This is a genomic window from Agrobacterium sp. NPDC089420, assembly GCF_044900305.1.
Lineage (GTDB): Bacteria > Pseudomonadota > Alphaproteobacteria > Rhizobiales > Rhizobiaceae > Agrobacterium.
Genome location: NZ_JBJDMY010000005.1, coordinates 1 through 56,479, shown reverse-complemented (window position 1 = coordinate 56,479; position 56,479 = coordinate 1). Strand labels below are relative to the sequence as shown.

Sequence of the window (56,479 nt, the reverse complement as noted above, 5' to 3'; positions counted from 1 at the left end):
GCCGCTGACGGACAATATGGCGGCAAGTCCGCCCACAAGCGAAAAGAAGCGCGAATACATGATACTTTCCCCGGCGAAGATGCCTGTTCGATAGGCGGCAATCTACCGGCGGAATGGTTAATGCTTGGTTTATTTTGCTCTTATTTGCGGCCTCGTCCGTAACCTTTTGAACCGGGAATGCCCGAGCAATCAGGCTTTCTCACCGCTTTTTCCCCCGCTTAAATCGGGTGTGAGGTCGGACATGAAATCGCCGATGCCCGGCCGCTTCACCGCCCTGAACGGCAACGGGCGGCAAAGATCCATCGCCGCAATGCCGATTCGCGCCGTCATCAGGCCGTTGATGACGCCTTCGCCGAGTCGTGCCGAGAGTTTCGAGGCAAGACCGTGGCCGAGAACCTGCTGGGCAAGCCCGTCGCCAACGGCGATCGAGCCCGTGACGGCGAGATGGGCGACGACGTCGCGCAGCAGCCGGAACATGCCGAGCGTGCCGGGACGGCCGCCATAAAGCTCCGCCATGGCTCTGACCAGCCGCGTCACCTCGAACAGCACATAAGCCAGGTCGACCACGGCACGCGGGCTGACGGCGGTGACAACGGAGACGCGTTTGGAGGAATTGAGAATGAGGGCGCGGGCCTGCCGGTCGAGCGGCGCCAGCAATTCGCGTTCGGCAAGCTCGATCAAATGCGGGCCGTCGATCACGTCATTTTCCGTGTCCTTCAACGCCGCACGGCCCTTGGCCGTCTCGGCGCGGTGGGAGAGTACGGCGTTGAGGCGGGTGATGACGGCGCGTGCGGGTTTGGGGCTCTTGTCGAGGCTCGCCGTTTCGGCGTCGGCCTTGAGCGACTGCACGGCGTTGAGCCGCATGATGCCGAAGACTTCACGCCCGACCAGGACGAGAACGGCGAAAAGCACCACGATAAGCGCGATGCTCGCCGTATAACCCAGCCAGTCCGAACGGGAGAACAGGTTGCGGATAAGCTGATCCGCCCAGAGACCGAAGGCGAGCGAGAACAGGACGCCAAGCGCCCCGAGCGCGAGTTTGCCGAAGGAGAATCGGCTTTTCTTCGGCGTCGCCACCACCAGTGCGGCGGTATCGATCTCCTCAGGCGCCAGAAACGGATCGTCCTCGTCCGGTGTCAACGAAATCTCGGTATCGAAGCTGCGTGGCGCGCGTTTGCGTGTGGCGGATGGCCGTGCCGTCTCCTCGGTCTCCAGTGTGAAAGCGGCCGGGCGGCGGGCCTGCGGGTCGTTTTGTGAGGGAGCCTTCATGCGAGCTTGTCTCCGAACAGGAACTGCATGGCGCGGTCGAGCCTGATATGCGGAACCGAAAGCCGGATGCCGCCGCTGCCCGGCTCGTCGACATTGGGCGGGCGAAAACGCACGACATTGACATCCGGCAGCGTCGCCTTGTCGCCGTCCTGGTCTATGCTGCGAAAAAGCGGCTCCGGGTCTTCGGGCAGGTCGCCGGGAAAGATCGCCGTCTTGCGATTGCCGTCGAAGGTCTCGCCATTGATGGTTTCGCCGGCCATGGGCGTGCCGACGATGACGGGCAGCTCGTGACCGTCCTGGCGCACGCTCGCCTCTCTGGTGGCGCGCACGGAAGCGAGCGCCATGACCTCGATGCCGGCGCCGTTCATGCCGATGGTAGTGATGGCGCGGTCCACCAGGCGGCGGGTCAGCCGCTCCAGCCGGTCATGGCTTTCATGGTGCAGATGGTCGGCCTTGGTGGCGGCGATCAGCACCTTGTCGATGCGCCGGCCGATCAGCGAGGATAACAGACTGTTTGTGCCGGGGCGGAAACAGGCAAGCACATCACCCAGCGCCCGCTCCAGATCCTGCACGGCTTCCGGACCGCGATTGACGGCCTGCAGCGTGTCGATCAGCACGATCTGCCGGTCGAGGCGGGCGAAATGCTCGCGGAAGAACGGCTTCACCACGATGGATTTATAAGCGTCGTAACGCCGCTCCATCATCGCGCGCAGCGAACCCTTGGGTGCCTTCTCGTCCGTCAGGCCGGGAAGCGGCGCGAAGGTCAGCGCCGGAGAACCCTCCAGATCGCCCGGCATCAGGAAACGGCCGGGTGGCAGGGTGGAGAGCGATCTCTCGTCGGATTTGCAGGCCTTCAGATAGGCCGCGAAACTCTCAGCCAGACGGCGGGCCGTCATTTCGTCGGCCGGTGCATTGATATCGAGCGAAGACGCGATCGCCAGCCATTCCTGCGCCAGCTCGGCGCGGATGCCGCTCCCGGCGAGTGCAACGGTCGCATCGCTGAACTGCTTGTAGTCTTGTGACAGAAGCGGCAGGTCGAGCAGCCATTCGCCGGGATAATCGACGATATCGATGGAAAGCTTGCCGGCCGAGAACCACCGTCCCCAGCCGCTGGCGCTCTGGTAGTCCAGCGTGATCCTGAGTTCAGAGATCGCCCGCGTCGAATCCGGCCACAGCCTGTCACGCACCAGCGCCTGAATATGGTCTTCGTACTGGAAACGCGGAATGGCGTCGTCCGGCTGCGGCTCCAGGCGCACATTCGAGACGCGCCCGGATCGCATGGCCTCGAACAGCGGCAGCCGGCCGCCGTTCAGGAGATTATGGACGAGGGAGGAAATGAAAACCGTCTTGCCCGCCCGTGACAGGCCGGTGACGCCAAGCCGCAATGTCGGATGGGTGAGGTTGCTCGCACGGTCGGCCAGATTATCGAACGCGATGAGCGCGCTGTCTGTCAGGGACGTAAGAGAAGGCGGCAAAGGCGGTTTCCTGGCTGTTTTTCACGGTCACGGCAGCAATATAGGAAGGCGCGGCTGCCCAAAAAAGAAGCGCGCCGGCGGATTTTCGCGATGGTCGTCATCGCCGCCGCTCCGACATGCGCGACGGTGGCTATTTGCCCGGTGCGAGAAAATCGACGAGCCGCCAGCGGCTTTTCCCGTTGGCGGCGCTGTCATCGTGATCGAGCACCGCAAGTCCCGATGTCGGAAAACCGGAGGGCAGGGCGGCGTGCAGCAGATCTTCGCCGATCATCGCTTCCAGCGTCGCTTCCATGGTGGGGTTATGGCCCACGAGCATCACTGAGCCCACGTCCGACTGGGCGGCGATGAGGGAAAGATAGGTTTCGCTGGGGGCGTTGTACATTTCATCGACATAGGCGATCTCGATGCCCTCGTTGAAGGCGCGCTGCCAGGCCTGTGTCGTCTGCCGGCAGCGTGCGGCGGTGGAGGACAGGAGCATGTCCGGACGATAACGCCGGTCGGCGGCAAGGTCGGCGATGATCTCCGCCTCGGCAAAACCCGCCTCGTTCAATCCACGGTCGAAATCCCGTTCTCCGGGTGCCGCCCAGGCTGCCTTGGCGTGACGCAGCAGATAAACTCGGTTCGGTGAAGATGCTGTCAAGGGCGGGGACCGGCGTTCGAAAGTCAGGGCATTGCCGGAATGCTACAGGATAGGGTTGCAGGACCGCAAGTCCTCTTTCCTGTTGGTAAGTCGCGTTTAAGTGATCGAAGAACAGATCGCTTCGACGCCAATAAAGGATAAAAATTAGTCATTTAGATGATTTTTATGTCAGTTTTAAAAATGCCTGAAAACTGATCTGTAGACTTGAATCGGCCTATATCATTGGAGTATACACCGCCGCATTGAGATGTTCTTCGAGGAGAATCGCGTTGAGTGAGAAGATCGATCTTAGCAAATATGTACTCTCGGAAGACGACGAGTTCATGAATGCCAGCCAGCGGGCCTACTTCCGCGCGAAGCTGGTCGCTTGGAAAAATGACATCCTGAGAGAAGCGCGCGAGACCCTCGGACATCTCGCCGAAGAAAGCGCCAACCACCCCGATCTCGCCGACCGGGCTTCTTCCGAAACCGACCGGGCGATCGAACTTCGTGCCCGCGACCGTCAGCGCAAGCTGATCTCCAAGATCGATGCAGCCCTTCAGCGGATCGAAGACGGCACTTACGGCTACTGTGAGGAAACGGGCGAGCCGATCGGCCTCAAGCGTCTGGACGCCCGCCCGATAGCGACGCTTTCCATCGAGGCGCAGGAGCGTCACGAGCGCCGCGAGAAAGTCTATCGCGACGAATAATATGTCGGCCGGGCGAACCGGCCAGCTTAAACGTCGATTTATATAAAAAGGGCGCGGAACCGTTTACGCGCCCTTTTGCATTGAATTGGATCTTTCTGCGCGCCGCGTCAGCGGTCGCGGGTAACGGAAAGCTCGCCGAAAATACGCGCCATTTCCTTCTGCATGTCACCATCCGGCGATGCTCCGGTGACGGGCGGCGTCGCAGGCTCGTTTTTCTGCGGTTTTTCCGCGGGGGCGGCAACCGTCGGTTCGTTATCCGCATCCTTGCTCTTGGCGATTTCGGCCTCGAGAAAACTCTCGAAATCGCTGGCCAGCTCGTCGGAAAATTTCGGTTCGGCCTCACGGGAGGCAAGGACCGGATTGTTTGGCCTGGGCGGGAAGGGGGCCGGCGGCGTCGCCTGTTCGAGCTTCAGGTCCGGCAGGACCCGTTCGCGCGCCGCATCGAGGAAATCCGCGGCGCTGGATTGATCGATGACCGGCTCTCGCGCGGCGAAAACCGGGGGAGCGATCACCGCCGGCCGTTCTTCCTCCGCCTTTGCCGGTGCCGGAGCCGGCGATACCACGGGTGTCGGCGCCTGAACGGGGGCGGGCATGAAAGGCTCCGTCCGGCGCGGCTCGCTTCTTTCACCGGCGACGTCGAGCGATGCGGCTGCGGCCGGCAAAATCGCGGCTGCCGGGACTGCGGCAACGGCCGGTGCCGGCGAAGGCGCAGGGCGTGGAGTGTCCCTTTCGGTTACGGCCTGCCTTGCGGCCGGAGCGGGCTCGCGGGCCGCAACGGGCGGTGAAACGGGCTGGGGCGGAGTCGACGGGCGCGGCGGCGGCGCGGCGGCTGCAGCCGGTTGTGCCGGACGCGGGGCGGCGGTGGCGGGCTCCGGCCGTTGCGGCTGACGTGCCGGTTCCTGCGGCACGGAAACCGGGGCTGCGGGCGGCTGCGGCGGCAATGCGGCGCGGCGTTCCTGCGGGAGCGCCGGTTCGGCTCTCTTCTGTTCGCTGTCCTGGCGCGGCAGCGCCTTCAGTTCCGGTTCCTGCACGTCCCTGACGATCGGGATCGCGCCGATGCCGCTCTCGATGACGATATCGGTCGGGCCGCCGATCATGACCAGATGCTCGACATTGTCGCGGCGCACCAGCACCAGCCGGCGGCGCGCATCCACGGCGGTTGCGTCAAGAACCTGCAGGCGCGGCTGCCGGTTGCGGCCGCCACGGATGAAGGGCGCCGAGCCGCTGCGCCTGCGCAGGATCCACAACGCGATCGCCAGAACGAGAAGCGCCACCCCCACGCCGACAACGGCGACGATGAGACGGTTTCCATAGGTGCCGATAAAATCTTCCATCATGGAGATCATCCCTTCAGACTTTTGGGCTTTTCAATTTCTTGGGCAATTAATATTGCCGTGGTTCTTATAATGTGAACGTCAAGCAGGAAAAGACGATTTTTTTCGGCGCGATACAAGGTCTATCCGCCGTCGTCCCTCTGGAACACAAAACCGGTTGGTGCGGCTTTCGGTTCCCTCATCGCCTGAAAGGCCTGTGCATTGCGCCTTTCAAACCGTTTTCGCTGTGCGTTTTTAAGCCTTTGTGGCCTGGCGGAGCTTTTTGACGGTCAAGCGAGTTGCTACAAGAAAATCTGCTGCCCGATTCCGTCGGAGGAATAAGGCTGACCGAATGACGACCTGCACGACTGCGAGGCCAAGATGACACGGGTGCGCGAGACAAGCGACAACGACCTTCCGCTGGTGGACAGGCGCGCCCGTTCCGGCACGGTGCTGCGCATTCTGCTTCTGGCGCTGGTGCTGATCGCGGCTGCCGCCGCCTTCGTCTATTTCAAGGATTCGCTGGAAAACGAAATCGTGCTCGGCATTCTCGGCGTGCTGGCCATGATGGGCATCTTCTTTCTGGTCTCGTCGATCATCGGTTTCATCGAGGTCATGCCGCAGTCGCAATCGGACGGGCTTGCCCGCCGTTTTCTCTCGGCCCACCCCGAAGGCACGCTGATCACCGACGCCAAGGGGCATATGGTCTATGCCAACGCCACCTATTGCCGCATGAGCGGCACCACGAAGGCGAGCGATATACAGAGCCTCGAGACGCTTTTGTCGCGCAGCCGGGAATCGACCGAGGCGCTTTACCGGCTCATCAACGTGCTGCGTGAAGGCCGAGACGGTTACGAGGAGTTCCGGCTGCTGAAACCGCTGGCTGAGGATACCGGTTCCGGGCCGCACTGGTACAGGCTGAAGGGGCGGGTGCTGAAGGATGCGGGCGGCGAGGGCCTGCACGTCTTCCAGATCGCCGACATCACGCCGGAGCGCGAGGATCAGGAGCGGTTTTTCCGCGAATTGCAGAATGCCATCGATTATCTGGACCACGCGCCAGCCGGTTTCTTTTCCGCCGGTCGCAAGGGCGAGATCGTTTATCTGAACGCCACCCTGTCGGAATGGCTGGGCATCGATCTGGCGCAATTCTCGCCCGGTTCGATGACCGTCTCGGACATCGTCGCCGGCGAGGGCATGGCGCTGATCGAATCCGTTCATCCGCAGGGCACCGCCAAGCGCACCGAAATCCTCGACCTCGACATGCGCCGGGTGAACGGCCAGAGCATGCCGGCCCGCCTCGTGCACCAGGTCACCGCCAGGGACGGCGCGCCGGGCGAGAGCCGGACGATCGTTCTGATGCGTCCCAAGGGGCAGGAGGACACGGAATCCTCCTCCGCCATGCGCTTCACCCGCTTTTTCAACAATACGCCGATGGCGATCGCCTCGCTTGACGGCGAAGGCCGCATCCTGCGCATCAACGCGCCCTTCCTCAAGCTATTCTCCGGCGTTGTCGGGCGTGACGATATCGACCGGGGCGTGGCGCTTGAAACCGTCATCCATGATAATGAGAAGCCGCGGCTGGAACAGGCGCTGGCCGAGGCCAAGGACCGGCAGGGCGATATCGCGCCCTTCGATTCCCGTCACCCGAGCGACGAGGGCCGGCATTTCCGTTTCTACGTCAACGCCGTCATCGATCAGGACGACGAGGCGCCGGAAGAGGTGGCGATCGTTTATGCCATCGAGGTGACGGAGCAGAAGGCGCTTGAAACCCAGATGGCGCAGACGCAGAAGATGAACGCCGTCGGTACGCTGGCGGGCGGCATCGCCCATGACTTCAACAATGTACTGACCGCCATCCTGCTGTCGTCGGATCACCTGCTGCTGCAGGCGCGCCCCGCAGATCCGAGCTTTGCAGACCTCATGGAGATCAAGCGCAACGCCAACCGCGCCGCCGTGCTGGTGCGCCAGCTGCTGGCCTTCTCGCGCAAGCAGACCATGCGCCCGGCGGTGCTGAACCTGACCGATGTGATCGGCGATCTGCGCATGCTGGTCGACCGGCTGATTTCCGGCACAAATGTCAAGCTGGAGGTGGATTATGGCCGTGATCTCTGGCCGGTGAAGACCGACCTGTCGCAGTTCGAGCAGGTGCTGATCAATCTCTGCGTCAATGCGCGCGACGCCATGCCGGACGGCGGCAAGATCACCATCCGCACGCGCAACGTCGATGCGACGGAAGTCGCCGCGCTCGGCCGGCCCGAATTCCCGGCCGAAGACATGGTGATGGTGGAAGTCGCCGATAACGGCACCGGTATTCCGCCGGAAATCATGGACAAGATCTTCGAGCCCTTCTTCACGACGAAGGAAGTCGGCAAGGGTACCGGTCTCGGCCTGTCGATGGTCTATGGCATCGTCAAGCAGTCGGGCGGCTACATCTATCCCGAATCGGAAGTGGGCAAGGGCACCGCCTTCCGCATCTATTTGCCGCGCCATGTGGCGGAGGCGGTTCAGACTGCCGGGCAGCCGTCCGGCGAGGCGGCGCTTGCGCCGGTCGCAGCGGCCGAACCCGTAAAGGAAGAGCCGTTGGACCTGACCGGCAATTCCGCCGTCGTACTTCTGGTGGAGGACGAGGAGGCGGTGCGGCGCGGCGGCAAGCGCATGCTGGAGACCCGTGGCTACACCGTGCACGAGGCCGGTTCCGGCACCGAGGCGCTTGAAGTGATGGAGGAACTGGAAGGCAAGGTCGACATTGTCGTTTCGGACGTGGTGATGCCCGAAATGGATGGCCCCTCGCTCTTGAGAGAGCTGCGCAAATCCTATCCCGACCTGAAATTCATCTTCGTATCGGGTTACGCCGAGGACGCCTTTGCGAAGAACCTGCCGGTGGACGCCAAATTCGGCTTCCTGCCGAAACCCTTCTCGCTGAAACAGCTGGCGATCGCCGTGCGCGAAATGCTCGACGACAAGGAGTAACGGCAGGACGCTTTGCGAGGGATTCGCTGCGCGCAGCCCGTCGCGACAGCCCCTGTCCGCCGCTTTGCAAAGGCGCCGGCGTCGCCCACCTGCATCCGCTTGCCCACAGAATGCGGTTACATCCGCACTTTTCCCGAGGTTTGCTTCTTCGCAAACGCAATAGTGATTGCACGCTGTCGCAAGGGGCTTAAAATCGCGTCTGAACGACCTAGATATGAAGAGGCGAAGTTCTCCCTCCTGGCGATGAGCTGTCGGTTCGAGAACAGTGTGGAGAATGATGAAAGATGATCGCTAGGCCGATCTACATGCAGGGCGAGGGCGAAGGGGAAGACGGCGGCACGAACCGTGGAACGTCTGTTATCACCCGCGTCAAGCCAAAGACGAAAAGACCGAATTTGTACCGTGTTCTTTTACTGAATGACGACTACACTCCCATGGAGTTCGTCATCCACATTCTGGAACGTTTTTTCCAGAAGGATCGCGAAGCGGCGACCCGCATCATGCTGCACGTGCACCAGCACGGCGTCGGCGAATGCGGGGTGTTTACATATGAGGTCGCAGAGACGAAAGTAAGCCAGGTCATGGATTTCGCCCGACAGCACCAGCACCCGCTGCAGTGCGTCATGGAAAAGAAATGAGGATCGCAACGTGCCAACTTTTTCCCCGAGTCTCGAGAAGGCGCTGCACCAGGCACTGACCTTTGCAAATGAGCGTCACCACGAATATGCGACGCTGGAACATCTTCTTCTGGCGCTGATCGACGACGCGGATGCCGCCGCCGTGATGGGCGCCTGCAACGTCGATCTCGATGCGCTGCGCAAGACCGTCAGCGATTACGTCGACAACGAACTGACGAACCTCGTGACGGGTTACGACGAGGATTCCAAACCCACATCCGGCTTCCAGCGGGTCATCCAGCGGGCTGTCATCCATGTACAGTCGTCCGGCCGCGAAGAAGTGACCGGCGCCAACGTGCTTGTGGCCATTTTCGCCGAGCGTGAAAGCCATGCGGCCTATTTCCTGCAGGAGCAGGAAATGACCCGTTACGATGCGGTCAATTACATCTCCCACGGCATCGGCAAGCGCCCGGGCACGTCGCAGACGCGCACGCCGCGCGGCGCCGATGAAGCGGAAAGCGAAAACAAGGCGAGCCGCAGCAATCCCGAGGAAGAGGGCTCGTCCGCCAAAAAGCAGCAGGACGCGCTGAAGGCCTATTGCGTCAATCTCAACGACAAGGCGCGCAACGGCAAGATCGACCCGCTGATCGGCCGTCACGACGAGGTCAACCGCACCATCCAGATTCTCTGCCGCCGTTCCAAGAACAACCCGCTTTACGTGGGCGATCCGGGCGTCGGCAAGACGGCGATCGCCGAGGGTCTCGCCAAGCGCATCGTCGAAGGCAAGGTGCCGGAAGCGCTCGCCAACGACACGATCTTCTCGCTCGACATGGGCACGCTGCTCGCCGGAACCCGTTACCGCGGTGATTTCGAAGAGCGGCTGAAGCAGGTCGTCAAGGAACTGGAAGAATTTCCGGGCGCGGTTCTGTTCATCGACGAAATCCACACCGTCATCGGCGCCGGCGCCACCTCCGGCGGCGCGATGGATGCATCGAACCTGCTGAAGCCTGCGCTGTCATCTGGTGCTATCCGCTGCATCGGTTCGACCACCTACAAGGAATATCGGCAGTTCTTCGAAAAGGACCGTGCGCTTGTGCGCCGTTTCCAGAAGATCGACGTCAATGAGCCGTCCATCGACGACGCCATTGCGATCATGAAGGGTCTGAAGCCCTATTTCGAGGATTATCATCACCTGAGATATTCCAACGAGGCGATCAAGGCCGCCGTCGAACTGTCGGCCCGCTATATCTCCGACCGCAAGCTGCCGGACAAGGCGATCGATGTGATCGACGAGACCGGTGCGGCGCAGATGCTGCTGCCCGCTTCCAAGCGCCGCAAGCTGATCACCGAAAAGGAGATCGAGGCGACCATCGCGACGATGGCCCGCATTCCTCCGAAGACGGTGTCCAAGGACGACGAGATGGTTCTCGCCAATCTCGAAAAGGAACTGCGCTCGGTCGTTTACGGTCAGGATATCGCCATCGAGGCGCTGGCAACGGCCATCAAGCTGGCGCGTGCGGGCCTGCGCGAACCGAACAAGCCGATCGGCTCCTACGTCTTCTCCGGCCCGACGGGTGTGGGCAAGACGGAAGTTGCCAAGCAGCTCGCCGCCTCGCTCGGTGTCGAGATGCTGCGCTTCGACATGTCGGAATATATGGAGCGCCATACCGTGTCGCGCCTGCTCGGCGCACCTCCCGGTTATGTCGGCTTCGATCAGGGCGGTCTTTTGACCGACGGTGTCGACCAGCACCCGCATTCCGTGGTGCTGCTGGACGAAATCGAAAAGGCGCATCCCGACATCTACAACATCCTGTTGCAGGTGATGGACCATGGCTCGCTGACCGACCATAACGGCAAGAAGATCGATTTCCGCAACGTCATCCTGATCATGACGACCAATGCGGGTGCGTCCGAAATGGCGAAATCGGCCATTGGTTTCGGCTCCTCGCGCCGCACGGGTGAGGATGAAGAGGCAATCAACCGCCTGTTCACGCCGGAATTCCGCAACCGCCTGGATGCGATCATTCCGTTCTCGCCGCTGCCGACAGCCGTCATTCACAAGGTCGTGCAGAAATTCGTCATGCAGCTGGAAACGCAGCTGTCCGAACGCAACGTCACCTTCGACCTGCATGAGGATGCGATCTCCTGGCTGGCGGAAAAGGGTTACGACGAAAAGATGGGCGCCCGCCCGCTGTCGCGCGTGATCCAGGAAAACATCAAAAAGCCGCTTGCCAATGAAATCCTCTTTGGCAAGCTGAAGAAGGGCGGCGTCGTCAGCGTCACCGTCGGCAAGAAGGATGACGGCTCGGACGGCCTCAAGCTCGAGGTCCTGCCGGAGACCGCGCCGGTGAAGCCGAAACCCGAGGCGGAGCTGAAGGCGGCCAAGTCGCCCGGCAAGGCCAGGGCCAAGGCAAAACCGGCCTCGAAGGCGGCGAAGGCCGCCGAGGAGGCGGATGTTCTGGTTGCCGAAGCCGACAAGTCGGACGAGGAAGCCAAACCGCGCCGCAAGGCCAATACGGTGCCGAAAGTGCCGAAGAAGAAATGATCGCGGTTCCTGACCGATAACCGGTGCCGGGCGAAAGCCCGGCATTTTCATGCATAGTGGAATCAGAATGCAGACTGCCGATAGCGATGCCATCCCCCTGCGTGGCTGGTTCTTCAGGGGAATGCGGGGCATATTCTCGCTGCCCTCGCTCATTCTCATGACATCCTTTGTCGGTTTCAGCGCCTTTGCGCTGGAATCCGGGGTTGCGCGCGGCGAAGCGGTGTTCATGACGCTGATGATCTGGGCCTTGCCGGCCAAGATGATCCTGATCGGCTCCATGGTCGGCGGCGCCAATCTCGCCGCCTGTTTCCTGGCGGTGACGCTGTCTTCTGTCCGGATGATGCCGATGGTGGCCTCCATCGTTCCGGAGATGCGCGGCGCCAAGACGCCGACCTGGATATTGCTGTTTCTTTCCCATTTCGTCGCCATCACGGCCTGGGTCTTTGCCACGCAAAATCTCTCCAAGGTGCCGCGTGAGGCGCGCGCCGCCTGGTTTGCGGGGTTCGGCATCACGCTCACCGTCATCAACGCTGTCATCGTCGGCCTGTGTTACGGTGTGGTCGCTGCCTTTCCGCCGCTCGTCGCCGGTGTTCTGTTCTTCCTCACCCCCGTCTATTTCGTGGCTTCGATCTGGGCGTCGGCCCGCCATTCCGTCGTCAAGGTCGCTTTCATCATCGGCGTGATCGCCGGGCCTGCCTTTGCGGTGATCGCGCCCGAATTCGATATTCTCTATGCCGGCATCGGCGGCGGCACGGCGGCCTACCTCATTGATCGTTTCGTCTTTCGCCGCAGGATCAGGCCAGTCTCACCGGAGAGCGAACCATGATGACAGAAAACTGGTGGGCGCCCTATCTGTTCATCGCCATTGCCGGCTGGCTGGCGACCGATCTCTGGCGCTGGCTGGGCGTCCTCGCCGGCAACCGGCTGAAAGAGGATTCCGAGGCGCTTTATTGGGTGAGGGCGGTCGCCACCTCGCTGGTCATGGCCGTCACCGCCAAGCTGATCGTCTTTCCAACCGGAACGCTGGAAGCCACGCCGCTGTGGCTGCGCATCGGCGCGGCGGCCCTCGGTTTCATGGCGTTCCTGGCCGCCGGTCAGCGCGTCATCGTCGGCGTGGCGGTTCCGATCGTGCTTCTGGCCGGCGGGCTCTTCGCGCTCGGTTTTTAGTCCCCGCCTTATCCGAATATTAAGCCCGATGTCCTACTTTGCCGCTGTCTGGAACAGGGGCGCAATTCCATGCGACTATTCGCGGCAGAACGTTTTGTACTTGGTTTTATCGCCATCTTATTCGCCATCGATGCAATATTGATTGCCGCCAAGGGCATTCGTGTCGATTATGCCGGATATCTCCTCTGCGTGCTCGCCGGCGCCTCCGTCTTCATTCTCGGGCAACTCTATCGTAAAAGCGGGCGCGATTTTCGCATCGCCGCGGCGCTGACGTCCGCAGGGCTGTTCATCCTCTTCACGCTCGTTGCCTCCGTCTTTAACTACATGTTCCTGCCTCTCGCCTTTCCGGCGATCGACGATGTCCTCTTCGGCGTGGATGCGACGTTGGGATACAGCTGGACAGGTATCGTCCTGTGGGCGGCGACACACCCCTGGATTGGAACAATCCTGTTCTTCGTTTATGCGACATCGTTGCCGCAGCTTCTGGTGATCGTCCTGACGCTAGGCTTTACCGGCAGGGAACGGCAGCTCCACCATTTTCTCGTGACCGGGGTGGTCGGCGCATTCGCCAGCATTGTCTTCTGGATATTCTTCCCGACATTCGGACCGTCGGCCTATGTGCAGCTGCCGCAGTGGATTTCGCAGACGATCCCCCTGGCGGTCGACAATGGCTACGGTCAGGAACTTAACCGCCTCGCGGCGGAGGGCGTCAGCTATCTTTCTCCCAAAAACGTGCTGGGCCTCATCGGCTTCCCGTCGTTCCATATCTTCATGGCGGCAATGTCGGTCTGGTTCGTGCCGCGTCACTGGCTGGCGATGGCGGTCATCCTGCCGCTGAACCTCCTGATGCTGCCGGCCGTTCTTGTGCAGGGCGGGCACCATCTGTCGGATGTTTTCGGTGGTCTCGCCGCTTTTGCCATCGTCTGCGCCGCCTCCGGCCGGCTGCTTGATCGGCTGGCGGCGAGGGAGCGTATGGGCGCGGTGGCAACCGCGCGCACTCAGGTCATTGCGGCGGAATAGTCGCTCTGGCTCGCGCGGGCTTCCGCCGCCAGCCAGTCGGCTAGAATTTTCGCCGGTGCGGTCATTTCTTCCGGCCGGATCAGCCAGTAATATTTGTCGGTATCGGCTGCCCGGTCGAAAAGCACGGTCAACTGTCCAGCGGAAATTTCTTTGTGAAGAAGCACTGTCGGACAGAGGCCGATACCCTGTCCAGCCTTGAGGGCCGTGATGAGCAGATTGAAATCCGCGAAAATGGGACCGGCCCCATAGGGCATGGACATGCCGGCGGCCGCAAACCAGTCCCGCCACGCCATTTCGGTATCGTCATGCAGCAATTCCGCCTGCAGCAGGCTGGCCTCATCATTGAACGGGCCGGAATTGGTTCGATAGCCCGGCGCACAGGTCGGGCGCGTTTCGGCGCTGAACAGCGCCACGGCATTTTCCCCAAAGGAGGCGCCATGGCCGATGGAGAGATCGGCCGGGCTGGCATGCTGTCCCGCGGAATAGCTGATCGACACCTGTATATCGGGATGCAAGGCCCGGAAGCGGGGGAGCCGGGGCGTCAGAAAATGCGCCACCACCGAAGGCAGGCTGGCAAGGCGCACGGTCATGCGACCCCGGCCCCGGCGGACCCGTTCGGCAGCGGCGGCGACCTGTCGCAGGCTGACCGAGACCGTATTGCCGAATTCCTTTCCGTCCGGGGTCAGCCGCACACCTCGGGCGTGACGCTCGAAAAGAGCGACGCCAAGCCATGCCTCCAGATTGCGCACATGCTGGCTCACCGCCGTCGCCGTCATGCCAAGCTCCTGCGCGGCCAAGGCAAAACTTGCCTTTCTGGCGGCGGCTTCGAAAGCACGGAGGGTGGCGAGCGGCGGTAATGTCATGATCGACAAGGGTAAGTGAGGCTTGGTCTGAGCGCAAGAAAAACCGGTCTTGTCAGCGGGACGAGCATAGCGCAATTTCACCTCGATACTGTCTGTCTCCGAGGATTTCATGACCCCTATGCCCGTTGCCGAACCCGCGGATGCCGCCGCACGCCGCGCCGTCCGTCCCGTCGTCGTTTATCCGAACGGCACACTGCAGGTGCCGGACCTTGCGCGTCTGGAGAGGGCGCGGCAGGGCATGGAAAAGATCGACGAGGTCATCGTGCCGCCACGCGACGGCCGTGCCTTCAATGTCCCCAAGGGTCATTTTTTCCGCATCGTCAGCATCGAAGGCCCGCAGGTGGGGGATTTGAACCTCTGGAACGCCCATGATCTGACCGAGCGTTTTTTCAGTGGCAAGACCCGCGCCTTGCACGCCACCCATGTTTCGGTCGGCAATCGCCTGTGGAGCAACCTGCCGTCCCTGCGGCCGATGGCGACCATCACCGATGATACGCTGTCATGGTTTGGCTTCGACGAGGATGGCGGCGGCGTGCATGACGTCATCGGCACTCGCTGCGATCCCTATACCAACAAGCTGCTGAGCGGCGGCGATTACCACCATTGCTGCCATTCGAACCTCACCCATGCGCTCGCCTCAGCCAGAGACCTGTCATTCCGCGAGGCGGAACCGCATGTGCATGATGTGCTGAACGTCTTCATGTGCACGGGCTTTACCCGCGATACACACCAGTATTTCATGAAGGCGAGCCCGGTGAGGCCGGGTGATTACCTGGAATTTTTCGCGGAAATTGACCTCATCGGCGCGCTTTCCGCCTGCCCGGGCGGCGATTGCAGCGCCACGCATTCGAGCGATACGGCGGCCTGTTATCCGCTGAAGGTGGAAATATTCCGGCCCGATATGACCGTTCTTGAAGGCTGGCCATGGCCGGAGCGGAATGCGTATCGTCCTGGGGAGTGATAAGTCCGAAACCCTCGCCTGCGTCATGCTCGGGCCTGTCCCGAGCGTCTGCAGCCGATTAATGGGACGATACTTGGCCTGATCCTCGGCACAAGGCCGAGGATGACGGTACGGGTTAGCCAGCGTCAGGAGGCAAGCGCCGCCCTGATCTTCTCCGCATTGGCCTTCAGCACCTCGCCATCGGCCATCACGCCGGAATGCGGCCTCAGCGGTTCGCCTTCCTTGCGTGGAATGACGTGGAAATGCAGGTGGAACACGGTCTGGCCCGCCGCCGGCTCGTTGAACTGGGCAATGAAGACACCGTCCGCATCGAAGGCCTCCTTTGCGGCGACTGCAAGTTTCTGCACCACGGGAATGGTTTTCGCCAGCACCTCCGGATCGGCATCGAGCAGGTTGCGGGAGCCGGTTTTCGGAACGACGAGCAGATGGCCGGGCGCCTGCGGCATCACATCCATGAAGGCCAGCGTATGCTCGTCCTCGTAAAGCTTGTGGCTCGGAATTTCACCGCGCAGGATTTTTGCGAAGATATTGTTATTGTCATAGGCGCTGGCCGTCATCGTGGTCTCTCCTCTTTGCGGATTATTCGTCCGGTTCCTGTCTTTCGCCCTTGCGGAAGGGCGTGTGTTCATCAAGATAGTCGCCGATATGCTCGACCTCTTCGCGCTCGCGCTGAAGATAATCGGCAATGGCACGACGCAGGCCCGGATGGACGATGAAATGCGCCGAATGGGTGGTGACCGGCACGTAACCGCGCGCCAGCTTGTGTTCGCCCTGGGCGCCGGCTTCTACCCGTTTCAATCCCCGGGAGAGCGCGAAATCGATCGCCTGATGGTAACAGACCTCGAAATGCAAATAGGGATGATCCTCGATGCAGCCCCAGTGGCGGCCGTAAAGCGCATCCGAGCCGATGAAGTTGATTGCGCCGGCAATATAACGCCCTTCGCGCTTCGCCATCACCAGCAGCACGTCATCGGCCATGCGCTCGCCGATCAGCGAATAAAATTCCCGCGTCAGATAGGGCCGGCCCCATTTGCGGTTGCCGGTATCCATGTAGAAGGCGAAGAACTGGTCCCAGATATCCTCGGTCAGGTCGCGTCCGGTCAGCCAGTCGATCTCGATGCCATGTTCCAGCGCCGCGCGGCGTTCCTTCTTCAGCCCCTTGCGCTTGCGCGAGGACAGGGCATCGAGAAAATCATCGTGATCGCGATAGCCGTTATTGATGAAATGGAATTGCTGGTCGGTCCGGTGCAGGAAATCGCGGGGAAGAAGCGCGGAGAGATCGTTCTCTTCCACAAATGTGACATGGGCCGAGGAGACGCCGATCTTTTCCGTCACCTGCGCGAGACCGGAGGCGAGTAGCGCCTTGAAGCGTGTCTCGTCCTCGGTTTCGGAGGTGAGCAACCGTGGCCCGGTTGCCGGTGTAAAGGGTACTGAACATTGCAGTTTCGGATAATAATGGCCGCCGGCCCGCTCGAAGGCATCCGCCCAGCCATGGTCGAACACATATTCGCCCTTGCTGTGGTTCTTCAGATAGGCGGGAACGGCGCCGATGAGCGTGCCTGCAGCATTTTCGAGCAGCAGGTGATGCCCAAGCCATCCGGTCTTCGCCGTCGCCGACCCGGAATCCTCCATCGACGATAAAAATTCATGGGAAATAAATGGGTTATAGTACTTTCCTTGCGTATTGCGCGAAGTTCCGGAAAGCCGTCTCCAGCTTTCCGGATCGATATCCCCGAAGGATTGCGCAATGCTGATGGAATAGTCTTCTTTCATGCCGTGGCGGACGGGTTCTCTCTCGGGTCGAAACCTTCGAATGTCATCTGGTCCGCATATTTATAGGTAATCGCGCGCGCATTTTCATCCCTGACCGTCCAGGTAATCACCGGAAGCCCGAGTTTTCTTTGCGCTTCGATGAAGCTGTTGGGCAGATGACCCCAATGATAGGAGATGAAATCGAGCCCGAGCTGCATCGCTTCGTCATGTTTGAAGAAGTCTTCCGGCTGGTTGCCTTCGGCGGTGAGACCCAGCGGCCAGGGCGAACCTGCGGCCTTCAGATCCCTCAGCAGGTGATGGTCGAAACTCATCAGCGCCACATGGCCCTTGTAACCCTCGAGGTCTTCCAGAACAGCCTCGGCAAAACCGTCATCGACGCCTTCGCCCGCGCGGCCCTTCAGCTCGATCACCAGCGGCACCTTGCCGGCGCAGAGCGCGAGAAGCTGCTTGAGGGTAGGGACCCGGTCCCGCGTCTGGCCGACGGCGAGAAGGGACAGCTCGGCCGATGTGCGTTCGCGCACGTCGCCCCTGATGCCGGTCAGGCGGGCCATGTCGTCGTCGTGAAAGACCACCGGCACGCTGTCGGCCGCCAGCTGCACGTCGCATTCGATGGCGAAACCGGCCTCGATGGCGCGGGAAAAGGCGGAAAGCGTGTTTTCCCAGACCGCCTTGTTGAGATCGTGATAACCGCGATGGGCGACGGGCTCAGCCGTCAGCCAGGAAAGCTTGAGCGTCATGCGTCGATTTCCACGATGGCGTCGATTTCGACGGCGGCATTGAAGGGCAGGCAGGCCATGCCGACGGCGGCGCGGGCATGTTTTCCGGCATCACCGAGAACATTGGCGAGAAGATTGGAGGCGCCGTTGATGACGAGGTGCTGTTCCACGAATTCCGGAACCGACGCAACAAAGCCGTTCAGCTTGATGACCCGGCGGATTTTCGAGAGATCGCCGTTCAAGGCGGCCTTGACCTGTGCCAGAATGTTGACGGCGCATAATTCGGCGGCGCGTTGGGCACCTGCAACGTCGACATCGCGGCCAACGAGGCCCGTCACCGCAATCTTGCCTGATTCCATCGGCAGTTGACCCGATACATAAAGCAGATTGCCGCTGATGGTGAACGGAACGTAGTTTGCGGCTGGTGCTGCCGCAACAGGAAGCGTAAAGCCGAGTTCCTTGAGGCGGCCTTCGATGACGTCCGACATTTTCGTCTCCGGTTTTGTTGTAAATCCTTCAAGAATCCGGCATTCAGAAGATGTTGATCCAAAAGCCGGGCGGTTGCTTGTACAATATGAGCGGCGAGTCCAACAGGAGATATTGCATGTTTGTCAGGACGCTTGGTTTCGTTGCCGCAACAGGGCTCATGACCGGCCTGTCAAACGCTGCCAATGCCGTGCCGGTCACGGTTCCCGATCTCGTCGCCCACCGCGCCGTCTACGATCTCGAACTCAAGGATGCGTCCGACCGCTCCGGCATCGAAGGCATGACGGGCCGCATGGTCTATGAATTCACCGGTTCGGCCTGCCAGGGTTACAAGACGGATTTCCGCTTCGTCACGCAGATCAACACCGGCGACGCCGTGCGCATGACCGACCAGCAGACCACGACCTTCGAGGACCTTGCCGCAAAGAAGTTCACCTTCGAGACGAAATCTTATACCGACGACAAGCTGGACAAGGAAGTGCAGGGGGCCGCGACCGACAGCAGCGACGGCGTGAAGGTGGATCTGACCCGCCCGGATGCCCGCCAGGTCAGCCTCGTCGCCAGCGAATTTCCCACCGAGCATATGTTTCAGGTCATCGAGAACGCCAGGCAGGGAAAGCGCATTTTCGAATCGCGCATTTTCGACGGGTCGGATGACGGCGATGAAAGCCTGATCACCTCGACGCTGGTCGGCAAGTCGCAGACGCCGAAGGATGGCGACGCGGATGCCGGCAAGGCGGGCGAATTCGCCAAGGCGGCATTCTGGCCGGTGACGATCGCCTATTATAACGACAAGACCGGTACGGATGCCCTGCCGATCTACCGCATGTCGTTCAAGCTTTATGAAAACGGAATCACCCGCGACCTGACGATGGATTACGGTGATTTCGTTCTGACGGGTAAGCTTGCGAAGCTCGATATTCTCAAGCCCGAAACCTGCGAAAACAAGCCGGTTCGCTGAAACGCGCACTGTTTCTTGCGGTTTTTTCGCATAGATGCTTGCATTTTCATGCGGGCGACTGTATGCGGCTCACCATTCCACACGCGAAGCTTGGGATGTTCCGGGAGAAATCCGGTCCGTTCCGCCCGGTGGTGTCGATGAAAATCGGCGCTGTTCGCTTCGCGGGGGTTAAACCGGAAAAGGAGTAACAAGGCATGGCATTGCCCGATTTTTCTATGCGCCAGCTTCTGGAAGCTGGTGTTCACTTCGGCCACCAGACGCACCGCTGGAACCCGAAGATGAAGCCGTACATCTTCGGCGACCGTAACAACATCCACATCATCGACCTGGCTCAGACCGTTCCGATGCTGTCGCGCGCCCTTCAGGTCGTGTCCGACACCGTCGCCCGCGGCGGCCGCGTTCTGTTCGTCGGCACCAAGCGCCAGGCGTCCGAAATCATCGCCGACAGCGCCAAGCGTTCGGCCCAGTACTACGTCAACTCCCGCTGGCTCGGCGGCATGATGACCAACTGGAAGACCATTTCCAACTCGATCCAGCGCCTGCGCAAGGTCGACGAGATCCTGAACTCGGAAGCGTCCGGCTACTCCAAGAAGGAACGCCTGAACCTCGAGCGCGAACGCGAAAAGCTTGAAAAGGCTCTCGGCGGTATCCGCGATATGGGCGGCGTTCCGGACCTGATGTTCATCATCGACACCAACAAGGAAAAGATTGCGATCGAAGAAGCCAAGCGTCTTGGCATTCCGGTCGTTGCGATCATCGACAGCAACTGCGACCCGGACCACATCGACTACCCGATCCCGGGTAACGACGATGCTTCGCGCGCCATCTCGCTTTATTGCGACCTGATCGCCCGCGCCGCCATCGACGGTATCGCCCGTCAGCAGGGCGCTTCCGGCCGCGACATCGGCGCTTCCGAAGAAGCTCCGGTCGAGCCCGCTCTCGAAGACGAGGCTGGCGCCTGATCTAGGCCCTGTCTGGCGGCGGTTTCCTGATCGCCGTCTCCTCGACCAAGGATATGACAAGGCCGTCAAAGACCTTCAATGGGTTGACGGCCTTGTTCGTTTCTAACCGCTCCGCCGCGTTTTCTAGAAACCGCAGGCGTCCGACGCGGTTGGAACGGCAGACAGTCTTCATAACGCTGTCACACTAGAGCGGCACCCATCATCTCGATGTTTGGCGACGCCGCAGCACTTGGGAATGCGCATGCCCCTTCTTGAGCCCCCGGGCCTCAAAGGGTGTGCGGCCGGGTACAGTCATCACCCAGAACTTCGGCACGGCAAATTCCGCCTGCTGACCGATCGAACCGATAAGAGGCACACAATGACCGAAATCACAGCCGCAATGGTGAAGGAACTGCGCGAGAAGTCTGGCGCAGGCATGATGGACTGCAAGAAGGCTCTTGCTGAGACCAATGGCGACATGGAAGCGGCGATCGACTGGCTGCGCGCCAAGGGCATCGCAAAGGCCGACAAGAAGTCCGGCCGCACAGCTGCCGAAGGTCTGGTCGGCGTTGCCACCATGGGTCACAAGGCTGTTGTCGTCGAACTGAACTCCGAAACCGACTTCGTTGCCCGTAACGATGCGTTCCAGGACCTCATCCGCGGTATCGCCCAGGTCGCCCTCACCACCAACGGCACCGTTGACGCCGTTTCCGCCGCAACCTATCCGGCAACCGGCAAGTCCGTTGCCGACAGCATCAAGGACGCGATTGCGACGATCGGCGAAAACATGACGCTGCGCCGCTCGGCAGCACTCGAAGTGCCGCACGGTGTTGTCGCGACCTACATCCACAACGCCGCCGGCGACGGCATCGGCAAGCTCGGCGTTCTCGTCGCCCTGAAGTCGGAAGGCGACAAGGCCGTTCTGAACTCCATCGGCCGCCAGGTTGCGATGCACATCGCTGCGACCAACCCGCTCGCCATCCGCGCTGAAGAAGTCGACGCCGCCGTTGCTGAGCGCGAACGCAACGTCTTCATCGAACAGGCCCGCGAATCCGGCAAGCCGGAAGCCATCATCGAAAAGATGGTTGATGGCCGCATGCGCAAGTTCTTCGAAGAAGTCGCCCTTCTGTCGCAGGCTTTCGTCATCAACCCGGACCTGACCGTCGGCGCTGCCGTCAAGGAAGCCGAAAAGGAAGCCGGTGCGTCCATCGAAGTGACGGGCATGGTTCGCCTGCTGCTCGGCGAAGGCGTCGAGAAGGAAGAAAGCGATTTCGCAGCCGAAGTCGCAGCCGTCGCCAAGGGCTGATTATATTTACCCAATCTTGGGAAAACGGGAGGGCATCGCGTGACAACGCGGTGCCCTTCGTGTATCCGCGTTTCGGTTACATTTCCGAGGAGTCATGATGTCTTCCAAGCCGATCTACAAACGTGTTCTTCTCAAGGCTTCCGGCGAAGCCCTCATGGGCGATCAGGGTTTCGGTATCGATGTGGCGGTAGCCGACCGTATCGCCTCCGATATCGCCGAGGCGCGAGCGATGGGCGTTGAAGTCGGCGTTGTCGTCGGCGGCGGCAATATCTTCCGCGGCGTCGCCGTCGCATCCAAGGGCGGCGACCGCGTTACCGGCGACCATATGGGCATGCTGGCGACCGTCATCAACGCGCTGGCTCTGGCAACCTCGCTGCGCAAGCTCAACATCGACACCGTCGTTCTCTCGGCAATCGCAATGCCTGAAATCTGTGAGAGCTTCTCCCAGCGCGCCGCCCTTCATCATCTGGCCCAGGGCCGCGTGGTGATCTTTGCCGGCGGCACGGGCAACCCGTTCTTCACCACCGATTCCGCCGCAGCGCTGCGCGCCGCCGAAATGGGCGCCGAGGCGATCTTCAAGGGCACCCAGGTGGACGGGATCTATTCCGCCGATCCGAAAAAGGACCCGACGGCCACCCGTTTCGACGAACTGACCCATAGCGAAGTGCTCGGCAAGGGACTGGCGGTCATGGATATCGCCGCTGTCGCGCTTGCGCGCGAAAACCATATCCCGATCATTGTTTTCTCGATCCACGAGAAGGGCGGTTTCGCGCAGATATTGACCGGCGGCGGCCGCAAGACCATCGTGCACGACAAGTAATCCGAAAACGATGCCGCCCCGGGGGCGAATTACGGCCGCGATGGCCGACAAGATGGAGTATCAAGATGAGTGGTATTGACCTCAACGATATCAAGCGCCGCATGGATGGTGCCATCAATGCGTTCAAGAGCGATATCGCATCGCTGCGCACCGGCCGCGCTTCGGCCAATATTCTCGATCCGGTGACCGTTGACGCCTATGGCTCGCGCGTTCCGCTCAACCAGGTCGCCAACATCACCGTTCCGGAGCCGCGCATGCTCGGCGTCAACATCTGGGACAAGTCGATGGTCAACGCCGTCGACCGTGCGATCCGCGAATCCAATCTCGGCCTCAACCCCATCGTCGATGGCCAGAACCTGCGCATCCCGCTGCCTGAACTCAACGAAGAGCGCCGCAAGTCGCTCGTCAAGGTGGCCCATGACTATGCCGAAAAATCCAAGGTGGCGATTCGCCATGTGCGCCGCGACGGCATGGATGGTCTGAAAAAAGCCGAAAAGGATGGTGACATCGGTCAGGACGAAAGCCGTGGACAGTCTGAAAAGGTCCAGAAAATGACCGACGACACGATTTCGGAAATTGACCGCTTGCTTGGCGAGAAGGAAAAGGAAATCATGCAGGTCTGATATCGCTTGCGATAGACCTGTATTTTATCGTTTTAATTCCGCGCTGCCTGTTACTGGATCGATATGCCGACGACGACACGTTCCTCCATACCCGAGCACGTCGCCATCATCATGGATGGCAATGGACGCTGGGCAAAACAGCGTGGTCTTCCGCGCGTGATGGGGCATCGCCGCGGAGTGGAGGCCGTGCGCGAGACCGTGCGCGCGGCTGGAGAATGCGGAATACGCTATCTCACGCTGTTCGCCTTCTCATCGGAAAACTGGCGAAGACCCGAATCCGAGGTCAGCGACCTTCTGGGGCTGTTGAAGGCTTTCATCCGGCGCGACCTTGCGGAGCTGCATCGCGAAAATGTCCGCGTGCGGATCATCGGCGACCGGCACGGGTTGAAGCACGACATACGCGGCCTCCTCGAAGAGGCGGAACAGATGACGGCGGACAATACCAAGCTGACGCTGGTGATCGCCTTCAACTATGGCAGCCGTGACGAGATTGCCCGCGCGACGGCGGCGATCGCCCGCGATGTCGCCGAAGGCCGGCTGGATGCCGCGTCAATCACGCCGGAGATGATCTCGGCCAGGCTCGATACCTCCGGAATTCCGGATCCGGATCTGATCATCCGCACCAGCGGTGAGGAACGCCTGTCGAACTTCCTGCTCTGGCAGGCCGCCTATTCCGAATTCCTGTTCGTTCCCGAATATTGGCCAGATTTCGACCGGCAACTGTTCTTTTCCGCAATCGAGCAATATGCAACGCGTGATCGCCGCTTCGGTGCCCTCACCGAGCAGGTTGCCGTGGCAGGTGCCTGATGAGCCGTGAACTCAGACTGCGGATCGTATCCGCAATCGTCATGGCGGCGGTCATCCTGGCCGCGACCTGGTATGGCGGCATTCTGTTTCGCCTCGTGGCCGGTCTTTTGGCGATTCTTATCTATTATGAATGGTCGACGATCACCCGGCTGTCCGAAACCAATTCCACGGGCAATGCCTGGGGCTGGTTCGCGGTCGCCGTCATCGCCGGCAACACGATTTTTGGCGAGCCCTCGCTCGATCTGCCGCTTTTGTCCGGTTTTACGCTGACGGCGGCGCTGTTTCCGGTTTTGCGCGGCAGCAACTGGTGGCTGGTGGGAGGCATCGCCTATGCCGGTCTGAGCGGCATATCGCTGGCGGCCATTCGCGGCGACGAACTGGCCGGTTTCGTTTCCATCCTGTTCATTTTCGCCGTCGTCTGGTCGACCGATATTCTCGCTTATTTCGTCGGCCGCGCCATAGGCGGCCCGAAGCTCGCGCCGGCGATCTCGCCCGGCAAGACCTGGTCCGGGGCCATCGGCGGGGCCGTGGCGGCGCTCATCGGCGGCGGCGCTGTGTCCTTCGCCTATCATGGCAGGATCAGCCTGCTGGTGCTCGGTCTTGCGCTCATCCTTTCGGTATTCAGCCAGATCGGCGATCTTTTCGAATCCTTCGTCAAGCGGCGTTTCAAGGTCAAGGATTCGAGCCACCTCATCCCCGGCCATGGCGGCTTCATGGACCGTGTTGACGGTCTTGTTTTCGCCTGCTTTACGGTATTCCTCATTGCTTTCGTGCATGCGGCGGCAACCGGCGACGTGCCGGGATCGGGCGGCGGCCTGCTGCCGGGCTTCTAGGCATGCGGAAGGTCGCGACATAAAGGGCAGATTGTCATGAACACAGTAATGGCGGCGACCGGCTTTCTGACCGGCTATATCGTGCCCTTCATCCTGGTGCTTTCCCTGCTGGTTTTCGTCCATGAAATGGGTCACTACCTGGTCGGCCGCTGGTGCGGCATCCGCTCGACGGCATTCTCCATCGGTTTTGGCCCGGAGCTGATCGGTTTCACCGACAAGCGCGGCACAAGATGGAAGATTTCCGCCATACCGCTCGGCGGATACGTCAAGTTCTTCGGCGATGAGGATGCGGCCAGCAAGCCGGACAGTTCCGGCCTGTCGCATATGTCGCTGGAGGAGAGGGCACAGACGCTTTCCGGCGCGAAGCTGTGGAAGAGGGCGGCCACCGTGGCTGCCGGACCCATCGCCAATTTTATTCTCGCCATCCTCATCTTCGCGGTTCTGTTCGGCGTTTATGGCCGGATGATCGCCGATCCGGTCGTGGCCGAGGTGCGTGAAAACAGCGCCGCCGCCGCCGCCGGCGTAAGGCCCGGCGACCGGCTGGTGGCGATCGACGGCGAAAAAGTGGCGACTTTCGAGGATGTCCGCCGTTATGTCGGCATCCGGCCGGGCACGCCGATCACCGTCACGGTCGAAAGGGCCGGCGAGGAATTGAAGCTGCCGATGGTGCCGACCCGCACCGAAACGACCGACCAGTTCGGCAACAAGCTGGAAATGGGCATCATCGGCATCGTCACCGACCAGTCCAGCGGCAATTTCCGCCATATCGAATATTCACCGTCGCAAGCGCTGTTTGAAGGCGTGCGCGAAACGGGCCATGTCGTCACCGGCACCTTCAACTATATCGGCAATCTGGTGACGGGCCGCATGAATGCCGATCAGCTGGGCGGCCCCGTCCGCGTCGCGCAGGCATCCGGTCAGATGGCGACGCTCGGCATTTCGGCCGTCATCCAACTTGCCGCGGTCCTTTCGGTATCCATCGGATTGTTGAATCTGATGCCTGTCCCGGTTCTGGACGGCGGGCATCTGGTGTTTTATGCCATTGAAGCCATCCGCGGCAGGCCGCTTGGCGCCGGCGCCCAGGAAGTCGCCTTCCGGATCGGCATGGCGATGATTTTGGGCCTGATGGTTTTTGCAACATGGAATGATATCAGCAGCTTGATTGGCTGAGCATAGTGTTTTAACGGTTTTGTTAGGGGCTTGTTTACCTTGTTTTTATGCCGAAGTGGCGAATGAGCCACTCTGGATCACGAAGTAAACAGAATTTAACGTTCTGACTTGCTTGTAGGGGAAAAGCAGGTAAAACGACGCACATGGCCGGAGTCGGGTTCCGCCCGCTGAGGGACAACGTAAAAAGGTAAGAATTGAAATGAAGGCTGGTTCAAGATTTTTGAACGCGGTGTCGGCGGTTGCGCTGTCTGCTGGTGTTTCTTCGGTTGCGGGCCTTGGCGTGCTTGCCTCTGCTGGTGTCGCAAATGCGGCGGTTGTCAGCAGGATCGATGTTCGCGGGGCCGAACGGTCCGGTGCGGACTCCGTGCGTTCCAACATCACCATTGCGCCGGGTAAGAATTTTTCCAATTCGGATATCGATGAATCGGTGAAGCGTCTTTACGCCACCGGTTATTTCTCGAATGTCGCCATGCGCGTCTCCGGCAGCACGCTGGTCGTGACCGTCAACGAGAACCAGCTCGTCAACCAGGTTGTCTTCAACGGCAACCGCAAGATCAAGGACGACAAGCTCGCCGGCATCGTGCAGACCCAGTCGCTCGGGCCGTTCAATCAGGCGATCGTGACCGCCGATATTGCCCGCATCAAGGAAGCCTATGCCGCGATCGGCCGCAGCGACGTCGAAATCACCACGCAGACGGTTTCCGTCGGTCAGGGCCGCGTGAACATCGCTTTCGTCATCAATGAAGGCGAGCGCACCAAGATCGGCCGTATCGATTTCGTCGGCAACAATGCCTACAGCGACGGTCGCCTGGCTGCCGTCATCAACACCAAGAAGTCCAACATGCTGTCGTTCCTGACGCGTAAGGACGTCTATAATGAGGACAAGCTGCGCGCTGACGAAGAGGCGCTGCGCCAGTTCTATTACAACCGCGGTTATGCCGACTTCCGGGTCGTGGGTTCCGAGGCGGTTCTGGACGAGTCCAAGAACGAATACACCATCACCATCACGGTTGATGAAGGCCAGCGTTACAATTTCGGCAACGTCGCCGTGGAATCGACGGTTCCGGGCGTCGATGGTTCGGAACTGCAGGGTCTCGTTGAAACCCGCCAGGGTGCAAGCTACAGCGCCAAGGAAGTTCAGCAGAGCATGGAGGCGATTTCCAAGCGCGTTGCCGGTGAGGGTTATCCTTTCGCCCGCGTGACGCCGCGCGGCGACCGCGACATGGCCGGCAACACCATCGGCGTGACCTATATCGTCGATCAGGGCGAGCGCGCCTATGTCGAACGTATCGAAATCCGCGGCAACACCCGTACGCGTGACTATGTCATCCGTCGCGAATTCGATATTTCCGAAGGCGATGCATTCAACCAGACGGTGATCACGGCTGCCAAGCGTCGTCTCGAAGCGCTCGGTTATTTCTCCAAGGTCAATATCTCGACTGCCGGCGGCAGCGCGCCTGACCGCGTCGTCATCGTGGTCGATGTCGAAGATCAGTCGACCGGTTCGTTCGGTATCGGCGCCGGCTATTCGCAGAATGACGGCGTGCTGCTCGAAGCATCCATCGAAGAAAAGAACTTCCTCGGCCGTGGCCAGTACATCCGTCTCGCCGCCGGTGCGGGTGAGGACGATGCGCGCAGCTATACGCTGTCCTTCACCGAGCCTTATTTCCTCGGCTACCGTCTTGCAGCAGGTTTCGATCTGTTCAAGAGCCAGAGCCGCAGCGAAGAATATTACGACTACGACGAGCAGGGCTTCTCGCTGCGCGTGACCGCGCCGATCACCGAGGACCTGTCGACGACGTTCAAGTACACCTACAAGCAGATCAATTATGACGGCGAAGGCGAATGGGAAAATAGTGCCAATCTTGCCGAGCCCTATCAGGCTCTGATCAAGGGTGGTGACTGGACGCAGTCCATCATTTCGAACACGCTGAACTACAATACGCTCGACGACCGCAACATGCCGCGCGAAGGCTGGCAGGCTGCTCTGACGAACGAATTTGCAGGCCTCGGCGGCGATTCCGAATATTACAAGATCTACGCCAAGGCTCGTTTCTACTACACCCTGTCGGATGAGTACGATGTCATCGGCTCGCTTACCGGTCAGGCCGGCCACGTCTTGCCGACGGGTGACAATCTGCTGGTCTTCGATCAGTTCAAGTTCGGCGGCCGCCAGGTTCGCGGCTTCAAGAATGACGGTATCGGTCCGCGTATCGGTTCCGACTCCATTGGCGGTACGACCTATTTCGCCGCTTCTGCTGAAGTCACGGCTCCGATGCCTGGAGTTCCGGAAGATTTTGGTCTGCGTCTCGCCGGCTTTGTCGATGCCGGCACGATGTATGGCAACAAGGTTAAGATCGGTGCTGGGGAAACTCTGCAGGACGACAACTCCATCCGTGCATCCGCCGGTATCGGCGTGATGTGGGCGTCGCCCTTCGGTCCGATCCGCGTCGACTACGCCGTGCCTTTCGCCAAGGAAGACTACGACGAGGAACAGCGTTTCCGGTTTGGCATGTCCAACACTTTCTGATATCGGCAGTCCAGAACTGCAACTTTGAACGTTCTGGAGTTTCCGGCTGATGGAATACAACGCCTTTTTTCCGCCCCACGAGGGACTGCGATTGAAAGATATTGCAGACCGTTTTGGGGCGGAACTGTCTGAGGATGCGGCGGGCGAGCGGACCATCCGGTCCGTTGCCCCGGTCTACCGGGCAAAACCGGATCAGCTCTGCTATATACTCTCCCGCAAGAATCGCGACGAATTGCTGAGCTGCGAAGCAGCGGCGGTAATTTGCGATGCGGCCCTGAAGAATCTGATTCCGCCCCATATTCCCGCATTGATATCGAAGACCCCGCACACGCTGTTTGCGCAGGTGGGTGCTCTGCTTCATCCCTCCGCCATGCGTCCGGCGCTGTTGGCGCCGGCTGAGGTGGGGATTTCGCCTTCGGCCCATGTCGATCCGTCCGCAAAGCTGGAAGCGGGCGTCGTGGTCGAGCCTTTTGCCGTGATCGGCGCCGGCGCCCATATCGGTGCGGGCACACGCATCGGGCCGGGCGTCGTCATCGGTGCTGACGTGCAGGTGGGGCGGGATTGCACCATTGCCGGCGGCGCGAGCATTATCGCCGCATTGCTTGGCAATAATGTCATCATTCACAACGGCGCGCGCATCGGTCAGGACGGGTTCGGTTATGCGCCGGGTCCACGCGGCATGCTGAAGATCGTGCAGATCGGCCGCGTCATCATTCAGGACAATGTCGAGATCGGCGCCAATACCACGATCGATCGCGGCACCATGGATGATACCGTCATTGGAGAAGGCACCAAGGTCGACAATCAGGTGCAGATCGGCCACAACGTGCGCATCGGCCGCCATTGCGGCATTGTCAGCAAGGTTGGTATTGCCGGCAGCGCCCGCATAGGTGACGGTGTGATGATTGGTGGCGCAGCGGGCATCAATGGTCATATCACCATTGGCGACGGCGTGCAGATCGCCGCGATGAGCGGGGTAGTCGCCGATGTGCCGGCCGGCGCCCGTTATGGCGGAACGCCTGCGCGTCCGATGAAACATTTCCTGCGCGATATGGCCGATATTCTGGCACGCGCTGAAGAGCGTGATAAAAAAACAGGAGAAAAAAACAATGGCTGACGAAACGAAGGCGACGCTTGGCACGGCCGACATCCTGGAAGTCATGAAGCTTCTGCCGCATCGTTACCCGTTTTTGCTCATCGACAAGATCGTCGAGATCGATGGCGACAGTTCCGCGATCGGCATCAAGAATGTGACGGTCAACGAGCCGCATTTCACCGGCCATTTCCCGGACCGTCCGATCATGCCGGGCGTTCTGATCGTCGAGGCCATGGCCCAGACGGCCGGCGCCATCTGTGCCCGTAACCAGGGCGAGGGTGGTCATCTCGTTTATTTCATGACCATCGACAATGCGCGCTTCCGCAGGCCCGTGGTTCCGGGCGATCGCCTCGAAATCCACGTCGTCAAGCAGCGGCAGCGCGGCAATGTCTGGAAGTTCCACTGTGAGGCCAAGGTGGAAGGCGTGCTGGTGGCGGAAGCCGATGTCGGCGCGATGATGATCCCCGAGGGCCGGCAATGAGTGCGATCGCGGCTTCGGCCAAAATCCATCCGACCGCCGTTGTCGAGGATGGCGCGGTCATCGGCGAGAATGTCGTTATCGGGGCCTTGAGCTATGTCGGCGCGAAGGTGACGCTGCACGACGATGTCAGGCTGCATAATCACGCCGTGGTTTCCGGCCTCACCGTCATCGGTCGCGGCTCGGTCATCCATCCCATGGCGGTCATCGGCGGCACGCCCCAGGCGGTTCGCCACGACGGTTCGGAAACGACGCTCGAGATCGGTGAACGCTGCATCATGCGCGAAGGCGTGACGATGAATGCCGGCAGCTCCGATGGCAGCGGCAAGACCATTGTCGGTGACGATAACCTGTTCCTCGCCAACTCGCATGTGGCGCATGATTGCCGTCTTGGCAGCCACATCATCCTGTCGAACAATGTGATGCTGGCGGGCCATGTCACCATCGAGGATCGCGCCATTCTGGGCGGCGGTTGCGCGGTGCACCAGTTCAGTCGCATCGGCCGCCAGGCTTTTATCGGCGGACTGTCCGCGGTCAATTACGATGTCATTCCCTATGGCATGTTGAACGGCAATCCCGGCATTCTCGGCGGCCTCAACGTCGTCGGCATGACCCGCGCCGGTATCGAGCGCGCCGATATCCATAAGGTCAGGCGTGTCTATAAAGCGATTTTCGAGGCTGAAGGCACGATTCGCGGCAATGCCGCGGCCATCGACCGCAACGACTATCTGGATTGCCCGCAGGCGCTTGAAATCATCGATTTCATCGGTGCGGACAGCGATCGCGCGATCTCTTCGCCCAATCGGGGCAAGTGAGCCGTGACAGGCGGCGGGCGTCTCGCCATCGTTGCCGGCAGCGGCCAGCTGCCGCTTTATGTGGCGGCGGCCGCCCGCGAGATGGGCGAAAACCCTTTCATCGTGCGGCTGCGCGATGATTCCCGCTTCGACTGGAGCGGTTTTGACAATGCCGTCATCAGCGTCGGCGATGTGGCAGGTCTTGGCCGTCTGCTGCGCGAAAACCACGTCGACCGCGTCGTGTTATCCGGCGGTGTGGCGCGGCGGCCGGAATGGCGCGAAATTCGCCCGACGATCGGCATCCTGCTGAAACTTCCCTCCATCGTCCGCACCCTGCTGTCGGGTGGCGACGACGCCGTTTTGCAGATGGTCATCAAGATCATCGGCACGCTTGGCGCAAAGGTCATCGGTGCGCATGAGATCGCACCGGGCCTGCTCGCCACCACCGGCGTTTTTGGCGCTCAGAAACCCGCCGATGAGGATTTCCGCGATATAAGCAAGGCAGCCGAAGCCGCGCTTGCGCTCGGCACGCTCGATGTCGGGCAGGGAGCTGTCTCCGTCGGTGGCCGCATTGTCGCCCTTGAAGGCGTCGAGGGTACGGACGCCATGCTGGCGCGTGTCGCCGCGCTGCGCGCCGAAGGCCGCATATCGCCGCGGCGCAGAGGCGTGCTGGTCAAGCTCTGCAAGCCGCAGCAGGATGTACGCGCCGACCTGCCGACGATCGGCATCGAAACCGTGGAAAACGCCCGGAAGGCCGGCTTGGCCGGCATTGCCGTCGAAGCCGGACGGGCGCTTGTGCTCGATCGCGACGCGATGTTGAAAGCCGCCGACGAGGCGGGCATATTCGTCTGCGGCATCGATACGTCACTTGACGGAGACATGATTGGCCGGGATATGAGCGCATGACGGCGACATTAAAAGTGGCGGTTATCGCCGGCGAAGTGTCGGGCGATCTTCTGGGGGCGGATCTGATCCGCGCGCTCAAGGCCCGATATGCCGGCTCCGTCGAACTGGTGGGTGTCGGCGGCGAGGCGCTGGAGGCGCAGGGGCTCGCCTCACTGTTCGATTATTCGGAACTCTCCATCATGGGCTTCACGCAGGTCTTGAAGAAGCTGCCGAAGCTTATTGCACGGATCAACCAGACCGCGGCGGCCATCGTAGCTGCAAAGCCGGATGTCCTGCTGATCATCGACAGCCCGGATTTCACCCATCGCGTTGCGAAAAAAGTCCGCCGGCAATTGCCGCATCTGCCGGTCGTCAATTATGTCTGCCCCAGCGTCTGGGCGTGGAAGGAATATCGCGCCACCGCGATGCTGTCCTATGTCGATCACGTTCTGGCCCTGCTGCCCTTCGAGCCGGAAGCCATGCGGCGCCTCGGCGGCCCGCCGACCACCTTTGTCGGCCATCGCCTCAGCGTCGATCCCGATGTGCTTTGCGTGCGGCAGAAGCGGGCGGACCGCTCTCTTCCGGCCGATGGTCAGCCGAAGACCATTCTTCTGTTGCCGGGATCGCGCTCCACGGAGACGACGCGGTTGATGGAGCCGTTCGAGCAGGCGGCAAAAGCCTTCGTGGAACGCAACGGCCCGACCCGGTTCGTGCTGCCCACCGTGCCGCGCCAGGAAAACCGTATTCGTGAACTGGCCGCGACATGGCCGCAAGACATCCGGCCGGAGATCGGCATCGACCCTGCATTCAAGTGGAACGCCTTTGCCGAGGCCGATGCGGCAATCGCCGCCTCCGGCACCGTCATTCTCGAACTGGCTCTTGCCGGCGTCCCGACGATCTCCGTCTACAAGACAGACTGGATTTTCACCATGCTGAGCAAGCGGGTGAAAACCTGGACCGGCGCCCTGCCGAACCTGATTGCCGATTATGCGGTCGTACCGGAATATTTCAACGAGGTGGTGCGGTCCGGTTCGATGTTGCGCTGGGCCGAACGTCTGTCGTCCGATACCACCGAGCGGCGGGCGATGCTGGAAGGTTATGCGCTCGTACAGCAACGTTTGCAGACCGATGTGCCCCCCGGTGAAACCGGCGCGGCCATTCTTCTCGATGTCCTGAAGGGCAGGAATAGTTCCTCCATATAATCCGGCCCATGCCCGCCTCAGATATGGCGATGTCCGCTTTGCGGGCAGGCGCTTCCGGTTGCCGACCTGCCGCCGATGCAGGCAGGCGAGGGATCGATTTTACTGCATTTGACCGTTAGGGCGGCAAACCGCTCGCCGGCAAAGGCCACGCAGCCCCGGAATTTTCGTCTGGCATACCGCTTGCATTCAATCTTGTATGCAAGATAGCCATACATCCGAAAGCGCCCAGAGCGCGGTAGAAGACGCCATTATCTCCGGCATTCTTTCCGCGCGCATCCGCCCGGGAACCCGCCTCAGCGAGAACCAGCTCGCCAGCCTTTTCAACGTGTCGCGCACGCGCATCCGCGAGGCGATGATGCGGCTCGAGACGCGCGGCATCGTCACCGTCAGCCCGCGCCGCGGCTGGTTCGTGGTGGAGCCTTCCGCCGAAGAATCCATCAAGGTCTATGAGGCGCGCCGCATCATAGAATATGGGCTTTTGCGCAATCTTTCCGGCGTCAGTGCGCAAGGCATCGCCATCCTTGCCGATCATCTCGATGAAGAAAAGGCGGCGATCGCCAAGGGCGACCGCCAGCGCCTGACCTGCCTGATGGGTGACTTTCATATCCGCATCGCCGAAATCGCCGGCAATGACATCATCGTCGAAACGCTGCGCGACCTGACGGCCAGAACCATTCTCATCTCCATGCTTTACCAGTCCGATTTCCATGCGCAGCAATCGCATGACGGGCACTGCCGCATCTTCGAGGCGATCAAGGCAGGTGATTTTCATGGCGCCGCCGAACTCGCCATCCGCCATCTCGACGAGGTCGAGACCGGTCTCGATCTCACCCGCAGGCCTGATCCGCTCTACGAGCTTCGCAATTCCCTTTCACTTCAGCCTCTTTCCTCAAGCCCAAAGGAGTAATTACCAATGTTTTCCAGACGTTCATTGCTTGCCATAGCCGCGATTTCCGCAACGCTCGGTTTTTCGCCGGCAGCCTCTGCCGATGCGCTCGGCGATATCACCTCCCGCGGCACGATCCGCGTTGCCGTCCCGCAGGATTTCCCGCCCTTCGGCAGCGTCGGCACGGATATGGCCCCGCAGGGTTATGATATCGACGTCGCCAATCTGATCGGCGAGAAGCTTGGCGTGAAGGTCGAACTCGTGCCGGTCACCAGCGCCAATCGCGTTCCCTATCTGCAGACCAACAAGGTCGATCTCGTCATTTCGAGCCTCGGCAAGAACCCGGATCGTGAAAAGGTCATCGATTTCTCCACCGCCTATGCGCCTTTCTTCAACGGCGTCTTCGCCCCTGACTCGGTTGCGGTCACCAAGGCGGAAGACCTGTCGGGCAAGACCATCGGTGTTACCCGTGGCGCGGTCGAGGATCTGGAGCTGACCAAGGTGGCGCCGGCCGATACGACCATCAAGCGTTATGAGGACAATAACGGCACGATTTCCGCCTTCCTCGCCGGCCAGGTGGAAGCCGTGGCCACGGGCAATGTGGTGGCCGCCGCCATTCTCGCCAAGAACCCGCCGAAGCGGCCCGAGCTCAAGTTCCTGATCAAGAATTCCCCCTGCTATATCGGCCTGAACAAGGAGCAGCCGGCGCTGCTGGAAAAGGTCAACGCGATCATCGCCACCGCAAAGACCGATGGTTCGCTGAACGCCATCGCGCAGAAGTGGCTGAAAACCGACCTGCCGAAGGATCTCTGACCAACCCGGCAAACCAAGCGCCGGCCCCGTCCGATCCCGGACCGGCGCCTGGTCTGTCCTCCCCGAAAGGAAATATCGGGTGAAATACACATTCGATTTTGGATGGCTTGTCGATTATTACCCGCAGATCGCCAAGGGCATCGCCGTCACCCTGGAACTGATCGCCGTTGGTGGCGTCCTCGGCATCGCCCTCGGCATATTCTGCGCCTGGGTGCGCGCCCTTGGCCCGAAATGGTTGCGGCCGCCGGTCGCCGCCTATGTGGAACTCATTCGCAATACGCCATTCCTCATACAATTGTTTTTTATCTTTTTCGGCCTGCCGTCGCTGGGCCTGCAATTGTCGGAACTGAGCGCCGCCAACATCGCCATGGTGGTCAATCTCGGGGCCTATAGCTGCGAGATCATCCGCGCCGGCATCCAGGCCACGCCCAAGGGGCAGTTCGAGGCCGGGGCAAGCCTTGCCATGACCCGTTTCGAAACCTTCCGGCATGTGGTGCTGGTGCCGTCCCTGCAACGCATCTGGCCGGCGCTGTCTTCGCAGGTGGTGATCGTCATGCTCGGCTCCTCGGTCGTGTCGCAGATTGCCGCCGAGGATTTGACCTTCGCTGCCAATTTCATCCAGTCGCGCACCTTCCGCGCCTTCGAAGCCTACATGGTCTCCACCGTCATCTATCTCGTGCTGGCCATTCTGTTAAGGCAGGTACTGGTCATGGGCGGCAACCTCATCTTTCCGCGCAGGAGTGTCCGATGATCGAATTCTCCACCTGGGATATTCTCAGAAACCTGCTGCTCGCCACGCGCTGGACGGTGCTGCTCTCGCTCGTTTCCTTTGCCGGCGGTGGTCTTGTGGCGCTGCTTCTGCTGTTCATGCGCATTTCCCGCAAAAAAACGATGCGGGCTTTTGCGCGTTATTATGTCGAGCTTTTCCAGGGCACGCCGCTTTTGATGCAGCTTTTCATCGCCTTTTTCGGCCTTGGCCTGTTCGGCATCGATGTGCCGGCCTGGCTGGCGGCGGGCCTGACGCTGATCCTGTGGGCGGCCGCCTTTCTCACCGAAATCTGGCGCGGCTGCGTCGAATCCGTCGCCAAGGGGCAATGGGAGGCGTCGGCGAGCCTTGCCATGGGACGCCTGCAGCAGATGCGTTACGTCATCCTGCCGCAGGCCATGCGGGTTGCCATTCCGCCGACCGTCGGTTTCATCGTTCAGGTCATCAAGGGAACGGCGGTAACGTCGATCATCGGCTTCGTGGAACTGTCCAAGGCCGGCACGGTCGTCACCAACGCCACCTTCCAGCCCTTCACCGTTTATGGCCTCGTCGCCCTCATCTATTTCGCGCTGTGCTGGCCTCTGTCGAAGAGCAGCCAGATCCTCGAAAGGAAGCTCAATGTCGCTCATCGAAATCACTGAAGTCCGCAAAAGCTATGGCAGCAACGAGGTTCTGAAAGGCATCAACCTCGATGTCGAGCCGGGTGAGGTCATCGCCATCATCGGCAAGAGCGGATCGGGCAAATCGACATTGCTTCGCTGCATCAATGGGCTGGAGACGATTTCGGCCGGTTCCATATCGGTCGCCGGCGCGCAGCTTCTCGACGATGATCTGCATCTGAAAGCCCTGCGGCTGAAGGTCGGCATGATCTTCCAGCAGTTCAACCTCTTCCCGCACCAGACCGTCGGCGGCAACGTCATGCTGTCTCAGACCGTGGTGAAGAAGACACCGAAACCGGAAGCCGAAACCGTTGCCCGCAAGATGCTGGAGCGGGTCGGGCTGGCGCATAAGTTCGATGCCTATCCCGATGAATTGTCGGGCGGCCAGCAGCAGCGTGTCGCCATTGCCCGTGCGCTCGCCATGCAGCCGATCGCGCTGCTTTGTGATGAAATCACCTCGGCGCTCGATCCCGAGCTGGTGGCGGAAGTGCTGGCGGTGGTGCGCGAACTGGCCGCCGAAGGCATGACGCTCTTGATGGTGACGCATGAAATGAAATTTGCCCGCGACGTCTGCTCCCGCGTGGTTTTCATGCATGAGGGCAGGGTGCATGAAATCGGCCCGCCGGAAGAGGTGTTCACCAATCCCGCGACGCCGGAACTCAAGCAGTTCCTCGGCGTTGCCGCGCGCCATTGAGAACCATTCGCACGCCCAACAAAAAGGCCGGCGGGTGAAAACCTGCCGGCCTTTGATCTTGGAGGGTTTCGCGGCTTAACGCTTCGAAACCGGAACGTAGTCACGCTTGCCGGCGCCTGTATAGAGCTGGCGCGGGCGGCCGATGCGCTGCTGCGGATCTTCGATCATTTCGTTCCACTGCGCGATCCAGCCGACGGTGCGGGCGAGAGCGAAGAGAACGGTGAACATGGTCGTGGGGAAGCCGAGCGCCTTCAGCGTGATGCCCGAATAGAAGTCGACATTCGGGTAGAGCTTCTTTTCGACGAAGTAGGGGTCGGAAAGGGCGATCTTTTCCAGTTCCAGCGCGACCTGCATGATCGGATCGTCGGAATTGCCGGTGGCTTCCAGCACTTCATACATCGTCTTCTGCATGATCTTGGCGCGCGGGTCGTAGTTCTTGTAGACGCGGTGGCCAAAGCCCATCAGGCGGAACGGGTCGTTCTTGTCCTTGGCGCGGGCGATATATTCCGGAATGCGGTCAACCGAGCCGATTTCGTTCAGCATGTTGAGCGCCGCTTCATTGGCGCCGCCATGGGCAGGACCCCAGAGGCAGGCGATGCCCGCCGCGATACAGGCGAACGGGTTTGCACCCGACGAACCGGCAAGGCGCACCGTGGAGGTGGAGGCGTTCTGCTCGTGATCGGCATGCAGGATGAAGATGCGGTCCATGGCGCGGGCCAGAACCGGATCGACCTTGTAGTCCTCGCAGGGTACGGCAAAGCACATGTGAAGGAAGTTCGAGGCGTAATCGAGATCGTTCTTCGGGTAAACGAAGGGCTGGCCGATATGGTACTTGTAGGCCATGGCGGCGATCGTCGGCATCTTCGCGATCATGCGCAGCGAGGCGACCATGCGCTGGTGCGGATCGGTGATGTCGGTCGAGTCGTGGTAGAAGGCCGAAAGAGCGCCGACCGTGCCGCACATGACGGCCATCGGATGCGCATCGCGGCGATAGCCGGTGAAGAAGCGGCTCATCTGTTCGTGCACCATGGTATGGCGCGTGACGCGGGTATCGAAATCCTTCTTCTGCGCAGCCGTCGGCAGTTCGCCGTAAAGCAGCAGGTAGCAGGTTTCCAGGAAGTCGCCCTGTTCGGCCAGCTGCTCGATCGGGAAGCCGCGATGCAAAAGAACGCCTTCGTCACCGTCAATATAGGTGATCTTGGATTCGCAGGAGGCCGTCGACGTGAAACCCGGGTCGTAAGTGAAGGAGCCCGTGTGTTTGTACAGCGTGCCGATATCGACGACGCTCGGCCCGATCGTGCCTTCCCTGACCGGGAGTTCGACCTGTTTATCGCCAAGTGTCACTGTAGCGCTTTTTTCCGTCATACTGATCCTCCGAAAACATGCGGGTGGGGGCGTTGAGACACGCCCCGCGGTTAAGCGTCTACCGATTAGCTATATGATCCTTGCGCCGATGCCAAGCTATTCGAAGGTCAAATTGTGCATTGCGGCAAACGCAATGACGTTGCTTGCGGCTTTATCGGCAATGGCGATTCGATCTCGGTCAACGCACCGTTAAAGGAAAGGATTGCAATCCTCCGCGCCGGGCTGCAAAGCTGTTTCCGGTGCGGCAGGGGCGCGGCGCGGATTGCTCGGTCACGGGGAAAAACAGCATTTCGAATATGCCGAAACGAGGCCGGGCAGCTTGCCCGGCACGCATGAAATCCTGTTTCCCGTTTGCCGCACCGGCGATGTCGCTGCCCGCGATCTGCCTGCCCCTGTTTCCTGGCCGAACCTCAAGGTCGTCATTACCGGCAAACTCACCGCCTGTCTCGCCGAGGAACGCGCATTCGGCCATGATTTCCTGTTTGTTCCTGTCTTCATCGGCTGCGGTGCGATCCTGTGGTTTTCCCTGGATGTCACGCCGTCTTCGTTCGTACTGGCAATCGCACTCCTGCTTGCCGCCGCTTTGGCGCTCTTCATCCGATACGATACCGGCCTGTCGCCGGCCGGCTGCAGCATCGCCGCTTTCCTGCTGCTGGGCATGCTTCTGGCCGATCTTGAAACCAGGCGCGCCGGCACCGTGGTGCTGGATACACCGGTCACCACGACCATCATCGGCACTGTCTTGCGCCGTGAGGTCGACGCGCGCGGCGACTGGCGATACGTGGTCAGGCTGATCGCGACGGAGACGCCGAAACTGTCGCGTCCGCCGGAGAAGGTCGCGCTGCTTGCCCGCGGCGGCGAACCGGTCGCGCTTGGCGCCACCATTCGCGGCAAGGCGCGTCTGTCGCCGCCTTCCGGTCCGGCTCTGCCGGGGCTCAATGACTTCGCCTTCGCCTCCTATTTCAAAGGCATGGGCGCGACGGGATTTTTCTACAGGCCGCCCCAGGTGACGACCGTATCACCGGAGGGGGACATTGCCGCTGGGCGCGGGGTGATGGAGTGGGCCGACATGGGGCTCTATCGCCTTCGCAGCGCCATTGCCGAGCGTATCCGCGGCACGATCGGCGGCGATGCCGGCGCCTTTGCAGCCTCGATCGTCACCGATGAGAGACAGGCCATATCGGTCGAAACGATGGAGGCGCTGAGGCTTTCCGGTCTTGCGCATATCGTTGCCATATCCGGGCTCAACATGGCGCTGGCTGCCGGCATCTTCTTCGTTGGCCTCCGACTGGTCTTCAGCCTGTTTCCCGCCTTTGCGCAACGCTGGCCAGTCAAGAAGATTTCAGCTTTCGCGGCGCTGCTGATGACGCTTGCCTATTATCTGATTTCCGGTTTCGCCGTCTCTGCCGAACGCGCCTGGCTGATGATGTCCGTGATGCTGATCGCCGTCCTTTTCGATCAGCCCTCGCTCAGCCTCAGGAACGTTGCTCTTTCCGCCCTGGTCATTCTTGCCTTTTCGCCCTCGGAGATCATGGGGCCGAGTTTCCAGATGTCCTTTGCAGCGACCATCGCGCTGGTATCGGCCTATGCCTGGTGGAGTCGCAGCCGCGGCAATCACGAGCGGCTGTCCATCGGCCGCAGGCCGGCATGGATGAGGGTAGGGCAGACGGCAGGCGCCATCATCGGCGGCGTCATCGTCACATCGCTGATTGGCGGGCTGTCGACGGCGATCTATTCGGCCGAACATTTCCACCGTGTCACCACCTATGGACTGTTCGCCAATCTGGCCGCCATGCCGCTGATGTCGCTGATCGTCATGCCCTTTGGCCTTGTCGCCATGTTGTTGATGCCCTTCGGGCTCGACGCTCCTTTCCTGAAGATCATGGGATATGGCATGGCGCTCGTCATCGAGGTTGCGCAGGAGGTGGCGTCCTGGGGCGGCAGCGCTGCGACGGGGCGGCCGCATGGCTGGTTCATCGGCCTTGCGTCGGCCGGTTTCCTGCTGCTGACGCTGCTGCGCAGCCGGCTCGCTTTGCTTGGCATTCCGATTCTGCTCTTTGCCTTCGGGCTGTCGGCGACGATGGCCTATCGCGATGTGCCGCACCTGCTCATTCACGAGGATGGCGAACTGGTCGCCCTGCTGGAGGACGGCAAGGCCTATACGACAAGGACGCGGCCGCAGGGTTTCGTTTATGGCCAGTGGCAAAGAGCATTGCTCCTGCCGGAACAGCCCGTGCCGCCGGTGATTGTCGAAACCGGGACGGCGGCAACCCGTGTGGCTTTGACCGCCAGACCGAAACTGACCCCGCAAGAGCTGAGTACCGTCGCCCGGCAGATGACGGCAGCCCTGAAAGATGCGGAACCGGGGGTCTTCACCTGCGCCAAGGACATATGGTGCGTGGCGCGCGCCGGCAGCGGCGAATGGATCGTCGTTCTGGAGGATGGCCGGTTTGCCGGAAAGGCCTGCGACATCGCCGATATCGTCGTCGTTTCGCGCAGAACCTCGTTTTCGCAATGCCGCTCGGGCGCACTGCTGCTCAACCGCGATATTCTGCGGCGCATCGGTTCGGTGGAAATGAGTTTCGCCGGCAGTGAACAGCCCGCCGTGGTCGGACGGCTGCGCGCCGCTATAGCGGGGGTGGACAGGCCTTGGAGCGAACACCGCTATTACGACTGGAAGAGCGGTAGTTTCGAGCACGATGTTCCCGAAAACATCCGGCAGCTGCTGGCGACGTCGCAGTGACGACCGCCAGTGCTGGGTCTCAGGCCTTGAGACGCAGATCCGCGGTCAGTTCGCCAATGCCGCCTATTTCTTCTTCATGGGCGGCATCGCGCCAGATCTCCCGCAATCCGGCCTCATACCATTCGCGCATGGCGGGCAGGGCGAGCAGCCGGTCGCAATAGGCCTTCGCATCCGGTGAAAGATCGGCGCCATAGGTCTGGAAACGGAATGCGACCGGGCAGAAGAAGGCGTCGACCGCGGTGAATTTCTGGCCGGCAAGGTAGGGGCCGCCGAATTGCCTCAGGCCTTCGCTCCACAGCGCGTCGATGCGCCTGATATCGGCGGCAAGTCCGGCATCGCCGGCCTTCGGCTTGACCCGAATACCGACCGACATGGGATAGAGATTGCGCAGCGAGGAAAAGCCGGCATGCATTTCGCTCGCAGCCGACCGCGACCATGCCCGCGCCTGTTTGTCGCTTGCCCAGACGCCCTGATGCCTTTCGGCAAGATATTCGGCGATCGACAGCGATTCCCATATCGTCACGCCCTCATCGACAAGGCATGGCACCTTGCCCGTTGGCGAAAAGCTGGAGAAGGAAACGCCTTCGCCGAACGGAACGAGCTTCTCATCGAAGGCGATACCGAGCGTGCGCATCAAGACCCAGGGCCGCAGCGACCAGGAGGAATAGTTCTTGTTGGCGATATAAAGATCGTACATGGCTTGTCTCCCGGATATCACGCTTATTTCTATACATGTCGAAGCGCTGCGGAATATCGAAAATAATCCATGGCACCCATAAGCGCCTTTGATGAGTGGCGGCGGGTCACGCGATGAGGATGTCGCCGTTCAGTGACGATGTCGCGTTAAGTCCATCCCACGGGCGAAACACCCCGCTACGTTATCGAAACTCCATGCAGATGAGGCACGGGGCGCAACAGGCCGGGCCAAAGCCGCAATATCATATGAAGACCGGAGCCGATGATCAGCGGAACGGAATGCAGCTGCTCCCGGGACGAATGTGTCGGCCCGGAATCGACATAGTCAGCCGAAGTGCAGAATTGCCGCCATCCTCAATGGAGGTCTCCTCACCGGGGCGATGTTCGCGCCGAGACGATGGCGGCCATTAGCGATCAATGGTAACGGCGGATCAGCCCCACCAGCTTGCCCTGGATCTTCACCCGGTCCGGCCCGAAGATGCGGGTCTCATAGGCGGGGTTGGCTGCCTCCAGTGCAATGGAGGCGCCCTTGCGGCGGAAGCGTTTCAGCGTCGCCTCCTCGTCATCCACCAGCGCCACGACGATATCGCCGGGATTGGCAATGTTGCCATTGCGGATAATGACGGTGTCGCCATCGAAAATGCCGGCCTCGATCATCGAATCGCCCTTGACCTCAAGAGCGTAATGTTCGCCGGAACCCAGCATGTCCACAGGCACGGCAACGTCATGCGTATTGTTCTGAATGGCGGAAATCGGCACGCCTGCGGCAATGCGGCCCATGACCGGCACGGTGACCGCCCCGCCGAGATCGTTGGCAGGCGCCTTGGGGGCGGGTGCCGGTTCCGGCGCCTTCGGTTTGCCGAGGCTGCCTTCGATGACGCTCGGCGAAAAACCGCGTTGCGGCCTCGCACCCGGCGCGTAGGCCTCCGGCAGCTTGATGACTTCCAGCGCCCGCGCCCTGTTAGGTAGCCGGCGAATGAAGCCGCGCTCCTCGAGGGCCGTGATCAGCCGGTGGATGCCGGATTTGGAGGCAAGGTCGAGTGCGTCCTTCATTTCATCGAAGGAGGGCGGCACGCCGGACTCTTTCATTCTTTCATGAATGAAGAGAAGCAATTCCTGCTGTTTGCGCGTGAGCATGAGGAAAACACCCTTGAGAATCGTCGTTGAGGTCGCGAAACAAATACAGAACGAACACTATATGTTCCATATGTGTTCCGCAATCCCCTAAAATTTCGTGAAGGTTCCATCTCAGATCGTGATTTCATCGGCGAAGCGGCGGAACGAAGATTTGCCGTATCTTGAAGGATAGATCGTGAACGAAAAACCACCGGCCGGGGCGTTAGCCGATGGTCTCCGGTTCTGCTGCAGGCGAGGTCAGTAGATCGTCAGGGCGGGGATGAAGCTGACGGCGATAAGCAGCAGCATTGCCATGGCAAAGAACGGCCACAACTCCCTGGTCGTCGCGCCGAGCGGCGCTCTGGCGATGGAGGACGAGATGAAGAGCGTGGTGCCGATCGGCGGCGTATAAAGCCCGATGCCGAGATTGATGACCATCATCATGCCGAGCTGCACCCGGTCGAGCCCGATCATGTCCGCCAGCGGCACGAAGATCGGTCCGAGCAGCAGGATCGACGGCGGCAGATCGAGCGGCATGCCGATGATCAGCATCAGGATGTTCATCATGAGAATGATCAGGATCGGGTTCGAGATGTTTTCCGCCACCCAGGTGGCGAAATGCTGGGGCGCCTGATCGAAGGTGAGGACCCAGCCCACCGCGGCGCTGCCCATGATCACCAGCATGACGACGCCGGTTGCCGAACCCGCCTCGACGAAATTGTCGCAGAAACGTTTCCACGTCAGGTCGCGGTAAAAGACGATGCTGAGCACGAGCGAATAAACGACCGAAAGAACGGCCACCTCCGTGGGCGTCGCAAAGCCGAAGCGCAGGCCGAGGATGATGAGTATCGGCAGAAGGATCGCCGGCAGGCTGCGAAATGCCAGAACCGCCAGATCGCGCTTGCGGATGCGTTCATCGCTGACCGCATAACCGCGGCGCACGGCAATCGCCCAGCAGACGATGATGAAGCCGACGGCCATCAGCAGGCCGGGCAAGATTCCGGCAATGAACAGATTGGCGATGCTGACGCCGCTCACCAGCGAATAGAGGATCATCGGGATAGAGGGCGGAATGAGCACGTCGATAACGGCCGAGGTGGCATTGTTCGCCGCGCAGAGAGGCGCGGGATAACCCTGGCGTTTCTGCCATGGAATGAGCACCGAACCCAGTGCGCTGGCATTGGCGACCGCAGAGCCGGAGACGCCGCCAAACACCACCGAAGAGATGACAGTGGTGGAAAGCGGGCCGCCGCGCCAGCGCTGCATGGCTTTGGAGGCGAGTTCCAAAAGCTGGGTTCCGAGTTTGCCGCCCAGCATCAGCGTGCCGGCCAGCATGAAGAACGGCAGCGCCAGCATGGGGAAGGACTGTGTCTGGTCATAGACCTGCTGCGCCACGATGGAAAGCGGCACATAACCGTTCCACAGCACGGCGACGCCTGCCGAAATGATCAGCGCGTAACCGACGGGAACCGCCAGCATCATGAGAATGCAAAATGCAATGATCATCACGATGGTCATAGGGGCATCTCCTCGGTTGCGCCGTGCGGGCGCGCGTGCCAGCCGCCGGACAGAATGCGCAGGCTGGCGGTTGCGGTGGTGATCGAGACCAGTGCCGCGCCGAAGGCGATGGAGTAATAACCGATGCTGTTGGGCAATTGCAGAACCGGGCTTATTTCAGCGCCGGCGATCTCGGCGACGACCAGCGCCTGCTGCGCCAGAACGATGAAACTCGCGACCGTCACGAGATTGGCGAACAGCAGAACGCCGACCTTGCCGCGGTCGTCGAACTTGTCATAGATCCATTCCACCGCCATATGCGCGCCGTTCTGCGCCGCGAGCGTGATGCCGGCGACGATGAACCAGGGAAACAGCATGGTCGGCAGCTCTTCCGCGAAATCCAGACCGCCGGATGTCGAGACGTAACGCACGATGACATTCGTGGTCATGATGGTCGTGAGCAGAATGCCGGACGCCACGATGATGACGCGGCAGAGGATGGCGATGAAACCGTCAACGCGATTGGCGGCGGACAAGGCTCCTTCGAGCATTGGCGCATCTCCTGAAAACTGAAACCGTATGAATGCCGGCGTGAGTGAGGCTCCCGCCGATCCTGTGGTGGGCGCGAGACGACGCCGCCCGGGGCGGAAGCCGGCCGGCGTCGCGATCGTCAGCCCTTGGCAGCTTTTTCCAGCTCCGCGACGAAATCGCCGAAGGGCTTCTGTTTCCATGTCTCCAGCACCTGCGCCGTCGCCTTCGCAAAAGCGGCGTGGTCGATGTCTTCGGCCACCTCGATGGCACTGTTGGCCTTGAAGGCCGCGAGCGATGCGCTGGCCTTTTCAGCGGAAAGTTGGCGCTGCAGCGCGCCGGCTTCCTTGGCAGCCGCCTTCACGGCCTCGAAATCCTTGCCCAGCCGCCCTTCGGCGAATTTGGACATCAGGAACGGGGTCGATTCCCATTTATGGGCGGTGAGGCTGATGTATTGGTTGACCTCGTAAAGCTTGGAGCTTTCGATGTTGACCAGCGGGTTTTCCTGCCCGTCCACGACGCCCTGCTGGAGGGCGATATAAAGTTCGCCAAAGGCGATCTGAACCGTTGCCGCGTCCAGCGCCTTGAAAATATCCATGGTCATCGGATCGGCGGGCGTGCGGATTTTCAGGCCGGCGACGTCCTGCGGTCTGGTGATGGCGCGTTTGGAGTTGGAGACATGGCGGATGCCGTTATCCCACCAGTCGAGCGGCACGATGCCGACCTTCTGGAAGCGCGCATCGAGCGATGCGCCGACGTCGCCGTCCAGCACCTTGATCGCCTGATCGGCATTGCCGAACAGGAAGGGCAGGCCGAGCGCCGCCAGTTCCGGCACGACGCTCGAAACCGGACCCTGGCTGTTGGCGGTGAAATCGAGCGCGCCGGTGCGCAGGCTGGTCAGCATGGCGGCATCGCTGCCGAGCGTTTCCGAACCGGCGACATTGATCGCCACGCGGCCTTCGGTTTTCTGGGCGACCAGTTCGGCGAATTTCGCCGCGGCCAAAGTCCGCGGATTGCCGGGCGCCGCGCCGTGGCCGAGCGTCAGCGTCGTGGCGGCGCGGGCGTTGCGCGGTGTTGTCAGGACGGCGGGTGCCGCCAATACAAAGCCGGCGCCGGTTAGAAACATGCGCCTGTTGATGGAAATAGTCATTTTGTCCTCCCTTGATTTAAACATCCTCGGCTTTACCCGAACAGGCGGATAACGCGCTGCACTCCCAGGAAACGGCCGGCTCCCCCCGGCTGATTCTGCGCGATGTCCAAGCCTCAGCCTTTAGACCGAACCGCGCGGTACTTCAAAACTTTCATTCTCCAGCCAGCCTCTGACGCGCCCGACGATCATCGCCGTCGAGATGCCGTAACGGTCATGCAGGGTCGGCAGCGCGCCCGCGTCCAGAAAGGCGTCGGGCAAGGCGATCTGTCTGAGGCGCGGCGTCCTGCCGCCTTTCATCAGCGCCATCGCCACCGCTTCCCCGAGACCGCCGATCTCGCTGTGGTTTTCCGCCACGATCACCAGGCGATCCGCCCTGTCGACCTCCGCGAAGATCGAAGCGGTGTCGAGCGGCTTGATGGTGGGGGAATGCAGGACGGCGCAGCCGACCCCCTCCTTCTCAAGCAGGGCAGCCGCCTCCAGAACTCGCATCGTCAAGATGCCGGAGGAAATGAACAGGACCTGCGCGCCGTCACGGATAAGCTGGGCTTTTCCAAGTTCGAAGCGATAGCCGTATTCTTCGAGCACCACCGGCACCTGGCCGCGCAGCAGCCGCATATAGACCGGGCCGTGATAATCGGTGATCGCCGGCACCGCGCCTTCTATGTCGGTCGCATCGCAGGGATCGATGATCGTCATATTGGGCAGCGCGCGAAAAATCGCCAGATCGTCGGTCGCCTGATGGCTGGGGCCGTAACCCGTCGTCAGGCCGGGCAGGGCGCAGACGATCTTGACCGGCAGGTTTTCCTCGGCAATCGCCATGGCGATGAAATCATAGGCGCGGCGGGCGGCGAAAACCGCATAGGTGGTCGCGAAGGGCACGAAGCCCTCACGCGCCAGACCGGCCGCAGTGCTCATTAACAGCTGTTCGGCCATGCCCATTTGATAAAAGCGCTCGGGAAAGGCTTTGGCGAAAACATGCAGGTCGGTATATTTGCCGAGATCCGCCGTCAGGCCGACAATGTCCTTACGCTCCTTCGCCAATTGCACCAGAGCGTGGCCAAAGGGCGCGGGGCGCGTCGGCTGACCTTCGGCGGCAATGGATGCGATCATCGCCGATGTGGTGAGACGCTTCTGCGGCGCTGCGCTCATTGCGGCCGTCCTTCTTCAAGGGCGTCGAGCGCCAGTTTCCATTCATGCGGCTCCACGCGGATGAAATGGGTGATTTCCCGGTTTTCAAGGAAGGGAACGCCACGGCCCATTCTGGTATCGAAGACGATCGCACGCGGCCTGTCATCGCCAAGTGACATGGCGATATCGAAGGCATCGCGAATCCTGTCGATATCGTTGCCGTCGACGCGCTGCACGTGCCAGCCGAAGGCGGCGAATTTGGCATCCACGGGTTCCGACGACAGCATCTCGCGGGACGGGCCGTCAGCCTGCTGATTGTTGAAATCCACGAGATTGATGAGATTGCCGAGCCTGTGATGGCACGCGCCCATGGCCGCTTCCCAGGTCGAGCCTTCGCCCAGTTCGCCATCCGACATCAGATTGATGATGAACCGGTCGGAATTCTTGCGCTTGAGGCCGAGCGCCATGCCGACGGCGATGCCAAGCCCGTGGCCGAGCGACCCGCCGGTAATTTCCATGCCCGGCGTATAGGAGGCCATGCCGGACATCGGCAGGCGCGAGCCATCGCAGCCGTAGGTTTCCAGCTCGTCCTCGGGAATAACGTCCGCCTCGATCAGGGCGGCGTAAAGCGCGATGGCATAATGGCCGATGGAGAGCAGAAACCGGTCGCGGCCTTGCCATTGCGGATCGTCCGCCCGGTAACGCATGGCGTGAAACCACGCCACCGCCAGAACATCGGCAATGCCGAGCGCCTGCCCGACATAACCCTGTCCCTGCACCTCACCCATCAAAAGGGCGTTGCGCCGGATACGCCAGGCGCGATGCGCAAGCGATACGTTGGGCAAGGCCGCTTCCGTTACGGTATCTGCATTATACGCCTTGGCCATTTTTCCTCCTCCCGGTCAGAAAAATCGAAGCCGGTTTGCCGGCCTCGAAAAGGTCTTTCTCAGTGAATGAGCATGCCGCCATTCACATCGACGACCGCGCCGGTGACGTAGGAGGAAAGGTCCGAGGCAAGGAAAAGATAGATATTGGCAACATCGACGGCATCGCCGAGACGGTTGAGCGGTATTCCCTTGAGAATGTCGCGGCGCATGTCGTCGGTCAGCTTGCCGCCGGTTATGTCGGTCTGGATCAGGCCGGGGGTGACGGAGTTGACGCGAATGCCGTCCGGGCCGAATTCGCGCGCCATCGCCTTTGCCAGACCGAGAACACCGGCCTTGGCCGCCGAATAATGCGGCCCGCCGAAAATGCCGCCGCCGCGCTGGGCTGAGACCGACGACATGCAGGCAATCGAGCCGCCGCCATTGGCGCGCATATTGGGAATGAAGGCCTGGCTGAAATTCAAGACACCCGTCATGTTCACATCGACGATGCGCTGCCAGTCCGTGGCCGTAATATCGAGCGTCTTCACCGGCTGGGTAATGCCGGCATTGTTGATGAGGATATCGATCTTGCCGAAGGCGGTGATGATTCTTTCCGCAGCCGCCTCGCAGGAGGCGCGATCCGCCACATTTCCCGCGACGCCGAGATGCTCGCCGCCATCGACTTTTTCGAGCGACGCCGCAGCTTCGATGCTTCCGGCCTCGTCCAGATCCACGATCGCGATGCGCGCACCGTGGCGGGCGAAGAGTTCCGCCGTGGCGCGGCCGATGCCGCGTTTGCTGGCGGCGCCTGAAATAACCGCGGTCTTTCCATTCAACAACATAAGCAATCCTCCCAAGCCGGGCGGGCCGGCTTCATACGCCTGACGGCGGCGCTCCCGACCTGCCGTCACATCCCGTCCTTCGACGAATGCAGGCCAGATATTGCAGACGTGCAGGGAGGGCTTCAAACGCGAAGTTTACATCATCTCATGAATCTGCTTCAGTAATCGCATGTTGAACGGGATTTCTCTTACCTCCATCCGCGCCTTCGAATCCGCTGCCCGGCTCGGCTCTTTCCGCGCTGCGGCGGATGAGCTCAACCTGTCGGCCAGTGCCGTCAGCCACGCCATCGTCAAGCTCGAAAGGGTACTTGGCACACCGCTTTTCGAACGCACGACGCGCACCGTGCGTCTGACTGCGGCAGGCCAGACGCTGCTGTCGCATGCATCCAATGCATTCGAGGAGTTGCGGCAGGGCATTGAGGTTGTGTCCTCCAACCGCTCCCATCTCCTGCGCCTGCATTGCGCGCCAAGTTATGCGGCGCAGGTACTGTCTCCACGCCTGCCGCAATTTTTGAACGCCAATCCGGGAATTGAGGTTCGGCTTGCGGCGAGCACCGCCTATGTCCGTTTCGTGGATGGTGAATTTGACGCCGATATCATCTATGGCGAACCGCAGGGAGACGACCTCGTCATCATTCCGCTCGGCAGCGAAAGGGTCACTCCGCTGTGCTCGCCGGAGCTGGCGGCTGACATCAGGACGCCCCGGGATCTGAGCCGGCAATTGCTTATTCGCAGCGACAACAAGCGCCTGCGCTGGCCGGACTGGTTCGAGGCCAACGGGCTCGGCAAGCCGCCCATTCAGGCCATGAGTTTCGACCGCAGTTTTCTGGCGATCGATGCGGCCGCAAACGGCGTCGGCGTGGCGCTCGAATCGACACGGCTTGCCCATCGCGAAATAAGATCCGGGCGGCTGGTCGCCCCCTTGAGCGGCGTGACGCAGGATCTTCATTATGTCGGCCACTATCTTGCTTTTCCCAAGTCCGGCAGTCAGCGCAGGCTCGCCCGGCGCTTTGCCGACTGGCTGATCGAAGACCTGCAAGAGGCTGAGTCCGCATAGGAATTCCGCCATTACATGAATTGAATTCACCAACGGGTTAATTTTTTCCGCTTGCTCACGAGCTGGCGTCTCCGTCATTTTCCAGCCCGAATAATGAGGTTGCGGCTCCATCGGCATCGTCCCGGCAGCCGTGGCTCAAGGGAGGATTGCATGACGGATCGTATCATATCGGCGTCCGGCGCGCCGTATGACGGTTATGGGCGCGAGCAGATGCTGGAGAGCATCGCCAGGATCGGTTTCAGCCATGTGGAACCTGCCTTTATCGTCGGCTATACCGAGCCGTTCGATGAAAGCGCCTTCCTCCCGGCTGAAATCGTCTCATGGCGCCGGGCCTTGAGCGATGCCGGTCTTGGCTGCCAGGCAATGTCGTCCCACATCGATCTCGGCCTCAGCGATTCCGTAGAAGTCTTCACGGGTAGAATGGCTTTCGCGGCGGGCATCGGCGCGCGGATCATCGCCACCAATGCCTCGGCGCGGCAGCGCGAAGACCGCTTTCTGCGCAATGTCGATGTGCTTCTGCGCCGCGCCGAGGCCTTCGGTGTCATGATCGCGCTCGAAAATCCCGGCGACGGTAGCGATAATCTTTTCAACACCGCCGAAGAGGGAATTGCCCTGACGCAGCGTTTCGGTTCCCCCTGGCTCGGCTTGAATTATGACGCGGCCAATACCGCCTCCCATCGCCCGCAATTCGGGGATTTCGCCGATGACGCGGCGGCGGCGCTGCCCGCTTGCATCCATGCGCATATCAAGGACGTGAAGCGCACGCCCGAAGGCTGGTTTTTCGTGCCGGTGGGCGAGGGCGACATCGACTGCCGCAAGCTGCTTGGCGAGATCGCGAGGAAGCCGGAGATGCCGGTCAGCATCGAGTTTCCGGCGCGCCTGCACCGCCGCGCGGATGCCCAGCCCGTCAGGCGCATCAGTCCCGCATCGCTTCGAGAGATCGAAGGCGCGTTGGCGGCGTCGCTTGCCGTGGTCAGGAGAGGATTGATCGCAGGCTAGTTTCTTGAAGCCTTTGCCGTTTCCGGCGGAGCACGGGCGAAACGGTCTGGAAGTGCGGGTGAATGAGGGAGGAGAATGCATGCAAAGATTTGTCAATAATCCGGACGAGGTTGTGGAAGATACGGTGAGAGGTTTCGTCAAGGCCCATCGCGATATCGTGCGCCTTGCGGAAAACCCGCGTGTCGTCGTTGCCAGGGATGCGCCGGTCGCCGGCAAGGTCGGCGTGGTCACGGGCGGCGGTTCCGGGCACGAACCGGCCTTTATCGGCTATACCGGACGCAACATGCTGGACGCCGTCGCCGTCGGCGAATTGTTTTCATCGCCCACGGCCAAAAGTTTCCACGACGCGATCCGCGCGGCCGATGGCGGCCGGGGCGTGATCGTCCTTTACGGCAATTATGCCGGCGACAACATGAATGTGAAGATGGCGGCAAAACTCGCCGCCAAAGACGGTATCGAAATTGCCACGGTGGTCGCCAATGACGACGTGTGTTCCGCCGCACCCGAAGAGCGCGAAAAACGCCGCGGGGTTGCCGGCGAAATCTTCATGTGGAAGGTCGGCGCGGCCAAGGCTGCCAGCGGCGCTTCGCTGGAGGAGGTCAGGGCAACCGCCCAGAAGGCCATCGACAGTTGCCGCTCGATCGGCGTCGGTCTAGGCCCCTGCACCCTGCCTGCGGTCGGCCACCCGAATTTCGAGATCGCGCCCGGCACCATGGAAGTGGGCATCGGCCATCACGGCGAGCCGGGCGTTCGTGTCGAGACGCTGAAAGCCGCCAAGGATGTGGCGAAGGACATGTGCAAGATCGTGCTCGACGACCACGACCTGCCGGCCGGCGCCGAGGTTGCGGTGCTGGTCTCCGGGCTCGGCGCAACGCCGGTCAACGAGCTCTACATCCTCAATGACACGATCGAGGCGGAAATTTCCGCGCGCGGCCTGAAGATCCACAAGACCTATGTCGGCAACTATTTCACATCGCTCGAGATGGTCGGCGCGACGTTGACGGTCATGGCGCTCGACGACGAGTTGAAGCCGTTGCTCGATGCCGATGCAGTTTGCACCGTTACGCTGTGAGGGGGAGTTTCATGCAGTCTTTTCAGAACGCGAAGGCCGGTGACATTGTTCTGTCCATGGCCGAGAGGATCATCGAGAACCGCGCCTATCTCAGCGAGATCGACGGCAAGATCGGCGACGGCGACCACGGCGTGAACATGGCTAAGGGCTTCGGCATGGCGGCGGACCGGCTGCGGGGGCAGGACGCCTCGCTGGCTGCAGCGCTCGATACGCTCGGCACGGTCCTGATGACGGAGATCGGCGGCTCCATGGGGCCACTTTATGGCGTCATGTTTACGGAATTCGCCGAGACAATCGAAAATGCAGAGGCAATCGATGCGCCGTCTTTCAGCAAGATGCTGCATGCCGGTCTTGACGGCGTCACATCCATCGGTTCCGCGAAAGTGGGCGACAAGACGCTGCTGGATACGCTGGTGCCGGCCGTTGCGGCATTCGACGCCGCCATCGCATCGGGGGCCTCTTTCCACGATGCCGCCGCTGCCCTTGTGGCCGCCGCGGAGACAGGCAGGGATTCGACCGTCAATCTCGTCGCGAAAATCGGCCGCGCCAGTCGCCTCGGTGATCGCTCGCTCGGTGTTCTCGATGCGGGCGCCACATCCTGCGCGCTTATCCTGCGCAGCCTCGCCGAAGGCGCGCAGGCCCGGCTGCAATCGTGACAACAGGACATAGTGGCTGCGGCCGGTCGGGCTCGCGGGTGAATGAGGGAAGGTTTGGAAATGAGAATTATCGCGGGCGCAGACAGCGCCGGAAAACCCCTGTTGGATGCGGTGCTGGCCCATCTGTCCGGCAGGGCGGGATTGACGGTTGTGGATCGAAGCCAGGACGGTTTTTATGCCGATCTCGCCCAGGCGGTGGCTGGCAGCATCATCGCCGGCGAGTTCGATCGCGGCCTTTTGTTTTGCGGAACGGGCATCGGCGTCTGCATCTCGGCCAACAAGGTGCCGGGCATTCGCGCCGCCCTGACGCATGATACCTATTCCGCCGAGCGTGCGGCGAAATCCAACAATGCGCAGATCATCACCATGGGCGCCCGTGTGATCGGGCCGGAGCTGGCGAAAACCATCGTTGATGCCTGGCTGGCATCGGATTTCGATCCGAAAGGATCGTCGGCGAAAAATGTGGAGGCGATCAACCGTCTCGACACGTGCCGGTGAGTGGTTGACGCTGCCTGACGCGCAGCCCGTTCCGCGCCAGGCGGCGGGAGGCTTTCTTCCGGACGGCCATCACCGGTGCAAGGCCGCCAGCCGCGTTCAAGCGCATCGTTTGCCCTGTTGCCGTTATTTGTGCTTTTGTCTGGCGCAAAAGGGCCTGGCTCAATGGCCGGGCGCGCAGCACAGGACAGGGGCCTCGATAATGGCGAACCGATATAACGTCGATCATCTCGTTTTGCCGGTACAATCGCTCGGCGTGGCGAGAAGTCGGCTTGAGGCTCTCGGATTTACCGTCGCGCCGGAGGCCATGCATCCTTTCGGCACGTGGAACGCCTGCGTTTTTTTCACCGACGGCAGCTATCTGGAGCCGCTCGCAGTTGCTGATCCGGCTAAATATAACGCGTCGGTGCAAAGGGGCGACGTGTTTACCGGAAGAGATCAGGCGTTTCGTCAGCGCGGGGGCGAGGGTTTTTCGGCCCTTGTCGCGAGAAGCGAAGACGCCATTGCTGACCACGGCAGGTTTGCCGCCTTTGGCCTTTCGGCGGGCGACATGTTCGAGTTTTCACGACCGGTCCGGATGCCGGACGGCTCGCAGAGCGAAGCGGCCTTCCGGCTAGCTTTTGCGGCAAGCGGGGCGGCGGACTTCTTTCTGTTCAGCTGCCAGCGATTGCAGGCTCTGCCGAGCGACCGCGCGGTGCTGGAGCGCCATTCCAATGGCGTCTGCGGCCTTTGCGAAATTATCCTGTTTTCCGGCGGTGACCCCGATGCAGCACGCCTGATCGAAACGGTATTCGGCGGTGAAGCTGAAATATCTCCTGGTGGGGACATGATCTTCACAACCGGCAATGCCCGCATCAGATTGACCGAAAACGCAGCTTTCGCCGCACATGCCGAAAATAATGCGCGGCGGCACGGCGGCGGACTGTGCGGTGCGGGCATTGTCTTTTGCGTCGACGATCTTGCCGTGACAGCGGCGGCGCTTGCTGCTAATGGCGTGTCCTGCATGGAAGCGGGCGGCCGTCTGGTGGTGCCCGCAGCACCCGGTCAGGGCGTTACCTTCGCCTTCGAGGAAAAATGATGAGCGTTACGAACAATCTCAAAGTCATTGCCGGCGAAGGTGCCAGCAAGGTCTCCTTCTCCAACACCGAGCGTTTCGCGCTGATTGCCGGCCCCTGCCAGATGGAAAGCCGCGAGCATGCCTTCATGATCGCCGGCGTTCTGAAGGAACTGTGTGACAGCCTGGGCATCGGCCTCGTTTACAAATCGTCCTTCGACAAGGCGAACCGCACCTCGTTGTCCGGCAAGCGCGGCATCGGCCTTGACAACGCAATGACGATTTTTGCCGATCTCAAAAAGGAATTCGGCTTTCCGGTGTTGACCGATATTCACACCGAAGAACAATGCGCCATCGTTTCCGACGTGGTGGATGTGCTGCAGATCCCGGCCTTTCTCAGCCGCCAGACCGATCTTCTCGTCGCGGCCGCGAAAACCGGCCGTGTCATCAATGTCAAGAAGGGCCAGTTCCTGGCGCCCTGGGACATGAAGAACGTGCTTGCCAAGCTGAACGACAGCGGCAATCCGAATGTGCTTCTGTGCGAGCGCGGCGCGTCCTTCGGTTACAATACGCTGGTCTCCGACATGCGCTCGCTGCCGATCATGGCTTCGCTTGGCGCGCCCGTTGTCTTCGACGCCACCCATTCGGTGCAGCAGCCGGGCGGGCAGGGCGGTTCCACCGGCGGCCAGCGCGAATTCGTCGAGACTTTGGCGCGGGCGGCGGTTGCTGTGGGTGTGGCCGGTCTCTTTGTCGAGACCCACGAGGACCCGGACAATGCACCTTCCGACGGCCCCAACATGGTGCATCTGAAGGACATGCCGAAGCTGCTCGAAAAGCTGCTGGCCTTCGACGCCATTACCAAAGCCTGAAGAACCGGCGCGGTTCGTTCCAATCGATTTTAAATGGCGGGCGCTCCGTTTCTGCCGCCCGCCGTCATTGTAATTTCTTCGCCATCGTCTAAGACAGGCGACGGAAAATATCTGTTCCATTCCCAAGGGAGAGACCATGACTGCCATTACCGATATCATCGCGCGCGAAATCCTCGACAGCCGCGGCAACCCGACCGTTGAAGTCGATGTCTATCTCGAAGACGGCTCCATGGGCCGTGCGGCCGTTCCGTCCGGCGCCTCCACCGGCGCGCATGAGGCGGTTGAGCTGCGCGATGGCGGCAAGCGTTATCTCGGCAAGGGCGTGGAAAAGGCGGTCGAAGCCGTCAATACCGAAATCTTCGACGCCATCGGCGGTTTCGATGCCGAAAACCAGATCCAGATCGACCAGACGATGATCGCGCTTGACGGCACGCCGAACAAGTCGCGCATTGGCGCCAACGCCATTCTCGGCGTCTCGCTTGCCGTTGCCAAGGCTGCGGCCGAAGCTTCCGGCCTGCCGCTTTACCGTTATGTCGGCGGTCCGAATGCGCATCTGCTGCCGGTTCCGATGATGAACATCATCAATGGCGGCGCCCATGCCGACAACCCCATCGACTTCCAGGAATTCATGATCCTGCCCGTCGGCGCGGAAAACATCCGCGAAGCCGTGCGCATGGGGTCTGAAGTGTTCCACACGCTGAAGAAAGAACTGTCCGCTCAAGGCCACAACACCAATGTCGGTGACGAGGGCGGTTTTGCGCCCGGTCTCGAAAGCGCACCGGCAGCGCTCGATTTCATCATGAAGTCGATCGAAAAGGCTGGTTATCGTCCGGGCGAAGACATGTATGTCGGCCTCGACTGTGCATCGACAGAATTCTTCAAGAACGGCAAATATGTTCTGGAAGGTGAAGGCCGCACGCTGGAATCCGGCGCGATGGCTGAATATCTGGCCGAACTCGTCGCCAAGTACCCGATCATCTCCATCGAAGACGGCATGGCGGAAGACGATTGGGAGGGCTGGAAGGCGCTGACCGATCTCATCGGCAACAAGTGCCAGCTGGTTGGCGACGATCTCTTCGTCACCAATTCCGCCCGCCTGCGCGATGGCATCAAGATGGGTGTCGCCAACTCCATTCTCGTCAAGGTCAACCAGATCGGTTCGCTGTCCGAGACGCTGGATGCGGTCGAAACCGCGCACAAGGCCGGTTACACCGCCGTCATGTCGCACCGTTCGGGCGAAACGGAAGATTCGACCATTGCCGATCTCGCCGTTGCCACGAATTGCGGTCAGATCAAGACCGGTTCGCTTGCCCGTTCCGACCGGCTCGCAAAGTATAACCAGCTGATCCGCATCGAAGAAATGCTGGGTCCGCAGGCTGCCTACGCCGGCCGTTCGATCCTGCGCGGCTAATCCGCGTCTGGTTTTACGATGCAGCCCGCCGCTTTGGCGGGCTCATTTCAGGGGTGAGTGGTATCATCCGCATTCCGTCACCCCGGACTAGATCCGGGGTCCTGTGTATTGCGCTTGTGTTATAAGGGTTGCGGGCGGAAGGCCGTCGGGGTCCTGGTCGATTGAGA

Annotated in this window: 55 protein-coding genes (1 of these 55 cut by a window edge); 36 read left to right on the top strand and 19 right to left on the bottom strand. The window is 61.0% G+C overall.

All coding sequences use genetic code 11. From position 1 onward, the window contains the following. The 4 genes from ACI2KA_RS09200 to ACI2KA_RS09185 form a co-directional block, all read right to left on the bottom strand. A protein-coding gene (locus ACI2KA_RS09200) for a hypothetical protein (RefSeq protein WP_404501318.1) crosses the window boundary here: on the bottom strand, positions 1–60 show its beginning. Its footprint begins 501 nt before the window's first position; the window shows 60 of its 561 coding nt (coding positions 1–60); its start codon is at positions 58–60; the stop codon falls past the left edge of the window. Between the two features lie 129 nt (positions 61–189). Continuing rightward, entirely contained in the window at positions 190–1,269 is a 1,080-nt protein-coding gene (locus ACI2KA_RS09195) for a TIGR01620 family protein (protein ID WP_404501316.1), read from the bottom strand. Continuing rightward, on the bottom strand, positions 1,266–2,744 hold the full coding sequence (locus ACI2KA_RS09190) for a YcjX family protein (protein WP_404501314.1): 1,479 nt from the start codon (positions 2,742–2,744) through the stop codon (positions 1,266–1,268). The genes ACI2KA_RS09195 and ACI2KA_RS09190 overlap by 4 nt, the downstream gene beginning before the upstream one ends. 130 nt (positions 2,745–2,874) lie before the next feature. Next, entirely contained in the window at positions 2,875–3,351 is a 477-nt protein-coding gene (locus ACI2KA_RS09185; RefSeq protein ID WP_404501892.1) for a SixA phosphatase family protein, read from the bottom strand. Positions 3,352–3,653: 302 nt separating this feature from the next. On the opposite strand from ACI2KA_RS09185, the gene dksA reads away from it, so the two are divergent. Further along, entirely contained in the window at positions 3,654–4,073 is a 420-nt protein-coding gene (dksA, locus tag ACI2KA_RS09180; protein WP_003496274.1) for an RNA polymerase-binding protein DksA, read from the top strand. A gap of 107 nt (positions 4,074–4,180) precedes the next feature. On the opposite strand, the gene ACI2KA_RS09175 is transcribed toward dksA, so the two are convergent. Continuing rightward, positions 4,181–5,419 (bottom strand): flagellar biosynthetic protein FliO, encoded by a 1,239-nt coding sequence (locus tag ACI2KA_RS09175; RefSeq protein ID WP_404501312.1) that lies wholly within the window; start codon positions 5,417–5,419, stop codon positions 4,181–4,183. 348 nt (positions 5,420–5,767) lie between these two features. Between ACI2KA_RS09175 and cckA the strand changes: the two genes are divergently transcribed. The 6 genes from cckA (at position 5,768) to ACI2KA_RS09145 (ending at position 13,705) form a co-directional block, all read left to right on the top strand. Further along, the gene (cckA, locus tag ACI2KA_RS09170; RefSeq protein WP_404501310.1) at positions 5,768–8,356 is read left to right on the top strand and encodes a cell cycle histidine kinase CckA; all 2,589 of its coding nucleotides are present in this window, start codon (positions 5,768–5,770) and stop codon (positions 8,354–8,356) included. Between the two features lie 284 nt (positions 8,357–8,640). Next, a complete protein-coding gene (gene clpS, locus ACI2KA_RS09165) occupies positions 8,641–8,994 on the top strand; it encodes an ATP-dependent Clp protease adapter ClpS (protein WP_035242552.1) in 354 nt (117 codons plus the stop codon). A 10-nt stretch (positions 8,995–9,004) separates the two neighbouring features. Beyond that, positions 9,005–11,518 (top strand): ATP-dependent Clp protease ATP-binding subunit ClpA, encoded by a 2,514-nt coding sequence (gene clpA / locus ACI2KA_RS09160; RefSeq protein ID WP_404501307.1) that lies wholly within the window; start codon positions 9,005–9,007, stop codon positions 11,516–11,518. 67 nt (positions 11,519–11,585) lie between these two features. Further along, positions 11,586–12,344: an AzlC family ABC transporter permease gene (locus tag ACI2KA_RS09155; RefSeq protein WP_404501305.1), complete on the top strand. Its 759-nt coding sequence runs from the start codon at positions 11,586–11,588 to the stop codon at positions 12,342–12,344. Next, positions 12,341–12,685, top strand: a complete 345-nt coding sequence (locus ACI2KA_RS09150) for an AzlD domain-containing protein (protein ID WP_404501303.1) — start codon at positions 12,341–12,343, stop codon at positions 12,683–12,685. The genes ACI2KA_RS09155 and ACI2KA_RS09150 overlap by 4 nt, the downstream gene beginning before the upstream one ends. A gap of 69 nt (positions 12,686–12,754) precedes the next feature. After that, a complete protein-coding gene (locus tag ACI2KA_RS09145) occupies positions 12,755–13,705 on the top strand; it encodes a phosphatase PAP2 family protein (RefSeq protein WP_404501301.1) in 951 nt (316 codons plus the stop codon). Here the strand turns inward: ACI2KA_RS09145 and ACI2KA_RS09140 are convergent. Beyond that, positions 13,684–14,568, bottom strand: a complete 885-nt coding sequence (locus ACI2KA_RS09140) for a LysR family transcriptional regulator (RefSeq protein WP_404501299.1) — start codon at positions 14,566–14,568, stop codon at positions 13,684–13,686. The two genes, ACI2KA_RS09145 and ACI2KA_RS09140, sit on opposite strands and share 22 nt — an antisense overlap. Before the next feature lie 109 nt (positions 14,569–14,677). Here ACI2KA_RS09140 and ACI2KA_RS09135 point away from each other — a divergent pair, with 109 nt between their 5' ends. Continuing rightward, positions 14,678–15,529 (top strand): urea carboxylase-associated family protein, encoded by an 852-nt coding sequence (locus ACI2KA_RS09135; protein ID WP_404501297.1) that lies wholly within the window; start codon positions 14,678–14,680, stop codon positions 15,527–15,529. Between the two features lie 125 nt (positions 15,530–15,654). Here ACI2KA_RS09135 and ACI2KA_RS09130 read toward each other — a convergent pair whose 3' ends face one another. The 4 genes from ACI2KA_RS09130 to ACI2KA_RS09115 are packed head-to-tail and all read right to left on the bottom strand — an operon-like array spanning position 15,655 to position 18,506. Next, positions 15,655–16,086 carry an HIT family protein gene (locus tag ACI2KA_RS09130; RefSeq protein WP_404501295.1) on the bottom strand — a complete coding sequence of 144 codons (432 nt, stop codon included), beginning with the start codon at positions 16,084–16,086 and terminating at the stop codon, positions 15,655–15,657. Between the two features lie 22 nt (positions 16,087–16,108). Then, positions 16,109–17,302 carry a GNAT family N-acetyltransferase gene (locus ACI2KA_RS09125; RefSeq protein ID WP_404501293.1) on the bottom strand — a complete coding sequence of 398 codons (1,194 nt, stop codon included), beginning with the start codon at positions 17,300–17,302 and terminating at the stop codon, positions 16,109–16,111. Further along, positions 17,299–18,039 (bottom strand): glycerophosphodiester phosphodiesterase, encoded by a 741-nt coding sequence (locus ACI2KA_RS09120; protein WP_404501291.1) that lies wholly within the window; start codon positions 18,037–18,039, stop codon positions 17,299–17,301. Before ACI2KA_RS09120 ends, ACI2KA_RS09125 begins: the two co-directional genes overlap by 4 nt. Beyond that, positions 18,036–18,506 carry a RidA family protein gene (locus ACI2KA_RS09115; RefSeq protein WP_046800238.1) on the bottom strand — a complete coding sequence of 157 codons (471 nt, stop codon included), beginning with the start codon at positions 18,504–18,506 and terminating at the stop codon, positions 18,036–18,038. The genes ACI2KA_RS09120 and ACI2KA_RS09115 overlap by 4 nt, the downstream gene beginning before the upstream one ends. A 116-nt stretch (positions 18,507–18,622) precedes the next feature. On the opposite strand from ACI2KA_RS09115, the gene ACI2KA_RS09110 reads away from it, so the two are divergent. The 19 genes from ACI2KA_RS09110 (at position 18,623) to ACI2KA_RS09020 (ending at position 36,768) form a co-directional block, all read left to right on the top strand. Then, positions 18,623–19,465, top strand: a complete 843-nt coding sequence (locus tag ACI2KA_RS09110; RefSeq protein WP_404501289.1) for a cell envelope integrity EipB family protein — start codon at positions 18,623–18,625, stop codon at positions 19,463–19,465. Between the two features lie 194 nt (positions 19,466–19,659). After that, entirely contained in the window at positions 19,660–20,427 is a 768-nt protein-coding gene (gene rpsB, locus ACI2KA_RS09105) for a 30S ribosomal protein S2 (RefSeq protein WP_404501287.1), read from the top strand. Between the two features lie 358 nt (positions 20,428–20,785). Further along, on the top strand, positions 20,786–21,712 hold the full coding sequence (gene tsf, locus ACI2KA_RS09100) for a translation elongation factor Ts (RefSeq protein ID WP_059752789.1): 927 nt from the start codon (positions 20,786–20,788) through the stop codon (positions 21,710–21,712). A 97-nt stretch (positions 21,713–21,809) separates the two neighbouring features. Continuing rightward, a complete protein-coding gene (pyrH, locus tag ACI2KA_RS09095; RefSeq protein WP_065116199.1) occupies positions 21,810–22,532 on the top strand; it encodes a UMP kinase in 723 nt (240 codons plus the stop codon). 65 nt (positions 22,533–22,597) lie between these two features. After that, a complete protein-coding gene (gene frr, locus ACI2KA_RS09090; RefSeq protein WP_404501284.1) occupies positions 22,598–23,155 on the top strand; it encodes a ribosome recycling factor in 558 nt (185 codons plus the stop codon). Between the two features lie 63 nt (positions 23,156–23,218). Further along, a complete protein-coding gene (locus tag ACI2KA_RS09085; protein WP_404501282.1) occupies positions 23,219–23,962 on the top strand; it encodes an isoprenyl transferase in 744 nt (247 codons plus the stop codon). Further along, positions 23,962–24,795, top strand: a complete 834-nt coding sequence (locus ACI2KA_RS09080; RefSeq protein ID WP_404501280.1) for a phosphatidate cytidylyltransferase — start codon at positions 23,962–23,964, stop codon at positions 24,793–24,795. Before ACI2KA_RS09085 ends, ACI2KA_RS09080 begins: the two co-directional genes overlap by 1 nt. Positions 24,796–24,843: 48 nt before the next feature. Beyond that, a complete protein-coding gene (gene rseP, locus ACI2KA_RS09075) occupies positions 24,844–25,965 on the top strand; it encodes an RIP metalloprotease RseP (protein ID WP_404501890.1) in 1,122 nt (373 codons plus the stop codon). 199 nt (positions 25,966–26,164) lie between these two features. Beyond that, entirely contained in the window at positions 26,165–28,495 is a 2,331-nt protein-coding gene (gene bamA / locus ACI2KA_RS09070; RefSeq protein WP_404501278.1) for an outer membrane protein assembly factor BamA, read from the top strand. A gap of 49 nt (positions 28,496–28,544) precedes the next feature. Further along, positions 28,545–29,612: a UDP-3-O-(3-hydroxymyristoyl)glucosamine N-acyltransferase gene (lpxD, locus tag ACI2KA_RS09065; RefSeq protein ID WP_404501276.1), complete on the top strand. Its 1,068-nt coding sequence runs from the start codon at positions 28,545–28,547 to the stop codon at positions 29,610–29,612. Next, entirely contained in the window at positions 29,605–30,072 is a 468-nt protein-coding gene (fabZ, locus tag ACI2KA_RS09060) for a 3-hydroxyacyl-ACP dehydratase FabZ (protein WP_404501274.1), read from the top strand. Before lpxD ends, fabZ begins: the two co-directional genes overlap by 8 nt. After that, complete coding sequence (gene lpxA, locus ACI2KA_RS09055) at positions 30,069–30,884, top strand: acyl-ACP--UDP-N-acetylglucosamine O-acyltransferase (protein WP_404501272.1); 816 nt, start codon at positions 30,069–30,071, stop codon at positions 30,882–30,884. The genes fabZ and lpxA overlap by 4 nt, the downstream gene beginning before the upstream one ends. Positions 30,885–30,887: 3 nt before the next feature. Next, positions 30,888–31,769 (top strand): LpxI family protein, encoded by an 882-nt coding sequence (locus ACI2KA_RS09050; protein WP_404501271.1) that lies wholly within the window; start codon positions 30,888–30,890, stop codon positions 31,767–31,769. Next, entirely contained in the window at positions 31,766–32,950 is a 1,185-nt protein-coding gene (gene lpxB / locus ACI2KA_RS09045) for a lipid-A-disaccharide synthase (protein WP_404501269.1), read from the top strand. Before ACI2KA_RS09050 ends, lpxB begins: the two co-directional genes overlap by 4 nt. A gap of 196 nt (positions 32,951–33,146) precedes the next feature. Then, positions 33,147–33,857, top strand: a complete 711-nt coding sequence (locus ACI2KA_RS09040) for a GntR family transcriptional regulator (protein ID WP_404501267.1) — start codon at positions 33,147–33,149, stop codon at positions 33,855–33,857. Between the two features lie 6 nt (positions 33,858–33,863). After that, complete coding sequence (locus ACI2KA_RS09035; RefSeq protein WP_404501265.1) at positions 33,864–34,649, top strand: transporter substrate-binding domain-containing protein; 786 nt, start codon at positions 33,864–33,866, stop codon at positions 34,647–34,649. A gap of 79 nt (positions 34,650–34,728) precedes the next feature. After that, on the top strand, positions 34,729–35,400 hold the full coding sequence (locus ACI2KA_RS09030) for an amino acid ABC transporter permease (protein ID WP_404501264.1): 672 nt from the start codon (positions 34,729–34,731) through the stop codon (positions 35,398–35,400). Beyond that, positions 35,397–36,056 carry an amino acid ABC transporter permease gene (locus ACI2KA_RS09025; protein ID WP_404501262.1) on the top strand — a complete coding sequence of 220 codons (660 nt, stop codon included), beginning with the start codon at positions 35,397–35,399 and terminating at the stop codon, positions 36,054–36,056. The genes ACI2KA_RS09030 and ACI2KA_RS09025 overlap by 4 nt, the downstream gene beginning before the upstream one ends. Then, complete coding sequence (locus ACI2KA_RS09020) at positions 36,034–36,768, top strand: amino acid ABC transporter ATP-binding protein (RefSeq protein WP_404501260.1); 735 nt, start codon at positions 36,034–36,036, stop codon at positions 36,766–36,768. The genes ACI2KA_RS09025 and ACI2KA_RS09020 overlap by 23 nt, the downstream gene beginning before the upstream one ends. Before the next feature lie 75 nt (positions 36,769–36,843). Here ACI2KA_RS09020 and gltA read toward each other — a convergent pair whose 3' ends face one another. Further along, complete coding sequence (gltA, locus tag ACI2KA_RS09015) at positions 36,844–38,133, bottom strand: citrate synthase (protein ID WP_404501258.1); 1,290 nt, start codon at positions 38,131–38,133, stop codon at positions 36,844–36,846. A gap of 262 nt (positions 38,134–38,395) precedes the next feature. Between gltA and ACI2KA_RS09010 the strand changes: the two genes are divergently transcribed. Beyond that, positions 38,396–40,876: a ComEC/Rec2 family competence protein gene (locus tag ACI2KA_RS09010; protein ID WP_404501888.1), complete on the top strand. Its 2,481-nt coding sequence runs from the start codon at positions 38,396–38,398 to the stop codon at positions 40,874–40,876. Between the two features lie 19 nt (positions 40,877–40,895). Here the strand turns inward: ACI2KA_RS09010 and ACI2KA_RS09005 are convergent, their stop codons facing one another. From ACI2KA_RS09005 to ACI2KA_RS08970, 8 genes are all read right to left on the bottom strand, one after another. Continuing rightward, positions 40,896–41,573: a glutathione S-transferase family protein gene (locus ACI2KA_RS09005; protein ID WP_404501256.1), complete on the bottom strand. Its 678-nt coding sequence runs from the start codon at positions 41,571–41,573 to the stop codon at positions 40,896–40,898. Positions 41,574–41,986: 413 nt separating this feature from the next. Then, the gene (lexA, locus tag ACI2KA_RS09000; RefSeq protein WP_404501254.1) at positions 41,987–42,709 is read right to left on the bottom strand and encodes a transcriptional repressor LexA; all 723 of its coding nucleotides are present in this window, start codon (positions 42,707–42,709) and stop codon (positions 41,987–41,989) included. Positions 42,710–42,946: 237 nt separating this feature from the next. Beyond that, on the bottom strand, positions 42,947–44,206 hold the full coding sequence (locus tag ACI2KA_RS08995) for a TRAP transporter large permease subunit (RefSeq protein WP_404501252.1): 1,260 nt from the start codon (positions 44,204–44,206) through the stop codon (positions 42,947–42,949). Beyond that, positions 44,203–44,736: a TRAP transporter small permease gene (locus tag ACI2KA_RS08990; RefSeq protein WP_404501250.1), complete on the bottom strand. Its 534-nt coding sequence runs from the start codon at positions 44,734–44,736 to the stop codon at positions 44,203–44,205. Before ACI2KA_RS08990 ends, ACI2KA_RS08995 begins: the two co-directional genes overlap by 4 nt. A gap of 119 nt (positions 44,737–44,855) precedes the next feature. Beyond that, positions 44,856–45,863 carry a TRAP transporter substrate-binding protein gene (locus ACI2KA_RS08985; RefSeq protein WP_404501248.1) on the bottom strand — a complete coding sequence of 336 codons (1,008 nt, stop codon included), beginning with the start codon at positions 45,861–45,863 and terminating at the stop codon, positions 44,856–44,858. A 120-nt stretch (positions 45,864–45,983) separates the two neighbouring features. Further along, on the bottom strand, positions 45,984–47,012 hold the full coding sequence (locus tag ACI2KA_RS08980) for a transketolase family protein (protein ID WP_404501247.1): 1,029 nt from the start codon (positions 47,010–47,012) through the stop codon (positions 45,984–45,986). Further along, positions 47,009–47,878: a transketolase gene (locus ACI2KA_RS08975; RefSeq protein WP_404501245.1), complete on the bottom strand. Its 870-nt coding sequence runs from the start codon at positions 47,876–47,878 to the stop codon at positions 47,009–47,011. Before ACI2KA_RS08975 ends, ACI2KA_RS08980 begins: the two co-directional genes overlap by 4 nt. Before the next feature lie 59 nt (positions 47,879–47,937). Continuing rightward, positions 47,938–48,699: an SDR family NAD(P)-dependent oxidoreductase gene (locus tag ACI2KA_RS08970; protein WP_404501243.1), complete on the bottom strand. Its 762-nt coding sequence runs from the start codon at positions 48,697–48,699 to the stop codon at positions 47,938–47,940. 169 nt (positions 48,700–48,868) lie between these two features. On the opposite strand from ACI2KA_RS08970, the gene ACI2KA_RS08965 reads away from it, so the two are divergent. The 8 genes from ACI2KA_RS08965 to eno all read left to right on the top strand — a co-directional run bounded on the left by ACI2KA_RS08965 (position 48,869) and on the right by eno (position 56,312). Further along, complete coding sequence (locus tag ACI2KA_RS08965) at positions 48,869–49,756, top strand: LysR substrate-binding domain-containing protein (RefSeq protein WP_404501241.1); 888 nt, start codon at positions 48,869–48,871, stop codon at positions 49,754–49,756. 150 nt (positions 49,757–49,906) lie between these two features. Next, entirely contained in the window at positions 49,907–50,755 is an 849-nt protein-coding gene (locus tag ACI2KA_RS08960) for a sugar phosphate isomerase/epimerase family protein (RefSeq protein WP_404501240.1), read from the top strand. Between the two features lie 79 nt (positions 50,756–50,834). Next, positions 50,835–51,827 (top strand): dihydroxyacetone kinase subunit DhaK, encoded by a 993-nt coding sequence (locus ACI2KA_RS08955; RefSeq protein WP_404501238.1) that lies wholly within the window; start codon positions 50,835–50,837, stop codon positions 51,825–51,827. A gap of 11 nt (positions 51,828–51,838) precedes the next feature. Continuing rightward, the gene (gene dhaL / locus ACI2KA_RS08950; protein ID WP_404501236.1) at positions 51,839–52,483 is read left to right on the top strand and encodes a dihydroxyacetone kinase subunit DhaL; all 645 of its coding nucleotides are present in this window, start codon (positions 51,839–51,841) and stop codon (positions 52,481–52,483) included. A 60-nt stretch (positions 52,484–52,543) separates the two neighbouring features. After that, positions 52,544–52,981, top strand: a complete 438-nt coding sequence (locus ACI2KA_RS08945) for an RpiB/LacA/LacB family sugar-phosphate isomerase (RefSeq protein ID WP_404501234.1) — start codon at positions 52,544–52,546, stop codon at positions 52,979–52,981. Between the two features lie 199 nt (positions 52,982–53,180). After that, positions 53,181–54,056: a VOC family protein gene (locus ACI2KA_RS08940; RefSeq protein WP_404501232.1), complete on the top strand. Its 876-nt coding sequence runs from the start codon at positions 53,181–53,183 to the stop codon at positions 54,054–54,056. Then, on the top strand, positions 54,056–54,901 hold the full coding sequence (kdsA, locus tag ACI2KA_RS08935) for a 3-deoxy-8-phosphooctulonate synthase (RefSeq protein WP_404501230.1): 846 nt from the start codon (positions 54,056–54,058) through the stop codon (positions 54,899–54,901). The genes ACI2KA_RS08940 and kdsA overlap by 1 nt, the downstream gene beginning before the upstream one ends. Positions 54,902–55,037: 136 nt before the next feature. Further along, positions 55,038–56,312 carry a phosphopyruvate hydratase gene (gene eno, locus ACI2KA_RS08930; protein ID WP_404501228.1) on the top strand — a complete coding sequence of 425 codons (1,275 nt, stop codon included), beginning with the start codon at positions 55,038–55,040 and terminating at the stop codon, positions 56,310–56,312. Positions 56,313–56,479: the final 167 nt, after the last annotated feature.

Excerpts from the sequence above, each read along its gene's own strand:
- ACI2KA_RS09020 (WP_404501260.1), top strand. The coding sequence starts at position 36,034 with ATGTCGCTCATCGAAATCACTGAAGTCCGCAAAAGCTATGGCAGCAAC.
- ACI2KA_RS09175 (WP_404501312.1), bottom strand. The coding sequence starts at position 5,419 with ATGATCTCCATGATGGAAGATTTTATCGGCACCTATGGAAACCGTCTC.
- ACI2KA_RS09150 (WP_404501303.1), top strand. The coding sequence starts at position 12,341 with ATGATGACAGAAAACTGGTGGGCGCCCTATCTGTTCATCGCCATTGCC.
- kdsA (WP_404501230.1), top strand. The coding sequence starts at position 54,056 with ATGAGCGTTACGAACAATCTCAAAGTCATTGCCGGCGAAGGTGCCAGC.
- ACI2KA_RS09135 (WP_404501297.1), top strand. The coding sequence starts at position 14,678 with ATGACCCCTATGCCCGTTGCCGAACCCGCGGATGCCGCCGCACGCCGC.
- ACI2KA_RS09130 (WP_404501295.1), bottom strand. The coding sequence starts at position 16,086 with ATGACGGCCAGCGCCTATGACAATAACAATATCTTCGCAAAAATCCTG.
- ACI2KA_RS08965 (WP_404501241.1), top strand. The coding sequence starts at position 48,869 with ATGTTGAACGGGATTTCTCTTACCTCCATCCGCGCCTTCGAATCCGCT.
- ACI2KA_RS09155 (WP_404501305.1), top strand. The coding sequence starts at position 11,586 with ATGCAGACTGCCGATAGCGATGCCATCCCCCTGCGTGGCTGGTTCTTC.
- ACI2KA_RS09115 (WP_046800238.1), bottom strand. The coding sequence starts at position 18,506 with ATGTCGGACGTCATCGAAGGCCGCCTCAAGGAACTCGGCTTTACGCTT.
- ACI2KA_RS09025 (WP_404501262.1), top strand. The coding sequence starts at position 35,397 with ATGATCGAATTCTCCACCTGGGATATTCTCAGAAACCTGCTGCTCGCC.
- ACI2KA_RS08970 (WP_404501243.1), bottom strand. The coding sequence starts at position 48,699 with ATGTTGTTGAATGGAAAGACCGCGGTTATTTCAGGCGCCGCCAGCAAA.
- lexA (WP_404501254.1), bottom strand. The coding sequence starts at position 42,709 with ATGCTCACGCGCAAACAGCAGGAATTGCTTCTCTTCATTCATGAAAGA.
- fabZ (WP_404501274.1), top strand. The coding sequence starts at position 29,605 with ATGGCTGACGAAACGAAGGCGACGCTTGGCACGGCCGACATCCTGGAA.
- ACI2KA_RS08975 (WP_404501245.1), bottom strand. The coding sequence starts at position 47,878 with ATGGCCAAGGCGTATAATGCAGATACCGTAACGGAAGCGGCCTTGCCC.
- frr (WP_404501284.1), top strand. The coding sequence starts at position 22,598 with ATGAGTGGTATTGACCTCAACGATATCAAGCGCCGCATGGATGGTGCC.
- ACI2KA_RS09120 (WP_404501291.1), bottom strand. The coding sequence starts at position 18,039 with ATGACGCTCAAGCTTTCCTGGCTGACGGCTGAGCCCGTCGCCCATCGC.
- ACI2KA_RS09040 (WP_404501267.1), top strand. The coding sequence starts at position 33,147 with ATGCAAGATAGCCATACATCCGAAAGCGCCCAGAGCGCGGTAGAAGAC.
- gltA (WP_404501258.1), bottom strand. The coding sequence starts at position 38,133 with ATGACGGAAAAAAGCGCTACAGTGACACTTGGCGATAAACAGGTCGAA.
- dhaL (WP_404501236.1), top strand. The coding sequence starts at position 51,839 with ATGCAGTCTTTTCAGAACGCGAAGGCCGGTGACATTGTTCTGTCCATG.
- ACI2KA_RS09110 (WP_404501289.1), top strand. The coding sequence starts at position 18,623 with ATGTTTGTCAGGACGCTTGGTTTCGTTGCCGCAACAGGGCTCATGACC.
- lpxA (WP_404501272.1), top strand. The coding sequence starts at position 30,069 with ATGAGTGCGATCGCGGCTTCGGCCAAAATCCATCCGACCGCCGTTGTC.
- ACI2KA_RS09140 (WP_404501299.1), bottom strand. The coding sequence starts at position 14,568 with ATGACATTACCGCCGCTCGCCACCCTCCGTGCTTTCGAAGCCGCCGCC.
- rpsB (WP_404501287.1), top strand. The coding sequence starts at position 19,660 with ATGGCATTGCCCGATTTTTCTATGCGCCAGCTTCTGGAAGCTGGTGTT.
- ACI2KA_RS08960 (WP_404501240.1), top strand. The coding sequence starts at position 49,907 with ATGACGGATCGTATCATATCGGCGTCCGGCGCGCCGTATGACGGTTAT.
- ACI2KA_RS09005 (WP_404501256.1), bottom strand. The coding sequence starts at position 41,573 with ATGTACGATCTTTATATCGCCAACAAGAACTATTCCTCCTGGTCGCTG.
- ACI2KA_RS08940 (WP_404501232.1), top strand. The coding sequence starts at position 53,181 with ATGGCGAACCGATATAACGTCGATCATCTCGTTTTGCCGGTACAATCG.
- ACI2KA_RS09035 (WP_404501265.1), top strand. The coding sequence starts at position 33,864 with ATGTTTTCCAGACGTTCATTGCTTGCCATAGCCGCGATTTCCGCAACG.
- lpxB (WP_404501269.1), top strand. The coding sequence starts at position 31,766 with ATGACGGCGACATTAAAAGTGGCGGTTATCGCCGGCGAAGTGTCGGGC.
- ACI2KA_RS09195 (WP_404501316.1), bottom strand. The coding sequence starts at position 1,269 with ATGAAGGCTCCCTCACAAAACGACCCGCAGGCCCGCCGCCCGGCCGCT.
- ACI2KA_RS08945 (WP_404501234.1), top strand. The coding sequence starts at position 52,544 with ATGAGAATTATCGCGGGCGCAGACAGCGCCGGAAAACCCCTGTTGGAT.
- ACI2KA_RS08995 (WP_404501252.1), bottom strand. The coding sequence starts at position 44,206 with ATGACCATCGTGATGATCATTGCATTTTGCATTCTCATGATGCTGGCG.
- ACI2KA_RS08955 (WP_404501238.1), top strand. The coding sequence starts at position 50,835 with ATGCAAAGATTTGTCAATAATCCGGACGAGGTTGTGGAAGATACGGTG.
- ACI2KA_RS09085 (WP_404501282.1), top strand. The coding sequence starts at position 23,219 with ATGCCGACGACGACACGTTCCTCCATACCCGAGCACGTCGCCATCATC.
- ACI2KA_RS08980 (WP_404501247.1), bottom strand. The coding sequence starts at position 47,012 with ATGAGCGCAGCGCCGCAGAAGCGTCTCACCACATCGGCGATGATCGCA.
- ACI2KA_RS09145 (WP_404501301.1), top strand. The coding sequence starts at position 12,755 with ATGCGACTATTCGCGGCAGAACGTTTTGTACTTGGTTTTATCGCCATC.
- ACI2KA_RS08990 (WP_404501250.1), bottom strand. The coding sequence starts at position 44,736 with ATGCTCGAAGGAGCCTTGTCCGCCGCCAATCGCGTTGACGGTTTCATC.
- bamA (WP_404501278.1), top strand. The coding sequence starts at position 26,165 with ATGAAGGCTGGTTCAAGATTTTTGAACGCGGTGTCGGCGGTTGCGCTG.
- ACI2KA_RS09080 (WP_404501280.1), top strand. The coding sequence starts at position 23,962 with ATGAGCCGTGAACTCAGACTGCGGATCGTATCCGCAATCGTCATGGCG.
- tsf (WP_059752789.1), top strand. The coding sequence starts at position 20,786 with ATGACCGAAATCACAGCCGCAATGGTGAAGGAACTGCGCGAGAAGTCT.
- lpxD (WP_404501276.1), top strand. The coding sequence starts at position 28,545 with ATGGAATACAACGCCTTTTTTCCGCCCCACGAGGGACTGCGATTGAAA.
- cckA (WP_404501310.1), top strand. The coding sequence starts at position 5,768 with ATGACACGGGTGCGCGAGACAAGCGACAACGACCTTCCGCTGGTGGAC.
- eno (WP_404501228.1), top strand. The coding sequence starts at position 55,038 with ATGACTGCCATTACCGATATCATCGCGCGCGAAATCCTCGACAGCCGC.
- clpS (WP_035242552.1), top strand. The coding sequence starts at position 8,641 with ATGATCGCTAGGCCGATCTACATGCAGGGCGAGGGCGAAGGGGAAGAC.
- ACI2KA_RS08985 (WP_404501248.1), bottom strand. The coding sequence starts at position 45,863 with ATGACTATTTCCATCAACAGGCGCATGTTTCTAACCGGCGCCGGCTTT.
- pyrH (WP_065116199.1), top strand. The coding sequence starts at position 21,810 with ATGTCTTCCAAGCCGATCTACAAACGTGTTCTTCTCAAGGCTTCCGGC.
- rseP (WP_404501890.1), top strand. The coding sequence starts at position 24,844 with ATGGCGGCGACCGGCTTTCTGACCGGCTATATCGTGCCCTTCATCCTG.
- ACI2KA_RS09125 (WP_404501293.1), bottom strand. The coding sequence starts at position 17,302 with ATGAAAGAAGACTATTCCATCAGCATTGCGCAATCCTTCGGGGATATC.